At 40.6% G+C, this 56,305-nt stretch carries 54 protein-coding genes and 1 pseudogene; 22 read left to right on the top strand and 33 right to left on the bottom strand.

The window, feature by feature from the left end; translation table 11 throughout:
- Nucleotides 1-114 precede the first annotated feature (114 nt).
- Nucleotides 115-309 (top strand): hypothetical protein, encoded by a 195-nt coding sequence (locus Q0K96_RS05895; RefSeq protein WP_297333081.1) that lies wholly within the window; start codon nt 115-117, stop codon nt 307-309.
- 80 nt (nt 310-389) lie between these two features.
- Here Q0K96_RS05895 and Q0K96_RS05890 read toward each other — a convergent pair whose 3' ends face one another.
- Nucleotides 390-641, bottom strand: a complete 252-nt coding sequence (locus tag Q0K96_RS05890; RefSeq protein WP_297333080.1) for a hypothetical protein — start codon at nt 639-641, stop codon at nt 390-392.
- Between the two features lie 75 nt (nt 642-716).
- A complete protein-coding gene (locus Q0K96_RS05885) occupies nt 717-1,064 on the bottom strand; it encodes a DUF1622 domain-containing protein (protein ID WP_297333079.1) in 348 nt (115 codons plus the stop codon).
- Nucleotides 1,065-1,170: 106 nt separating this feature from the next.
- Between Q0K96_RS05885 and Q0K96_RS05880 the strand changes: the two genes are divergently transcribed.
- The gene (locus tag Q0K96_RS05880) at nt 1,171-2,517 is read left to right on the top strand and encodes a DEAD/DEAH box helicase (protein WP_297333078.1); all 1,347 of its coding nucleotides are present in this window, start codon (nt 1,171-1,173) and stop codon (nt 2,515-2,517) included.
- 2 nt (nt 2,518-2,519) lie between these two features.
- Here the strand turns inward: Q0K96_RS05880 and Q0K96_RS05875 are convergent, their stop codons facing one another.
- The gene (locus tag Q0K96_RS05875; RefSeq protein ID WP_297333077.1) at nt 2,520-3,641 is read right to left on the bottom strand and encodes a lactonase family protein; all 1,122 of its coding nucleotides are present in this window, start codon (nt 3,639-3,641) and stop codon (nt 2,520-2,522) included.
- A 121-nt stretch (nt 3,642-3,762) separates the two neighbouring features.
- Here Q0K96_RS05875 and Q0K96_RS05870 point away from each other — a divergent pair, with 121 nt between their 5' ends.
- The 5 genes from Q0K96_RS05870 to Q0K96_RS05850 are packed head-to-tail and all read left to right on the top strand — an operon-like array spanning nt 3,763 to nt 8,364.
- Nucleotides 3,763-5,688 (top strand): BatA and WFA domain-containing protein, encoded by a 1,926-nt coding sequence (locus Q0K96_RS05870; protein ID WP_297333076.1) that lies wholly within the window; start codon nt 3,763-3,765, stop codon nt 5,686-5,688.
- A complete protein-coding gene (locus Q0K96_RS05865) occupies nt 5,685-6,941 on the top strand; it encodes a dihydroorotase (RefSeq protein WP_297333075.1) in 1,257 nt (418 codons plus the stop codon). The genes Q0K96_RS05870 and Q0K96_RS05865 overlap by 4 nt, the downstream gene beginning before the upstream one ends.
- A 4-nt stretch (nt 6,942-6,945) precedes the next feature.
- Nucleotides 6,946-7,380, top strand: a complete 435-nt coding sequence (locus Q0K96_RS05860) for a hypothetical protein (RefSeq protein WP_297333074.1) — start codon at nt 6,946-6,948, stop codon at nt 7,378-7,380.
- Between the two features lies 1 nt (nt 7,381).
- Nucleotides 7,382-7,708: a hypothetical protein gene (locus Q0K96_RS05855; RefSeq protein WP_297333073.1), complete on the top strand. Its 327-nt coding sequence runs from the start codon at nt 7,382-7,384 to the stop codon at nt 7,706-7,708.
- A complete protein-coding gene (locus Q0K96_RS05850; RefSeq protein ID WP_297333072.1) occupies nt 7,708-8,364 on the top strand; it encodes a dienelactone hydrolase family protein in 657 nt (218 codons plus the stop codon). The genes Q0K96_RS05855 and Q0K96_RS05850 overlap by 1 nt, the downstream gene beginning before the upstream one ends.
- 47 nt (nt 8,365-8,411) lie before the next feature.
- Here the strand turns inward: Q0K96_RS05850 and Q0K96_RS05845 are convergent, their stop codons facing one another.
- The 3 genes from Q0K96_RS05845 to Q0K96_RS05835 are packed head-to-tail and all read right to left on the bottom strand — an operon-like array spanning nt 8,412 to nt 10,210.
- Complete coding sequence (locus Q0K96_RS05845) at nt 8,412-8,900, bottom strand: hypothetical protein (protein ID WP_297333071.1); 489 nt, start codon at nt 8,898-8,900, stop codon at nt 8,412-8,414.
- Nucleotides 8,901-8,937: 37 nt separating this feature from the next.
- Complete coding sequence (locus Q0K96_RS05840) at nt 8,938-9,438, bottom strand: hypothetical protein (protein WP_297333070.1); 501 nt, start codon at nt 9,436-9,438, stop codon at nt 8,938-8,940.
- Nucleotides 9,439-9,445: 7 nt separating this feature from the next.
- Nucleotides 9,446-10,210: an MBL fold metallo-hydrolase gene (locus Q0K96_RS05835; protein ID WP_297333069.1), complete on the bottom strand. Its 765-nt coding sequence runs from the start codon at nt 10,208-10,210 to the stop codon at nt 9,446-9,448.
- An 85-nt stretch (nt 10,211-10,295) separates the two neighbouring features.
- Between Q0K96_RS05835 and Q0K96_RS05830 the strand changes: the two genes are divergently transcribed.
- Nucleotides 10,296-11,786, top strand: coding sequence for a TonB-dependent receptor (locus tag Q0K96_RS05830; protein ID WP_297333068.1), 1,491 nt, complete (start codon nt 10,296-10,298; stop codon nt 11,784-11,786).
- Nucleotides 11,787-11,796: 10 nt separating this feature from the next.
- Here the strand turns inward: Q0K96_RS05830 and Q0K96_RS05825 are convergent, their stop codons facing one another.
- Nucleotides 11,797-12,609, bottom strand: coding sequence for a DUF1206 domain-containing protein (locus tag Q0K96_RS05825; protein ID WP_297333067.1), 813 nt, complete (start codon nt 12,607-12,609; stop codon nt 11,797-11,799).
- Between the two features lie 275 nt (nt 12,610-12,884).
- Between Q0K96_RS05825 and Q0K96_RS05820 the strand changes: the two are divergent.
- Together Q0K96_RS05820 and Q0K96_RS05815 are read left to right on the top strand one after the other, a co-directional pair.
- Nucleotides 12,885-13,223 (top strand): annotated as a pseudogene (locus Q0K96_RS05820) (thrombospondin type 3 repeat-containing protein); the annotation flags it as partial.
- Nucleotides 13,224-13,822: 599 nt separating this feature from the next.
- The gene (locus tag Q0K96_RS05815; protein ID WP_297333066.1) at nt 13,823-14,257 is read left to right on the top strand and encodes a hypothetical protein; all 435 of its coding nucleotides are present in this window, start codon (nt 13,823-13,825) and stop codon (nt 14,255-14,257) included.
- Between the two features lie 30 nt (nt 14,258-14,287).
- Here the strand turns inward: Q0K96_RS05815 and bcp are convergent, their stop codons facing one another.
- The gene (bcp, locus tag Q0K96_RS05810) at nt 14,288-14,740 is read right to left on the bottom strand and encodes a thioredoxin-dependent thiol peroxidase (RefSeq protein ID WP_297333065.1); all 453 of its coding nucleotides are present in this window, start codon (nt 14,738-14,740) and stop codon (nt 14,288-14,290) included.
- A gap of 33 nt (nt 14,741-14,773) precedes the next feature.
- Between bcp and nth the strand changes: the two genes are divergently transcribed.
- Nucleotides 14,774-15,436 (top strand): endonuclease III, encoded by a 663-nt coding sequence (nth, locus tag Q0K96_RS05805; protein WP_297333064.1) that lies wholly within the window; start codon nt 14,774-14,776, stop codon nt 15,434-15,436.
- An 18-nt stretch (nt 15,437-15,454) separates the two neighbouring features.
- Here nth and Q0K96_RS05800 read toward each other — a convergent pair whose 3' ends face one another.
- The 4 genes from Q0K96_RS05800 to Q0K96_RS05785 all read right to left on the bottom strand — a co-directional run bounded on the left by Q0K96_RS05800 (nt 15,455) and on the right by Q0K96_RS05785 (nt 19,796).
- Nucleotides 15,455-15,598 carry a hypothetical protein gene (locus Q0K96_RS05800; protein ID WP_297333063.1) on the bottom strand — a complete coding sequence of 48 codons (144 nt, stop codon included), beginning with the start codon at nt 15,596-15,598 and terminating at the stop codon, nt 15,455-15,457.
- A 58-nt stretch (nt 15,599-15,656) separates the two neighbouring features.
- On the bottom strand, nt 15,657-16,241 hold the full coding sequence (locus tag Q0K96_RS05795; protein WP_297333062.1) for a sigma-70 family RNA polymerase sigma factor: 585 nt from the start codon (nt 16,239-16,241) through the stop codon (nt 15,657-15,659).
- Nucleotides 16,242-16,545: 304 nt separating this feature from the next.
- On the bottom strand, nt 16,546-17,586 hold the full coding sequence (locus Q0K96_RS05790; RefSeq protein ID WP_297333061.1) for a cysteine synthase family protein: 1,041 nt from the start codon (nt 17,584-17,586) through the stop codon (nt 16,546-16,548).
- Nucleotides 17,587-17,666: 80 nt separating this feature from the next.
- On the bottom strand, nt 17,667-19,796 hold the full coding sequence (locus tag Q0K96_RS05785) for a S9 family peptidase (RefSeq protein WP_297333060.1): 2,130 nt from the start codon (nt 19,794-19,796) through the stop codon (nt 17,667-17,669).
- Between the two features lie 74 nt (nt 19,797-19,870).
- Here Q0K96_RS05785 and Q0K96_RS05780 point away from each other — a divergent pair, with 74 nt between their 5' ends.
- On the top strand, nt 19,871-20,194 hold the full coding sequence (locus Q0K96_RS05780; protein WP_297333059.1) for a YbaB/EbfC family nucleoid-associated protein: 324 nt from the start codon (nt 19,871-19,873) through the stop codon (nt 20,192-20,194).
- A 161-nt stretch (nt 20,195-20,355) separates the two neighbouring features.
- On the opposite strand, the gene Q0K96_RS05775 is transcribed toward Q0K96_RS05780, so the two are convergent.
- The gene (locus tag Q0K96_RS05775; protein WP_297333058.1) at nt 20,356-21,381 is read right to left on the bottom strand and encodes a GntG family PLP-dependent aldolase; all 1,026 of its coding nucleotides are present in this window, start codon (nt 21,379-21,381) and stop codon (nt 20,356-20,358) included.
- A 48-nt stretch (nt 21,382-21,429) separates the two neighbouring features.
- Between Q0K96_RS05775 and prfB the strand changes: the two genes are divergently transcribed.
- From prfB to Q0K96_RS05760, 3 genes are all read left to right on the top strand, one after another.
- A protein-coding gene (gene prfB, locus Q0K96_RS05770) for a peptide chain release factor 2 (RefSeq protein WP_297333057.1) occupies nt 21,430-22,528 on the top strand; the annotation gives its coding sequence in 2 pieces (ribosomal slippage) (nt 21,430-21,492 and nt 21,494-22,528; 1,098 coding nt in all).
- Between the two features lie 115 nt (nt 22,529-22,643).
- Entirely contained in the window at nt 22,644-23,855 is a 1,212-nt protein-coding gene (locus Q0K96_RS05765) for a GAF domain-containing sensor histidine kinase (RefSeq protein WP_297333056.1), read from the top strand.
- Nucleotides 23,856-23,981: 126 nt separating this feature from the next.
- On the top strand, nt 23,982-25,196 hold the full coding sequence (locus Q0K96_RS05760) for a GAF domain-containing sensor histidine kinase (RefSeq protein ID WP_297333055.1): 1,215 nt from the start codon (nt 23,982-23,984) through the stop codon (nt 25,194-25,196).
- A 5-nt stretch (nt 25,197-25,201) separates the two neighbouring features.
- Here Q0K96_RS05760 and Q0K96_RS05755 read toward each other — a convergent pair whose 3' ends face one another.
- The 3 genes from Q0K96_RS05755 to Q0K96_RS05745 all read right to left on the bottom strand — a co-directional run bounded on the left by Q0K96_RS05755 (nt 25,202) and on the right by Q0K96_RS05745 (nt 27,921).
- Entirely contained in the window at nt 25,202-26,128 is a 927-nt protein-coding gene (locus tag Q0K96_RS05755; protein WP_297333054.1) for a phospholipase A, read from the bottom strand.
- A 64-nt stretch (nt 26,129-26,192) separates the two neighbouring features.
- Nucleotides 26,193-27,251 (bottom strand): inorganic phosphate transporter, encoded by a 1,059-nt coding sequence (locus tag Q0K96_RS05750; RefSeq protein ID WP_297333053.1) that lies wholly within the window; start codon nt 27,249-27,251, stop codon nt 26,193-26,195.
- A 25-nt stretch (nt 27,252-27,276) separates the two neighbouring features.
- A complete protein-coding gene (locus Q0K96_RS05745; protein ID WP_297333052.1) occupies nt 27,277-27,921 on the bottom strand; it encodes a DUF47 family protein in 645 nt (214 codons plus the stop codon).
- 272 nt (nt 27,922-28,193) lie between these two features.
- On the opposite strand from Q0K96_RS05745, the gene Q0K96_RS05740 reads away from it, so the two are divergent.
- From Q0K96_RS05740 to Q0K96_RS05730, 3 genes are all read left to right on the top strand, one after another.
- Entirely contained in the window at nt 28,194-29,312 is a 1,119-nt protein-coding gene (locus tag Q0K96_RS05740) for a hypothetical protein (RefSeq protein ID WP_297333051.1), read from the top strand.
- 150 nt (nt 29,313-29,462) lie between these two features.
- Nucleotides 29,463-31,091 (top strand): carboxyl transferase domain-containing protein, encoded by a 1,629-nt coding sequence (locus Q0K96_RS05735; RefSeq protein WP_297333050.1) that lies wholly within the window; start codon nt 29,463-29,465, stop codon nt 31,089-31,091.
- Nucleotides 31,092-31,133: 42 nt separating this feature from the next.
- Nucleotides 31,134-31,982 carry an endonuclease/exonuclease/phosphatase family protein gene (locus tag Q0K96_RS05730; protein WP_297333049.1) on the top strand — a complete coding sequence of 283 codons (849 nt, stop codon included), beginning with the start codon at nt 31,134-31,136 and terminating at the stop codon, nt 31,980-31,982.
- A 1-nt stretch (nt 31,983) separates the two neighbouring features.
- On the opposite strand, the gene Q0K96_RS05725 is transcribed toward Q0K96_RS05730, so the two are convergent.
- The 10 genes from Q0K96_RS05725 to Q0K96_RS05680 all read right to left on the bottom strand — a co-directional run bounded on the left by Q0K96_RS05725 (nt 31,984) and on the right by Q0K96_RS05680 (nt 42,458).
- Nucleotides 31,984-32,430, bottom strand: a complete 447-nt coding sequence (locus Q0K96_RS05725; RefSeq protein WP_297333048.1) for a protease complex subunit PrcB family protein — start codon at nt 32,428-32,430, stop codon at nt 31,984-31,986.
- On the bottom strand, nt 32,427-33,560 hold the full coding sequence (gene bshA / locus Q0K96_RS05720) for an N-acetyl-alpha-D-glucosaminyl L-malate synthase BshA (protein ID WP_297333047.1): 1,134 nt from the start codon (nt 33,558-33,560) through the stop codon (nt 32,427-32,429). Before bshA ends, Q0K96_RS05725 begins: the two co-directional genes overlap by 4 nt.
- A gap of 94 nt (nt 33,561-33,654) precedes the next feature.
- Nucleotides 33,655-34,110 (bottom strand): DUF1801 domain-containing protein, encoded by a 456-nt coding sequence (locus Q0K96_RS05715; protein WP_297333046.1) that lies wholly within the window; start codon nt 34,108-34,110, stop codon nt 33,655-33,657.
- A 6-nt stretch (nt 34,111-34,116) separates the two neighbouring features.
- A complete protein-coding gene (locus Q0K96_RS05710) occupies nt 34,117-37,062 on the bottom strand; it encodes a glycoside hydrolase family 3 N-terminal domain-containing protein (RefSeq protein WP_297333045.1) in 2,946 nt (981 codons plus the stop codon).
- Between the two features lie 87 nt (nt 37,063-37,149).
- Complete coding sequence (locus Q0K96_RS05705) at nt 37,150-37,632, bottom strand: ABC transporter ATPase (RefSeq protein WP_297333044.1); 483 nt, start codon at nt 37,630-37,632, stop codon at nt 37,150-37,152.
- Nucleotides 37,633-37,650: 18 nt separating this feature from the next.
- On the bottom strand, nt 37,651-38,445 hold the full coding sequence (locus tag Q0K96_RS05700) for a (Fe-S)-binding protein (RefSeq protein WP_297333043.1): 795 nt from the start codon (nt 38,443-38,445) through the stop codon (nt 37,651-37,653).
- Between the two features lie 3 nt (nt 38,446-38,448).
- On the bottom strand, nt 38,449-38,898 hold the full coding sequence (locus Q0K96_RS05695; RefSeq protein WP_297333042.1) for a phosphoheptose isomerase: 450 nt from the start codon (nt 38,896-38,898) through the stop codon (nt 38,449-38,451).
- 1 nt (nt 38,899) lies between these two features.
- Nucleotides 38,900-40,231, bottom strand: coding sequence for a (Fe-S)-binding protein (locus tag Q0K96_RS05690; RefSeq protein WP_297333041.1), 1,332 nt, complete (start codon nt 40,229-40,231; stop codon nt 38,900-38,902).
- A gap of 38 nt (nt 40,232-40,269) precedes the next feature.
- Complete coding sequence (locus tag Q0K96_RS05685; RefSeq protein ID WP_297333040.1) at nt 40,270-41,208, bottom strand: MlaD family protein; 939 nt, start codon at nt 41,206-41,208, stop codon at nt 40,270-40,272.
- A gap of 98 nt (nt 41,209-41,306) precedes the next feature.
- Nucleotides 41,307-42,458, bottom strand: a complete 1,152-nt coding sequence (locus tag Q0K96_RS05680; protein ID WP_297333039.1) for an N-acetylmuramoyl-L-alanine amidase — start codon at nt 42,456-42,458, stop codon at nt 41,307-41,309.
- A gap of 35 nt (nt 42,459-42,493) precedes the next feature.
- On the opposite strand from Q0K96_RS05680, the gene Q0K96_RS05675 reads away from it, so the two are divergent.
- Both Q0K96_RS05675 and Q0K96_RS05670 read left to right on the top strand, forming a co-directional pair.
- Nucleotides 42,494-45,277, top strand: a complete 2,784-nt coding sequence (locus tag Q0K96_RS05675) for a putative LPS assembly protein LptD (RefSeq protein ID WP_297333038.1) — start codon at nt 42,494-42,496, stop codon at nt 45,275-45,277.
- Between the two features lie 15 nt (nt 45,278-45,292).
- Nucleotides 45,293-45,673, top strand: a complete 381-nt coding sequence (locus Q0K96_RS05670) for a RidA family protein (protein ID WP_297333037.1) — start codon at nt 45,293-45,295, stop codon at nt 45,671-45,673.
- Here the strand turns inward: Q0K96_RS05670 and Q0K96_RS05665 are convergent.
- From Q0K96_RS05665 to Q0K96_RS05645, 5 genes are all read right to left on the bottom strand, one after another.
- Nucleotides 45,654-46,028, bottom strand: coding sequence for a methylglyoxal synthase (locus Q0K96_RS05665; protein ID WP_297333036.1), 375 nt, complete (start codon nt 46,026-46,028; stop codon nt 45,654-45,656). The genes Q0K96_RS05670 and Q0K96_RS05665 overlap by 20 nt on opposite strands.
- Before the next feature lie 12 nt (nt 46,029-46,040).
- Nucleotides 46,041-46,889: a BadF/BadG/BcrA/BcrD ATPase family protein gene (locus Q0K96_RS05660; protein WP_297333035.1), complete on the bottom strand. Its 849-nt coding sequence runs from the start codon at nt 46,887-46,889 to the stop codon at nt 46,041-46,043.
- Nucleotides 46,890-47,035: 146 nt separating this feature from the next.
- Nucleotides 47,036-48,037: a type I glyceraldehyde-3-phosphate dehydrogenase gene (gene gap / locus Q0K96_RS05655; protein WP_297333034.1), complete on the bottom strand. Its 1,002-nt coding sequence runs from the start codon at nt 48,035-48,037 to the stop codon at nt 47,036-47,038.
- A gap of 36 nt (nt 48,038-48,073) precedes the next feature.
- Nucleotides 48,074-49,060 carry a 6-phosphofructokinase gene (gene pfkA, locus Q0K96_RS05650; protein WP_297333033.1) on the bottom strand — a complete coding sequence of 329 codons (987 nt, stop codon included), beginning with the start codon at nt 49,058-49,060 and terminating at the stop codon, nt 48,074-48,076.
- A 189-nt stretch (nt 49,061-49,249) separates the two neighbouring features.
- Nucleotides 49,250-53,767 (bottom strand): translocation/assembly module TamB, encoded by a 4,518-nt coding sequence (locus Q0K96_RS05645; protein WP_297333032.1) that lies wholly within the window; start codon nt 53,765-53,767, stop codon nt 49,250-49,252.
- Nucleotides 53,768-53,864: 97 nt separating this feature from the next.
- On the opposite strand from Q0K96_RS05645, the gene tsaD reads away from it, so the two are divergent.
- On the top strand, nt 53,865-54,887 hold the full coding sequence (gene tsaD, locus Q0K96_RS05640; protein ID WP_297333031.1) for a tRNA (adenosine(37)-N6)-threonylcarbamoyltransferase complex transferase subunit TsaD: 1,023 nt from the start codon (nt 53,865-53,867) through the stop codon (nt 54,885-54,887).
- A complete protein-coding gene (locus tag Q0K96_RS05635; protein ID WP_297333030.1) occupies nt 54,887-55,597 on the top strand; it encodes a 16S rRNA (uracil(1498)-N(3))-methyltransferase in 711 nt (236 codons plus the stop codon). Before tsaD ends, Q0K96_RS05635 begins: the two co-directional genes overlap by 1 nt.
- Here Q0K96_RS05635 and Q0K96_RS05630 read toward each other — a convergent pair.
- Both Q0K96_RS05630 and Q0K96_RS05625 read right to left on the bottom strand, forming a co-directional pair.
- Complete coding sequence (locus Q0K96_RS05630; RefSeq protein ID WP_297333029.1) at nt 55,594-55,797, bottom strand: hypothetical protein; 204 nt, start codon at nt 55,795-55,797, stop codon at nt 55,594-55,596. The two genes, Q0K96_RS05635 and Q0K96_RS05630, sit on opposite strands and share 4 nt — an antisense overlap.
- Nucleotides 55,798-55,860: 63 nt before the next feature.
- Nucleotides 55,861-56,205: a hypothetical protein gene (locus tag Q0K96_RS05625; protein WP_297333028.1), complete on the bottom strand. Its 345-nt coding sequence runs from the start codon at nt 56,203-56,205 to the stop codon at nt 55,861-55,863.
- Between the last annotated feature and the right edge of the window lie 100 nt (nt 56,206-56,305).

Below are 56,305 nucleotides of genomic sequence, written 5' to 3'. Positions count from 1 at the left end.
TTTTTCATTTTCAAAATTAATGATATATTTGTAGAATAATAATCGCTTTTTCGATTTATTTTCTTCTATTTATCTTTATAAATATAAAGAAAATTATTGCAAAAAAATAATTTTATGACAGTAAGTGACCTTCTTAAGGAAAGAAACAGGAAGATCGTGGAGCGGTACCACCAACTAAAAAAACTAAAGATGAAGAGCCATGATGCTAAAAAGATTATCAGTGCTGAGTTTAATAATCTGTCTATTTCTACAATTGATCAGGTTATATATAATAAGAACTATTCTAATAGCCCACTATCTGAAGAATAAATACCTGTAGTTGGTAAATAAAAAAAGCTTCGGGCACTACTTCGAAGCTTTTTCTCAATGTATAAAAGATACAAACTTAACTACAGGCTTTCATTTTTTATTACCCTGATTTTACCAGCAGGTATCTGGGCTGCATTGTCTTTAACTATAAGTACCCCTAAAACATTTAAGGGTATATCAATAGGTTCGCCGGAATGCTTAATATCTTCCAGCAAATGCTCGTAATCTGCGGGGTTAAGCATTATAGAGTCACCCTTATCAATCCGCTTTTCAAAAAGGTAATTACGGATTGAAGCAACAGATACATGTCCTATGGTTAAAAGATCGGGCATAAAAGATATTTTTATTATGCTAAAATAGCACTGGGAAAATAGTTTTTTATAAAGGTTATGTTAAATAACAAAGCCTTAATCATCAGTACGTTTCTGCCACGGAAACCTGCCTTCTATCTCTACCTCTATAGATATGCTTAAAAAAGTTCGTATTAGTACTATAACCGCAAGTATAAGTACCTGCTGCATGGTTGGGTTAGTAACAACGGTAGATATGATATCTCCTGCAACAAGTATTTCGAGCCCCAACAGTATCGCCTTGCCCAGTTCCTGCCGAAGCAAACGGTAAGAACGCGGTGTTATGCCCTGCCTTATAAATAAAAACCTGAATAAAGCAACTGCCATACCACCCACTATAGTTACTATACCTGCTGCTTCTGTAAAACGGGCAATATAATCTATGTATAGTTTTATGTCTTCCATAAACTTAAAATTAGCTTTAATAAATTATAATTGAGTGAAAATGAGGTTAAAAAACCTTCATAAGCACATCTGTTATTAATTGCTATCTTTGCCCAAAATAAACGCTATGGCAACTTTTCAGGATTTCGACCTGCCAAAATCTTTACAAAAAGCAATAGATGAGCTGGGTATCAGTAACCCAACCCCCATACAGGAACGTGCTATGCCCGTTATACTTTCAGGACGTGATGTTATGGGTATTGCACAAACAGGTACAGGTAAAACATTTGCTTACCTGTTGCCGGTTTTAAAGCAATGGAAGTTTGCCAAGACAGATACTCCCCGTGTTGTTATTATAGTACCTACACGTGAGCTTGTGGTACAGGTAGCGGAAGAAACAGAAAAGCTTACACAATATATGTCGGTACGTGTGCTGGGTATATATGGCGGTGTAAACATTAATACGCAAAAAACCAAGGTGTATGAAGGCGTAGATATCTTAGTGGGCACGCCGGGCCGTATTATGGATTTAGCGCTGGATGGCGTAGTACGTTTTGATGCCCTTCAAAAACTGATAATAGATGAGTTTGATGAGATACTTAACCTGGGCTTCCGCTTTCAGGTAACCTCAATACTTTCTATGATGAAGCAGAAAAGACAGAACATTCTTTTTTCTGCAACCATGACAGATGAAGTAGATGAAATGCTGAACGATTTTTTTGATTTCCCTGAAGAAGTATCGCTTGCACCATCGGGTACGCCGCTGGAAAAGATAAAGCAACAGGGCTATCATGTGCCTAATTTCCTTACCAAGCTAAACCTCCTGAAAGTGCTTTTACAAAGCGATGAACTGCAAAGAGTACTGGTTTTTGTAAATAACAAACGTACTGCCGACCTGGTTATGGAAAGCCTTGAAGAAGAACATGAAGGGCAGTTTGGTGTAATACACTCCAACAAATCCCAGAATTACCGCCTTAACACCATGGCTTTATTTCAGGAAGGAGAGCTAAGAGGTATAGTTACTACTGATGTTATGGCACGCGGACTTGATATTTCGGGCATAACCCATGTTATTAATATAGAGTTTCCTGATGTACCGGAGCAATATATACACCGTATTGGCCGTACCGGGCGGGCCGATGCCGAAGGTACAGCCATAAGCATGATAAGCCCTAAAGAAGAAGAGCAGCAAATAGAAACCGAATTGCTGATGGAAAAAGAGCTTGAGCTGCTTCCGCTTCCTGAAAATGTAAAAATTGAAGAAAAGCTGCTAGATTTTGAGAAAACCAAGCAAAAAGTAAAGCAACTGCTAAAAAAGCCGAAACATGAGGGCGGCGAAGCTTTTCATGAAAAGAAAGACAAAAACAAGAAAGTAAACCTTGGCGGCCCCGGGAAGCGCAAGCCCCGTAAAACCGCACCACGCAACCGTGCCGCTGAAGCTAAGAAAACCGCTAAAAAGAAAAAGGGGAAGTAAAATTATTTCTTTTCTTTAAGGGTTTTATTTTCAGTAAATACTAAACAAACGGGTTGGCAAACCTCAATTTTCTTGCCGGTGTCCTGCAATATACCTGTTACTTTATCTCTTTTAAATATTACTATATTATTGCTGTTCTGGTTTGCTACCAGTACATAATTGCCCGTTGGGTCTATAGTAAAGTTACGTGGTGCCTCACCCAGAGTGCTTATCTGTTGCACCATATCAAGCTTTCCGTTAGCATGTACCCTGAAAACCGTTATATTATTGGCGTTTCCCCTGTTGGTGGCATACAAGAACCTGCCGCTTTTAGTTATATGTATGTCAGCCGCACCGTTTTGCACAACCCTGTCGGTAGGTGCTACAGTAGTTTCCTGTATAGCGTTAAGGTTACCGTCGTTATAGCTGAAAGCAGTTAATGTTGCATCAAGCTCGTGGAGCAGGTACATAAAAATTCCGTTAGGGTTAAAAGCCATATGGCGAGGGCCACTGCCCTTTTTTACATCTTTGGCTTCTTTTAAAACAAGTGTTTGCGCTCCTCCGTCAGGGTTGTAATTATAGACATATACTTTATCGGTACCCAAATCATTAGCCAGTACATATTGCCTGTCAGGCGAAAAACAGACCATGTGCACGTGCGGGCTTTTCTGTCTTTCGGTTACACTGCTGCCTGTGTGGTTTACTACCTGTTTTGCATCTTTAAGGCTGCCGTCAGCGTTACGTCCAAAAACCGCTATACTGCCGCCACTGTAGTTAGCAACGATAACATTTTTCTCATCACTAATTATATAACATGGGTCTGCACCTTTAGCATCTTTCTTATTCAAAAGCTTAAGCCTGCCATTTTCAGGCTCATATTTAAATGCGCTTACTGTACTCTCCCCGCCGTTTTCATTAACGCTGTACACAAAGCTATTATCTGCCGATACAGTAATGTAGCTCGGGTTAATAACACCTTTGGTATTGTCTTTCAGTTTGGTTTCGGCAGTTGCGGCATCAAAATCATATACATATATGCCTTTGCTCTCGCATTGGTTGGTATAGGTACCCACAATAAGGTTATATTTTTCCTGAGCGTTTGCGTTCATAATCCCTATTAAAATGAGTAAACGGTAAAATTTCATTGTAAGTGGTTTGGGTCGTTAAAACAAAAATAGGTAATTAAAGCCTTATTTGCATTACACCCCGCAATTACTTGGCATATTTAGAATAAAAATTAGTATTTTTGACAAACTAAAAATCAGAATGCAGTTTAAACACCCGGAAATCCTTTACTTCCTTTTCCTGCTGGTTATACCCATTGTGGTGCATTTATTTCAACTGCGGCGTTTTCAAAAACAATACTTTACCAATGTTAAGTTCTTAAAGGAGCTAAGCATGCAAACCCGCAAAAGCTCTGTCATAAAAAAATGGCTGCTACTCTTTACAAGACTATTGTTGCTAACCTGCCTTATCATAGCATTTGCACAGCCTTATTTTAAAGCGGCTGGAGATGCTAACAAGGGCAATGAAATGGTGATACTGTTAGACAATTCTTTCAGTATGCAGGCCAAAGGCAGCAAAGGCGAGCTGCTTAAAAGGGCTGTACAGGATATACTGGAAAGCACTCCGGATGATAAAACATTCTCTGTAATTACCAATACTTCTGCTTACTGGGATACTGATGTACGTTCGGTGCAGAAAGAATTGCAAAACCTTAAATACACAGATGTACCTTTCCGCCCTGATTTCCTGCTTACCAAAGCACAGGCTAAAAATCCTTCTGCGGGAAGGGATATTATTATTATTACTGATGCCGTAAACCTGCGTCCCGAAGATATAAGCTCATTAAGCCCCGACAGTCCCGTTTATTTTATTACACCCGAAGCTGAGAATAAGGTAAATGTTTCTGTTGACAGCGTTTACATTGCCCAGGTACTGGATAACTTTTATGAGATAAATGTTACGCTACAGGCTTTTGGCCAAGTAGAAAATGAAATACCTATAGCACTGTATAACGGTAAAAACCTTACAGCTAAAACAGTTGTAAAATTTAATGAGCAAAAACAAGCTGCTACGTTTACCATACCAAAAACAGATTTTCATGGATATGTAAGCATTGATGATAAAAGCCTTGCTTATGATAACACTTACTTTTTCAGCATTTCTAACCCTGAAAAATTAAATGTTACTGCCATAGGCGAAACGGCACAAAATGATTTCCTCAAACGCATTTATACTGAAGATGAATTCAATTTTACAGCCTCAGAATTACGTAAGCTTGATTATAATGCACTCGAGAAACAGGACGCAATACTCCTTAACGAACTACAGGAAATTCCGCAGTCGCTTGTCACAACTCTTAAATCGTTCTATGAAAAAGGCGGTAACATAGTAATCATTCCCGCTAAGGAAGCTACTGCTCAAAACCTCAACAGCCTTACTACAGGCATAGCAGGTATTACCTATTCAGGGCCTGTAAATACAAAAAAACAGATAACAAAGATAGCTTTCAGCCATCCGCTCTATCTAAGTACATTTGAAAAAAGGACTGATAATTTCCAGTATCCTGAAACTAATTCAGGATTTACTCTTAATAATGGTGCTGCGGTATTATCTTATGCCGATGGTTCACCTTTCCTTGCCTCTGCCACCAACAAACTCGGTAATATATATGCTTTTGCTGCGCCTTTAAACAATAACAACAGTAACTTCAGAAATTCCCCGTTGATTGTGCCTACGCTCTATAACATGGCGCAAAACAACAGCCGTACAGGCATTAATGCTATAACTATCGGCAAAGGTGAAAGCCTTTTACTCGATGCTGTGCTCTCTAAAGATGAGGTTGTAACCGTACGTAATGAAACTACTGACTTTATACCGATGCAGCAGGTTCTGAGCAATAAGGTAAAGCTGTCTTTCGGAGATTACCCAGAAGAAAGTGGCAATTATGCCGTATATAAGGGCGATGAGAAACTGAAAGATATCAGCTTTAACCATGCCCGTACTGAAAGCAACCTTTACCAGCAAAGCAGCCGGATACTAAATGATTATACCATTACAGACTCTTTAGCCACAGTATATAACGATATACAATCGGAACGTACTGCCAATGAGCTTTGGAAGTGGTTTATAATAGGTACGCTTATTTTTTTATTACTTGAACTTCTTATTCAAAAATTTGTAAAATGAACCTACTAATTAAAAATGCCGTTGTTACAGACAAAAGCAGTGCTTTAAACGGAACTGTAACCGATATTAAAATTGAAAACGGCATTATTAAGCAAATAGGAAAAGATATAACACCTGAACCCGGATTTGAGATTCTGGAACTGGAAAACCTGCACATTTCGCAAGGATGGTTTGATAGCTCTGTAAATTTTGGTGAACCTGGTTTTGAGGATCGTGAAACCATTGCAAATGGTTTAAACACCGCTGCTTTAAGCGGATTTACAGCCGTTGCCCTTCAGCCTACAGGCAACCCTATAGCCGACACACAGGCAGACATTCATTTTTTAAAAGCTAAAGCAGCCGGGCACGCCACAAGCCTTTATCCTATTGGTGCGCTAACAAAAGGAAGCGAAGGGAAGGACATAGCCGAATTATTTGATATGCAGAATGCAGGTGCAGTAGCTTTCGGGGATTATAACAAACCCATTGCCGATGCTAACATACTAAAAATTGCGTTGCAATATGTACAGTATTTTAACGGGCTTGTTATTGCCTATGCGCTAGACGAAAAAATTAAAGGCAAAGGGGTTGTACACGAAGGTGCGGTAAGCACAAAGCTCGGACTTAAGGGCATACCTGCTTTAGCTGAAGAACTACAAATAGCCCGCAACCTTTTCCTGTTGGAATATACAGGAGGTAAAATGCATATACCTACCGTTTCTGCAGGCAAATCGGTACAGCTTATCCGTGAGGCAAAAGCAAAGGGACTGAATGTAACGTGCAGCGTTGCAGTACATCACCTCTTTTTAACCGATGAAGTGCTTACCGGCTTTGATACCCGCTATAAAGTTGCGCCGCCACTTCGTCCCGAAACAGAAAGGCAGGCACTTATTGATGGCGTGCTGGACGGAACTATAGATATGATAACATCTGACCACAACCCTATTGATATAGAAAACAAAAAGCTGGAGATTGACCTTGCCAAAGACGGTACAATAGGGCTTGAAAGTGCTTTTGGGGCATTGCTAACTGTACTACCATTAGATACTGTTATAGAAAAACTAACCGCCGGCAAAGCTTTATTCGGGATTGAAGACAACACTATTGCCGAGGGAAGTAAAGCGAACCTAACACTCTTTAACCCTGATACCGAGTATACTTTTACAAAGGCAGATATACTTTCCAAATCGAAAAACTCTGCTTTTTTAGGGCAAAAGCTTAAAGGCAAGGCCTATGGTATCTACAATAACGGAAAATTAATCCTGAAAAAATAATAGCATGAAAAAGCTCCTCGGATTACTATTAATTATAACTGTCTTTTCCTGCGAAAAAGCTAAAGAGACAGTAAATAAAAGTGGAAAAGCTATGGGCGAAACCGCCACAGAGTTTATAGACGGAGTTGCAGAAGGTGTGGATGGCACACTGGATAGTAAAATAATTCTCTCGGACTCCCTGAAAGAAAAAGGAATAAATATTGGTAAATACCGCATAGAAAAAGACTCTGTAGGTAATAACAACATGCTTGTAATTTACATAATAACAGAGAAAGATTTTAATGATGTACTTACTTTTAAGGTTTTCGATAAAAAGAATATTGAATACGGCAGGCAAACAATTGAGTTGAATAGTAAAGGGGGTAAAGCCGCTTACTATGATGTTATATTTGACAAAAGGACTGACATAGAATCTAAAAGCATTATAAAAGTTGACTGATATGAATTACAATACAGTTGAAGAAGGAAAAACTATAGCCATAGTAAGCTATCTTACTATTTTCGGTTCGGTAATAGCTATAGTGATGAACAACGACAAGAAGAATATTTTTGCTTCATTCCACATAAGGCAGGCTTTGGGTATCATTCTGTTATTCTTTACATTGGGCTATCCTATCGGCTATTTTGACAGCTGGATGGTTTCATCAGCTTTCTATCTTTTTTTCTTTATATTGTGGATATATGGGTTTATTGGCGCTGTGCAGGGCCAAATGTACCTTGTACCTGTTTTGGGCCCGTTTTTTCAAAAAATTTTTAAAGGTTTATAATGCAGAATAATTTATTACTATACCACCTTGTAAGGCAGCCAAAAGTAAAAAAAGACAAAAACCCGCTACTCTTGCTTTTGCATGGCTACGGCAGTAACGAGGAAGATCTTTTTTCGTTTGCAGAACAATTGCCGGGCGAATATTTAATAGTTTCGGCACGCGCTCCCTACAGCTTACCGCCCTACGGTAATGCGTGGTATGCCATTAATTTTGATGCGGGCATGAATAAATTTTCTGATGAGGTGCAGGCGGTAGCCTCACGCGACCTTATCTCAAAATTTATTGATGAGCTTATTGACACATACCCAATTGATAGAGAAAAAATAACGCTTATAGGCTTTAGCCAGGGCGCCATACTCAGCTATGCAGTTGCAATAACTTATCCACAAAAAATACAAAGGGTTGCAGCACTAAGCGGCTACCTTAATACTGAAATAGCAGGTAAAGAATATAGTAAAGATGAGCTTGCCAAATTAAAGCTATTTATATCACATGGTACGGCAGACCAGGTTATACCTGTAGATTGGGCGCGTAAAGCACCTGAGTTTTTCAGGGATTCAGGCATCGAAACTGAATACCATGAATATCCGGTTGGACACGGTGTTGCTCCGCAAAATTTTTACGATCTACTTAGCTGGATGGAGAAAACAGCTTGATTTTTGGCTCTAAATATATTCATATAAGAAGAAAGCTAAGTTTACACTTAGCTTTCTTCTTTATCGTCTCCTGTTATTTGTTGTTCCTCTATAGCTGCACCGGCATATTGCAACATTCCGTTTTTAAGTAACGAGTAACCATTTTGCATTTGCAGTGTCCATACATTATTTTTATAAGGTGTTCCCTCTTTTTCGCGCTTTAAGAGGATGCCTGTATGTTCTTCAGGCAGGAATAATTCGGCTCGGTTACCGTTCTCCTCAAAAATGATAAATGCACTTTTAGATATGCCTTCACTTTTAAGCTCTTCAATACTGTTAAGGCGGTAGCCCTCTTCAAATACCCGTATACATTCGTTACGGATGACCGACCACCTGTAACCCGCAGAGAGTACACAGCCGTTAGCGTCTTTATCAGTACCCAGCATTACCTTTTTATCGGCAGGCATAACAGTACTGTCGTCGTCACGCTCTTTCAGCATAAAATCGCAGGCGCAAAACAAAAAGATAACAGCAGCCAGTGCTAACAGCTTTTTCATATCCGGTTAAAATTGGGAACTAAAAGTACAAAAATATTTAATACATGCTATGGGTATGCACAAGGGTTTCAACAGTCTCATAACTAACCTCGCCGTTGTCTTCTATAAAGTATTTTATTAGTACTTCTCCCCACATTTTACCATCAGTAAAATCGGCTATAACCCAACGGTTATTCAGCACTTTTATCTTATTAATGCGGAACGGTGCATTATTAATTGACGGGTATGTAATAAGCGGGTTACCTGCTTCATTATTATTCAGTTTATAAAGCCCGTCCCTTACTTTTATGGCTATCTGGTCAGCATCCTGGTCCCTGAAATAATTGCGGGCGTTCAGGTTTTGGTTTAACGAGAAATAATTAGCTCTCTCTAAAAGGTCTTTATTTACTGCCAGGCTGTCCTCAAGCTTTTTTATTTTACCTGAAACCGATGTATTACGTTTTTCTTCAAAAGCAAGCCGGTTACTAAAGTACATGTAAGTAAAAATGTTTATCAGTAACGAAAAAATAAAAAGGTATAGGTATAAATTCTTTTTCATCAGGTAACTATATGGTTATTTCAAGGTTATCATAAGCAAGAAAAACATTTTCGGGAAGCATGCCCTCCACTTCGGCATGAAACCCCATCAGGTGGCTTATATGCGTCAGGTAAGCCTTTTCAGGCTTTACTTCGCTAATCAGTTGCAGGGCATCTTCTATATTAAAATGGGTAGCATGCGGCTCAAACCTAAGTGCACTTACCACTAAAACTTTTACGCCTTTAAGCTTTTCTATTTCATCAGGCACTATATGCTTTACATCGGTAAGGTAGGCAAACGCCCCTACCCTGTAGCCAAACACCTCTAGAGAGCCATGATAGGCCAGTACTGGCACTGCTGTTTTATCAGCTATCGCAAAAGGTTCATGCGCGTTTACTTCATTAACCTTTACAGATGGTGCCCCGGGATATTTATTCTCCTCTTCAAAAATATAATCAAAACGCTTTTTAAGGCTTTCTATTACCCTTTTCTGTGCATAAACGGGTATATCACCCTGCCGGAAGAAAAAAGGGCGTATATCGTCAAGCCCGGCAGTATGGTCGGCGTGTTCGTGGGTGAATAATATGCCGTCTAACCTCCCGCAACCTGAAACCAGCATCTGCTGCCTGAAATCAGGCCCGCAGTCTATAACATAAGAAGCGCCCTCCCAGTACATCCATACACTTACGCGCAGGCGTTTGTCTCTCGGGTCACTGCTAAGGCAAACCGGGTGGTCAGACCCTATTACCGGTATGCCCTGAGATGTTCCTGTACCTAAAAAACGAACCTTCAAAATAAGCTGATTTTTTTACAAAAATAACATTATTTGTTTTATTAGAGTCTTTGATTCTTTAACTTTGCAATAGAACATATAAGCTATGAAGTTAACGGACAAAGACATTACCCTTAAGGGCGATAAAATCATAGAACACGTACCTTCTATAAAAGACAAGACTTTACGCATTAACCTGAACGAAAATATTTACGGTACATTTTCTGAAATTGGCGCAGGCCAGGAAACCGTAAGGCATTTTTTTCGTGCAGGCGGTTCTTCAGGAACCATAGCAAAAGCCATGTCGGCTTATGATAAAGACTTCAGCGATGCCATTTATGGCGTTGAGGACGACGGGCGTTACGTTACCGAAAGCAGGCTGAAGAAAATGCTGACCCACGAGGTTAAGATTATAGAAAGCAGGCTAAAAAGGGAGAAACACCCCCATAAAATGTTTTTTAGCTATGCCAACACTGTAGCCACCATAGATTTTGCTAAGCAATTTAAAGGACACGGCTGGGTTGGTATAAAATATCAGGTAGAGCCGGATGAAGATTATAACGAAATAATACTGCACATCCGTTTTAAGGAGAATGATGCAAGGCTGCAGCAGGAAACCCTAGGTATATTGGGTGTTAACCTTATATATGGTGCTTTTTATAAGTACAATGACCCAAAAAAACTACTACGCTACCTATATGACCACCTTGATAAAGACCAGCTTGAAATAGACACCATCAACTTTTCGGGCCCACGCTTTGCCAATGTAGATAACCGCTTGATGAGCCTACAGCTTGTAAAGAACGGTATGACCGATGCGGTTATGTTTAACCCTGACGGGCACAACGTGCTGCCTGCCGCAGTATTATACAAAAAAAATATACTTGCGCTGCGTGGCAGTTTCCGTCCTGTTACTAAAGTTAATATGGATATCCTGCAAAAATCGCATGAGATGTTCCTTGAAGAAAATAAGGTGGATAAAGAGAAAACACTTGTTGTTTTTGAAATTACCCTATCTAACCTGCGGAGCGAAGGCGAGATTGATGAACGCGACTTTTTAGACAGGGCCGAGCTGCTTTGCTCTATCGGGCAAACGGTAATGATATCTAACTTCCAGGAATATTATAAAGTTGTAGAATACTTCAGTAACTACACCAAAGCCCGTATGGGGCTTGCAATGGGAGTAAATAACCTTATTGATATTTTTGACGAAAAGTATTACCGCCATCTTAGCGGAGGAATACTCGAAGCCTTTGGTAAGCTGTTTTACCGCGACCTTAAGGTATTTTTATACCCTATGAAAGATGAAGACGGTACTATTATAAACTCGGAAAACCTTAAAGTACACCCAAGGATGAAAGAGCTATATAAGTTCTTTAAGTTCAACGGCAAAGTGGTAGATATACCGGGGGTTAAAGAAGAATATCTTGAAATTTTCTCAAGAGAAGTGCTTAAAATGATTAATAAAGGACAAAGCGGATGGGAGCACATGCTGCCGGAAGGTATTGCCGACCTAATTAAAAAGAACCATTTGTTTGGTTATGACCCTAAAAGGCTATTGCCTGCACATACCGATGAAACGGTAGAGAATACATAAATAAAGCCTGCTATACAAAATTCTCATAACGTGCCCTTACAAAGTTAAAGGTTCCATAGCAAACAAGGCCTACTGCAATGGCAACGAGTAAATAGGGGCCATATGATGTTTCCTGTAAAAACCCAAATGCTTTTGAAGTATTTCCGGCATTGGAAGCATTGGCCTCCCAGGCGGCTTTTAAAAAAAGCCATGCCAGTAAAAGCCATACAACGCCACGGGCTATATAGCCTGTTTTGCCTGCTGTCATCATCCCCTTCCTGCTTTTTTCGTTAACGGCTTTATCTACATGCTCTTTATATTTTTCTGAATATCCGTAATAAATCTGATACAGGCCTACACCCAGAAGTATCAGGGCTGCAATACCTGTAAGCACCTGCCCGAAAGGCTTTGTAAGCAACTCCCGTGCTAAATTTTCCTTGCTGTCGTTACCACTTCCGGATGCGCTTATAAATAATTTACGCACCACCTGAAAGGCTATACCACCATAGGCTATTGCGCTAAATAAATAACGGGCTCTTTTTGCATATTCTTTTTTTTTATCCTCGCTACTGTCGCTATTTCCTGTAAATGCCTGAATTAGCCTCCATATGCAATAGCACACTAACCCAACAGCTAACAACCCCAGCAACACCTGCCCGCCGGGCTGACTGTATAAAAAATTAAAGACACCATTTTTATCTGTATCACCCGTAGATTTTCCGTTGATATTAAAAGCAGCCATAAAAGTAAGCAGTCCCAATAGTGCATATACTATACCCTTGGCAGTAAAACCTGCTTTGGCAATAATTTCGAGTTTAGATGAAGTAGCCTTTAGTGTAGTCATTATAATGAGGTTTACAGATAAAGTTATCTCATATAACCTTTACATCATACTAATTACTTCCTAAAAATTTTAGTGTATTATTTTGTAATAATTATATAACATGATGGAAAATAGTATGTTAATTATATTTTCTTACAAATAAAACTTAAAAATGATTAATAAATAATTACATTTATATATAGAATCGTCAATATATGAAATCCACAACTAAAATTTTACTCCTATTATTTATTGCTATAATTTTTGCCGGCTGTAAAAGCATGCAAATAAAAGCTGACAGAGATGCCGATGGTATAGCCGATACAGTAGATGACTGCCCGGATGATGCAGGACTTCCGGCTTTTAACGGGTGCCCTGATACTGATAATGACGGCATTATGGATAAAGATGATACATGCCCTTTTGCAGCAGGAGACATATCATTGAATGGTTGCCCTGACCGCGACGGAGACGGCGTGCCTGATGATTTTGATAATTGCCCTGATGTTCCCGGCCCGATAGAAAATATGGGATGCCCCTGGGCAGACACCGATGGTGATGGTGTATTAGATAAAGATGATTTGTGTCCGGATATAATGGGTACAGCTGGTAATTCAGGTTGTCCTGAAGTAAGTTCCCCAATGATTAAGTTCCCACAGTTCCCCTCTAAACCACCCCGCCCGTCTGATGTTGAAACTGTTTCGCGTACTTATTTTAAAGGTGAAAGCTTAGGCAATGTTGATGATATAATCAGTGCAGCACTGGATAAAAATGGCTACACCCGCAAAAGCTATTTTTATGTAAAAGATGGATTTGCCATTGTTACCCAGCTTGAGAAAACCGATAAAAAAGGTAAGCCCTTAACAGGGGATGACCGTTGGACAAAAGAGATTTACAGTAGCGAAGGCTTTTCGTTATCAAGTTATTTTGAAGCACTCTTTAATGCCCAGACAGGCTATTATCGCTGTATTGTTTTTATAGTCAGCAAAGATCCGCTGGTATTTACTGAAAAAGAAGAAGCGGATGCAGAATGGGCAGACGAACTTCTTTATGATGGCGGAACATATTTATCTGAAGATATAGCAAGTATGCCTTTTACCAAGCAGCACAAAGTTACTGCCTTGATATACCAGTTTAAAAAGACTGAGAACAACGAAAAAGCTTCGTTAATAAAACCTACCGAAACACCCGGGCAACATTTAACCATGACAGGAATTAAAAAAACTTTGCAACAATGAAAATACAATTTGAATCTGCTAAAAAAAGAATTGCGGTACTTTGGTTTACTTTTGCGGCAATTTTATTTATAATGCTCTTTATGCAAACTGTAAAAGGTAAATATGAGAGCAACGTAACAGAGGCCTGGGGCTGGTATTGCCAAAATATTTTGCCTACCCTTTCGCTAATTATATCAGTATTTATTTTTGACAGTACAAACGGAACTGCAGGCAGCAGAAGTGTAGAAAATTTTCATTTTAATATTGCTTTTTTCCTGTCTCTTTTTTACCTGCTGATAATAATGTGTGTAATTTTTGCACAACCTTTTGCAAAAACCTCTGCTATATTATGGTTACAACAGTCTAATATATATCTTGCCCCGCTGCAAGGTATAGCAACAGGTGCGATAGGTATATTTTTCATCAAGAAAAGCACTGATAAACAAGAATAAAAAATGCAGCCTTTCGGCTGCATTTTTTTTTTACTTTAAAATCTGCGCTGCGTGCGCTTTGGTTTTTACATCGGTAATAACCTCATCAATTATACCTTCTTCATTTATAACAAAAGTGGTGCGGTGTATGCCGTCATACTCCTTACCCATAAACTTTTTAGGGCCCCATACACCAAAAGCATTTATAACTTCTTTATTCTCATCAGCAATCAGCGGAAACGGAAAGCTGAACTTATCCCTGAATTTACCCTGCGCTTTAGCGCTGTCGGCACTTACGCCTAACAATTCATAATTAGCTGCCTGAAAACGTTCGTAGTTGTCACGCAAATCGCATACTTCGGCAGTACAGCCGGGCGTGTTGGCTTTCGGGTAAAAAAATACCACAAGCTTTTTGCCTTTATAGTTGCCAAGCGTGTGGGTATTGCCATCTTGATCCATGCCTGAAAAATCAGGTGCTTTATCTCCTTTTTTTAATGTTGTCATAGTATTATATTTGTTTTCATAAATGTACAAAAAATGACAAAATCAGAAAAGGTACAATTTGCCATTACTACCCTTGATGAAATATACCCTACAGTACCCATACCGCTCGACCATAAAGATCCCTACACCCTGCTGATAGCTGTGCTGATGTCGGCGCAAAGTACGGATGTACGTGTAAACCAGATCACTCCCCTGCTGTTTGAACGTGCCGATAACCCCCATGCAATGGTAAAACTATCTGTAGAAGAAATAAGGGAAATTATAAAACCTGTGGGGCTTTCGCCTATGAAAGCTAAGGGGATACACGGGCTATCTGAAATTTTGATTGAAAAGCACAATGGTGAAGTTCCTGCCAGTTTTAAAGACCTGGAAGCCCTGCCCGCAGTAGGGCATAAAACCGCAAGCGTGGTTATGAGCCAGGCATTTGGTGTGCCTGCCTTTCCGGTAGATACCCATATACACAGGCTTATGTACCGTTGGGGCTTTAGCAATGGTAAAAATGTAGAGCAGACAGAAAAAGTTGCTAAAAGGCTGTTTCCTGAAACACTATGGAACAAACTGCATTTACAAATAATATGGTATGGGCGCGAGTACAGCCCGGCACGTGGGTGGAACCTTGAAAAAGATATTATAACCCGCACTATAGGCAGAAAAACAGTATTGGATGAATACTACAAAAAAGCCTCCCGTAAATAGGAGGCTTCTTAATTAGTTCTAGTTTGCAACGCTCTCAAACATTCCGTTAGAAGTTTTTATTATTTTAAGCGCTTTAGAGTAGCTTAATATAAAATCAATAGTTTCTTTTTTAGGTAACATTTTAGGAGCTTCTAATTTTTTTTTAGAGTAGAGTTTTGCCATATGAAAAATTTTGTGTGTTTATTTTTCTATACAACGCAACCCTTAATCCTAATATTGCCTAATTTGTCAAAATTATATTATTTTTTTCAATTACTTTCCTCAGGTTCATAAGCGCATAACGCATCCTGCCAAGCGCAGTGTTAATGCTTACACCTGTAACATCGGCTATTTCCTTAAAACTCATATCCTGGTATATCCGCATTTGCAGTACCTGTTTCTGGTCTTCAGGCAGTTCTTCTATAAGCCTTTGCACGTCATTTTCTACCTGGTCGGTAATAATGCGGCTTTCAATGTTAGGGCTGTTATCACTCATTATAGAAAAAATAGAGAACTCCTCTGTTTCGCGGAACATCGGCATTTTCTTATTTCTCCTGAAATGATCTACAATAAGGTTGTGCGATATACGCATTACCCACGGCAGGAACTTACCTTCTTCATTGTAAGAGTTCGACTTTAATGTTTTTATCACTTTAATAAACGTATCCTGAAAGATATCATCTGCGATATCCCTGTCAGTTACCTTTGAGTAGATAAAACCATAAATTTTTGATTGGTGCCTGTTAATTAAAGATGCAAGAGCATTTTCATCTCCGCAAATGTAATTCTTAACCAGCACAGCGTCCGGGATTACAACATTAGCCATAGCAACACTTTTTAGTTTTGAAATTGGGTTTTCGATAAATACCGGCAAGCCGGTGCTAAAAAGTAATTTTGTCTATAGGCAATTGTTAATTTTGAATTAATTATAAGCCAAATATAATATAAATATTTTGTTAAATACAACGCACAACTTAAACTTTAACATTTAAAATATAATAATAGTTGTTAAAAAGCCTTTATAAACTGTTACAGCTTTACATTAGTCACACGGGCTAATGCAATAAGTAAATACAATAAAAAAGCCTCTTAAAAAGAGGCTGATTGTATAATTGTGTTTTTTGTTTTTCTTATTTTATAAATTCAATTTTTTGTGCTTCCTCAAGGTTCACACTGTCAAAAAAGCCCTGCTCGTTCATCCAGTCATCACTAAATACTTTGCTCATGTAGCGCGAACCGTGGTCAGGGAAAATAAGTACAACATTACTGTTTTCATCAAACTCGCCAAGCTCTGCATATTGCTTTGCTGCCTGAAATGCCGCACCACTGGTATAGCCAACAAATAATCCTTCTGTTTTGGCAATATGCCTTGCAGCATGGGCACTGTCTTCGTCAGATACTTTAATGAATTTATCTATTACATCAAAATCAGTAGCAGTTGGTATAAGGTTTTTGCCCAGTCCTTCTATCCTGTAAGGGTATATCTCGTCACTGTCAAATTCCCTTGTTTCATGGTATTTTTTAAGTACCGAGCCATAGGCATCTACACCAAGCACTTTAATATCCGGATTCTTTTCTTTAAGGAAACGCGCCGCGCCTGATATAGTTCCTCCTGTACCGCTACACGCTATCAGGTGGGTTATTTTTCCTTTGGTTTGCTCCCATATTTCGGGTCCGGTAGTTTTGTAGTGGGCATCAACATTAAGGTCATTAAAATACTGGTTTATATAAACCGAACCCTTTGTTTCTTCGTGAAGCCTTTTTGCAACATTATAATAAGAGCGCGGGTCATCTGCACTAACATGTGCCGGGCAAACATATACTTTTGCCCCCATGGCGCGCAACATATCTATTTTATCTTTAGAAGATTTAGAGCTTACTGCAAGTACGCAGTCATAACCTTTAATAATGCTTACCATTGCCACACTAAAGCCTGTATTGCCCGAGGTGGTTTCTATAATTGTATCTCCCGGTTTAAGGATTCCCCTTCTTTCGGCTTCTTCAATTATATATAAGGCAATTCTGTCTTTTGTGGAGTGGCCCGGATTAAAAGCTTCTACTTTAGCGTAAAAATTTCCTTTAAGTCCTTCGGTAATTTTATTGATCTTAATCAGCGGTGTGTTACCAATTAATTCCAATACATTATTATAGGCGTTTATTTCTTCTTTCATAAAAAATAAGTTAATCAAGGTAAACCGTGCACAAAGTTTTTAAACCTCAAAACCTTGCAAATCTAACAAAAAAAATTTAATTACTTTTTAATTCCTTCTAAATCTAACAAAAAACTGTACTCTTTGGCTACTTCCTTAAGCGCCTCAAAACGGCCCGAAGCGCCACCGTGTCCTGCCTCCATATTGGTATCAAGATACAGCACATTGTCATCTGTTTTCATAACCCTGAGTTTGGCAACCCATTTTGCGGGCTCCCAGTACTGCACCTGAGAATCGTGCAGGCCTGTTGTTACCAGCATATTAGGATATGACTGTGCAGTAACATTATCATAAGGTGAATACGATTTCATATAATCGTAGTAAACTTTATCATTGGGGTTACCCCATTCATCATATTCGCCTGTGGTGAGCGGTATGCTGTCATCGAGCATCGTGGTCACAACATCTACAAAAGGTACCTGGGCAATAACACCGTTATACAAATGTGGCGCCATGTTTACAATTGCCCCCATAAGCAACCCTCCGGCAGAACCGCCTTCGGCATATAAATGTTTTGGAGAAGTGTAGCCTTCGGCTATAACAAATTCAGAGCAATCTATAAAATCGGTAAATGTGTTTTTCTTTTTAAGCAGTTTGCCATCCTCATACCATTCGCGGCCCAGGTCTTCACCCCCGCGTATGTGCGCAATGGCATATATAAAACCTCTGTCTAAAAGGCTTAACCTTACAGATGAAAAGTAAGGATCCATACTCGCGCCATAAGAACCATAAGCATAAAGCAGCAGCGGATTTTTACCATTTCTCTCTATTCCTTTACGGTACACCATAGAGATAGGTATTTTGGTACCGTCTTCGGCGGTGGCCCAAATACGCTCTTCTGTATAATTATCTTTATCAAATTTACCGCCCAATACTTCCTGCTCTTTCATTACAGTCTTTTCTTTCGTTTTCATATTGAAGTCTATAACTGACGATGGCGTTGCAAGGCTCTGGTAGCTGTAGCGCAGTACATCGGTATCAAAGTCGGGGTTAGAAGCTGTTCCTGCAGTATAGGTTTCACTTTCAAAAGGCAGGTAATACTCCTCCCCTTTCCATGGCCGTATGCGTATCTTGTTTAACCCGTTAGAACGTTCAGATATTACAAGGTAATCCTTAAATATATCAAGGTCTTCCACCAATACATCTTTACGGTGCGGTATAAGGTCTTTCCAGTTTTCCTTTCCGGTTTTACCTTCAGGGGTAACCATTACCTTAAAGTTGGTTGCCTTGTCTTTATTGGTTAAAACATACCACTTATCCTGATAATGAGAAATGCTGTATTCTAAGCCACGTGTGCGTGGCTGGAATATCTTAAACTCGCCATCGGGCTTTTTGGCATCCAGTATCCTGAATTCAGAAGTCAGCGTGCTGCTGCTGCCGATAACAAGGTATTTTTTAGATTTTTCTTTATAAACAAATGTTGAAAACGTTTCATCCTCTTCATGAAAAACTACTTTGTCCTCTTTAGCAGGGGTTCCCAGCTTATGTTTATATATATACTCTGAGCGGAGGGTAACAGGATCTTTACGGCTGTAAAACAAAGTCTTGTTATCACCTGCCCAGGTAGAGCCGCCCGTTGTGTTTTCTATTTTTACGGGCTGTACCTCTCCCGTTTTAAGATTTTTAACCTGAATGGTATATTGCCTGCGCGAAACGGTATCTACACCAAAAGCCACCCAGGTATTGTCTTCACTAACATTAAGCCCGCCCAGGTTAAAGTAAGAGTGGCCTTTAGCCATTTCATTACAGTCAAACATTATTTCTTCGGGGGCTGTAAGGCTTCCTTTTTTACGGGAATATATAGGATAATCTTTCCCTTTTTCGTAGCGGGTTATATAGTAATAACCATTGTAAAAGTACGGTACAGATGAATCGTCTTCTTTAATTCTTGCCTTCATCTCTTCAAAAAGATCTTCCCTGAACTTTTTGGTATGGGCAGTCATCTTTTCATAATACTCATTTTCCGCCTCAAGATAGCTTATCACTTCCGGGTTCTCCCTTTCATTAAGCCAGTAGTAGTTATCGGTACGCACATCTCCGTGCTTTTCTAATTTCTTGGACTTTACAGCTGCTTTAGGTGGAGTGGGTATTTCCGTCATTGGTGTTTTTTTCGATTGCGCGTTGGCGGCAAAAATAACACAAACACAGCTTAAAAATAAGTGTTTTTTCATTCTTTTAATGAATTAGTATATAACCTCGCAATTTAATATTTTTGCGATATAATCATTAAATAAAATTCGTAAAAATGTTTGGAGATATTATGGGAATGATGGGTAAAATAAAAGAAACCCAGCAAAAGATAGAAGAAACTAAAAAAAGGCTCGACACAGTACTTGTTGATGAGCAGAGCAATGATGGCTTACTTAAGATAACTCTTACAGCAAACAGGCAGGTAAAAGCTATAACTATTGATGACAGCCTGCTTGAAGATAAAGAACAACTGGAAGACTACCTTATCATGGTGATGAACAAAGCCCTTGATAAAGCATCGGCTGTTAATGAAGCTGAGCTTGGCGCAGTAGCTAAAGAAGGTATGCCAAACATACCGGGACTGGGTATGTTTTCTTGATATTAGCAATCAGGAATTAGGCATAAGGCAATAGTAAAAATTCGAAAACGCTCAATCGTACTTGATTGGGCGTTTTATATTTATTTAATTTCAGTTAAATAACTTTACAGCTTTTGCCTATTGCCTTTTCCCTCTTGCCTATATGCCTTTTGCTTAATGTCTTAAAGCGCAAGCTTACTCAGCGTCTCTACCACATAATGGTGCATTACCTCTTTATAGTCAAGGTGTGTAACAATGCGCAGCTTGCCTTTCCCTAAAGAGCTAATAGCAATGTTTTTCTGCTTTAACTTTTCTATCAGGGCTGTTTCGCTATATCCTTCTTTAACCGAAAATATTAATATATTGGTTTCTACAGGCTCTACCTTTTCTACCCATGGCCTTTGTGACAGTACCGCACCAAGTTCCTTCGCACGTTTATGGTCGTTCTCCAGCCGGCCCACATTATTTTGCAGTGCATATAATCCTGCTGCCGCAAGGTAGCCGGCCTGGCGCATACCGCCACCCAGTATTTTACGTACGCGCAGTGCTCTTTTTATAGTATCATTATCGCCTACAAGCAATGAACCAACAGGAGCGCCCAATCCTTTAGATAGGCAAACTGAAATAGTATCAAACAACTCCCCGAATTGCTTTGGGTGCTGCCGTTTTGCCACAAGGGCATTCCACAGGCGTGCTCCGTCAAGGTGGTATTTAAGGTTATGCTGCCTGCATACCTCTTTAATTTCTTTCAGGGTTTCTATATCATAACAGGCACCGCCGCCTTTATTGGTTGTATTCTCTATGCTCACAAGGCTGCTTAGCGGGCTATGGTAAAAATCAGGCGGGTTTATGGCGTCCTTTACCTGCTGGGCGGTTATCATGCCCCTGTTACCATCTACAAGGCAACACGATACACCACTGTTAAACGATGCACCCCCTCCCTCATAATGAAAAATATGTGACCATTTATCGCAAATAACCTGCTCACCTGGGTTGGTATGCAGTTTAATAGCTGTCTGGTTAGCCATAGTACCAGAGGGGAAAAACAAAGCAGCCTCCATACCAAACAAGTCGGCTACGGTTTCCTCAAGTTCGTTCACCGCAGGGTCCTGTTTATATACATCATCGCCCACTTTTGCCCTGAACATTTGCTGCAGCATTTCGTGTGTGGGTTTGGTAACCGTATCGCTGATTAAATTTATTTCCATATTATGAAAAGGATGGCTTACTTTTGCATTACAAAACTACATGAATTTATGACAAATACCGAACAAATAAAAGGTATTATGGAGCGCCTTGGTGCGCTGAGGAGGTATCTTTGACATCGACAGGAAGTTAATTGAAATTGCAAACGAAGAAGAGAAAACCTTTGCTCCTGATTTCTGGAACAATGCCCGCGAGGCAGAGAAGATTGTAAAAGAACTCCGCAGTAAAAAAAAGTGGGTGGAAGATTATAATAAAGCCAACACTTTAGGGGAAGAACTGCAAATAGTGTATGAGTTTTTTAAGGAAGGTGAAGCTACCGAAGAAGAACTTAACGCCCAATATGCAGAGACAATAACACACCTTGAGGACCTTGAGTTCCGTAACATGCTTAGCGATGAAGGTGACAGCATGAGTGCTGTGCTGCAAATAACAGCAGGCGCCGGTGGTACAGAAAGCTGCGACTGGGCCAGCATGCTGATGCGTATGTACATTATGTGGGGCGAAAAGCATGGCTATAAAGTAAAAGAGCTTAACTATCAGGCAGGCGAGGTTGCCGGTATAAAAACCGTAACCCTTGAATTTGACGGAGAATTCTCTTTTGGGTACCTTAAAGGCGAGAATGGTGTGCACAGGCTGGTGCGTATTTCTCCTTTCGACAGTAATGCCAAACGCCATACATCATTCGCCTCGGTATATGTGTACCCGCTGGCAGATGATACTATAGAAATAGAAATTAGTCCGGCAGATATTTCATGGGAAACCATGCGTTCCAGCGGTGCGGGAGGGCAAAATGTTAACAAGGTAGAAACTGCCGTAAGGCTTCGCCACCACCCTACCGGGATAATTATTGAGAACTCGGAAACCCGATCCCAGCTTGATAACAAGACAAAAGCCATGCAGCTTTTAAAGTCTCAGTTATATGAGATAGAGCTTAAAAAGCGGCAGGCCATGCGAGACGAAATTGAGGCCAACAAAATGAAAATTGAGTGGGGCTCTCAAATACGCAACTATGTTATGCACCCGTATAAGCTGGTAAAAGATGTACGTACCGCTCATGAAACCAGCGATGTAGATGCGGTTATGAATGGCGATATAGATGAATTTCTTAAAGCCTATTTAATGATGATGGGGCAGAAAAAAGAAGAGTAATTTTTGTGTAAAATTACATTTAACAGATTTTAACACCCTAAGGTGCTGACTGATGAAAAAAATAAGTCGTACTTTAGGGTGTTGCTTTAACGTTTGTTAACATTTATTCTTAAATATGTTTGCAGTACCTGAAACTATAGTACCCAATAATGAAAAGCTAAGGCTAAAAAAGCTGTATGACTATCAAATACTGGACACACATTCGGAAGATACTTTTGATAAAATTGCATTTATTGCCATGCAGGCGCTTAAAACTCCTTATGCTTTTTTAACATTTGTTGATGACGACAGGGTATTTTTTAAATCGAATATCAGCGATTTTCAGGGTAATATTGCAGCGCGTGAAAACTTTCCGTGCTCGCTGGCAATACTTAATGATGGCTTTAGTGTTTTCTACGATACACATGACGTTGCCTATCTTAAAGAAGGTTACATATGCGGTGAAGGCGGAGTACGGTTTTATGCTGCTGCTCCGCTAAAAACACCTGAAGGGTTCCTGCTGGGAACGCTGTGTGTAGCCGATGTTAAGCCACGAAAAACGCCTGTAAATGATGTAGAGCTCAATATGCTTAAATCGCTTTCAGAGATTGTAATAAACAAACTGGAAAGCAGGCTCAGGTATAAAAAGCTGCTCCGCTCGCAAAACGAGCTTATGAGCCTAACATTACACGAACTTAAAAACCCGCTTGCCTCTATTAAACTTGCAAATGATGTGCTAAGGAAAGACCCGTCGAGGCTGGAACCCATGAGCGACATGATAAAAGAAAGCGTATTGCGCATGCAAAGCAAGTTACATGAATTGCTGAAACAATCGGAAACGGAAGAAGAGCTTAAATTAAATATTGAGGAAACTAACTTAGAGGTATTAATAAACGGGCTGATTAAAAGCTTTGAGCTACTTGCAAAGCGTAAAAACCAAAAAATTACATTTAAGTTTGATGCTGCTACACCAACAGTTTACATAGACCGTGCTAAAATGTCGGACGTATTTTTTAACCTTCTCAGTAATGCCATAAAGTACTCGTACCATGACACCGAAATTACTATTATTGTGCAAAAACAGGGTAATATGGTTGTTATAGAGTTCAGAGACCAGGGCCAGGGGCTTAATGCCGAAGATATAGATAAGCTGTTTATGAAGTTTGCAAAGCTAAGCGCCAAACCAACAGGTAAGGAAACTTCTAACGGGCTTGGCCTTTCGATATGCAAATCGCTGGTAGAAATGCACAAAGGAAAAATATTTGCAGAAAGCCCGGGTAAAGATAAAGGTACATCATTTTTTGTATTGCTGCCACTTACCCGCAAAAGGGATGAAAGCACAATGTAACAACTTATACTTTTTAACATCTTTTATTACAACATTAAGTAAATATTAGTAGCGGTAAAATTTTTGTTGTACTTTCGATACGTGGAATTATCAGGAAAATGATGAAGAGGTAATTCACGTAAGAAAATGATTAGCAGCACATTAAATTATACGGCGCAAAGTGAGGCACAACGGCTCGAAAAGCTGCATGCCTATCATGTGCTTGATACACACCCCGAAGATAATTTTGATAATATAGCCTTACTGGCTGCACAAATTTTTGATGCGCCAAACGCCATAATATCATTTGTTGATACCAACCGTATATTTTTAAAATCAAACTTAAGCGGGCTACCGCACACGCTGAGTTTAGACAGGCATGAAAACCTGTGCGGCGTAGCTGTTTTAAATGAGTCGGTAACTGTATTTAATGATACCCACCAACACCCTGATTTGCTTTGCAGCCCGCTCGTTAATTGCGAAAACGGCATACGTTTTTATGCAGGGGCGCCACTGCGCTCGCCCGAAGGGTTTAACATGGGCATGCTGTGTGTAACTGACACGGTACCAAGGCAGGCTACACATCAGCAGCTTGAAATGCTTAAAACCTTAAGTAAACTTATTGTTGACAAGCTGGAAAACAGGCTTAGATACCGCAAAAACATCGAATCTCAAGTCAACCTGATGAACATGGCACTGCACGAAATTAAAAATCCGCTTGCTTCTATAAACCTGGCGAATGACATTATACTGAAAGATCCTGGCAAAGCAGAAAAAATGGGACAGATGATTAAATCATCTGTAATAAGAATCCAGAATAAGCTATCTGACCTGCTGAAACAATCTCAGGAAGAAGAAAAAGAACCTGTGCTGGCACGTGAGGAACTTAACCTTATGGAACTTTTTGTAAGGCTGCTGAATAATTTTGAACTGCTTGCCAATAAAAAACAGCAGATTATAGAGCTAAATTGCGAGGATAACCTCCCTTCTATCTATGCCGATAAGGCAAAAATATCAGATGTGCTGCACAACCTGGTAAGCAACGCCATAAAATACAGTTATAAAGGCTCTGTTATAAGTATAGATGCCAAAAAAGAAAATGGTTATGTAAAAATTATGGTTAAGGATGAAGGCCAGGGACTAAGCAGCGATGATATGGGCAAACTGTTTACTAAGTTTGCCGTTTTAAGTTCTAAGCCCACCGGTAAAGAAACATCAAACGGGCTGGGCCTTTCTATTACAAAATCATTTGTAGAGCTTCATAACGGCACTATAGAAGCTATTAGCGAGGGTAAAGACAAAGGCACAACTTTTATAGTAAAATTCCCTGTACACAGGCAGGCAGAACAAAAGCCTGATTAATTATGTTACAGCCATTCTATTAAAGACACTCCTACCCCTATTGTAAGTTGGCTGTTATTATAATCTACCATCGTTTCGCCATAACCATAGCCCGCCTGCACAAAACTTTTAAGGTTCCCTTTTAAAGAGTATGACCATGAAAGTTCTGCATAACCTCTTGCATATTTATTAAAGTTGAGGTTATGGCTGCCGTTAAAGGCAAAAGAATTACGTCCGTAGCTATAAATTAAGGTTAAGTCTCCCCTGCCAATATATTCTTCAATGCCGGGATTGTCATCCTCTTTTTTTTCTCCCCTAACCCGGAACCATGGCCTTACCAATACCTGCCAGTTATCTTTTTCAAAACCCGCATGAAAAATAATCCTGTTCCAGCTTCTTGACAGCGGAGTCTCTTTACCGTTAGATGTATGGTTAAAAGAAATACCTGCCATTCGCCCTTTAAAGCCCAGTATTTGATAGTTTGTGGCGAAGTTAAGTATTACCTCGGGTTCATAATTTATTTCCCTGAAAGGCCGCGAAAGCGATTTGTTGTAAACCTGCCACTGACTTTTTTGGGTATATGCCGCCCAAAGGTCGCCATGCCCCCAAAATATAGATTCTAATACCTTCACTTTAAAGCTTAGCTGTATTTTAGCCTCTATGTTATTATAATCAATCTGTTCGTTATAATCATATTCGTCTGAAGGGTTTCCGCTTACAGGGTCTTCATTTGGGTCGCTAGACCATCGGGCAGGCAGCACATAAACCGGTTTATAGGGGGTTATGATAAAAGTGCCCTGCCTTGATGCGCTGTCAAGCTCCCAGCGTTGCGACATAGATTGCTGTCGCCTGGCATTAAACAGGGTGCGGTTTTGTGCGGTGGCTGTAAATGCTATTAGCAACAGGAAAGGCACAACAAATCTGTAAGTGCCTGAAAATAAAAAATGTGGCATAATATAATGTTACATACAAATATAACACTACACCAAGCCACATCTTAAGGGTTTATAATTTCTTTTAGAAAATACTTACAAGATAATATACAAGAGCCGCTAATACAGCCGATACAGGTATGGTTAAAATCCATGCCCAAAGCAGGCTTATGGTAACACCCCAGCGTACTGCAGATACCCTTTTGGTTACACCAACACCTATAATAGAACCTGTTATGGTATGGGTAGTAGATACCGGTATACCCAAATGTTCTGTAGTATAAAGTGTTATAGCTCCGGCAGTTTCGGCAGCAACCCCTTCAAGAGATGTAACCTTTGTAATTTTAGAACCCATTGTTTTTACAATCTTCCATCCTCCGCTCATGGTACCAAGGCCCATCATAAGAAAACTTGTTAGCGGTACCCATGCATAATGCTCGACAAAGTACTTAAACGGATTATCTGAAGCAATGTAATTAGGATCTAAATCAATATTAGTGTGATAGAAAATTACTGCTGCGCCAATAATACCCATTACTTTCTGCGAGTCGTTAGCACCGTGTCCAAGACTGAAAAGCGCAGAAGATACTAACTGAAGTCTTTTAAACCATTTATCAGCTTTAGATGGATTTGCCTTTCTGCAAATGTTGAGGATAAGGATAGTAAGCAGATAAGCTACTATCATACCAATAAGCGGTGCAAGAAAGATAAACAGTACTATAGGAATAACCTTGGCATAGTTTATAACAGTATTTAAGTCGGCGCCATCTACTGTAAAGGCATGAGCCAGTGCAGCACCCATAAATCCGCCGATGAGCGTGTGGGATGATGATGACGGTATGCCCAGTTTCCAGGTAAGCAGGTTCCAGGTAATAGCCGCTATAAGCCCGGCAAAAATAACTTCGAGTGTAATAAAATCTTCACTTACTGTTTTAGCAATGGTATTACCAATTTTAAATTCACCTATTATATATTTAGAGATAAAATAGGCCAGAAAGTTAAAGAATGCTGCCCACAGCACTGCCTGAAAAGGCGTAAGTACCTTTGTTGCAACTATGGTGGCTATTGAGTTTGCAGCATCATGGAAACCATTAATGTAATCAAACGCAAAAGCTAAAACTATAATTATGATGAGTAACGTCATATAAAAAATTATTGAAAAAACGTGTTTATGAATGTTTTACAGAAATAGATTCTAAAACATTTGCCACGCTTTTGCACTTATCGGCAGCGGTTTCCAACGCCGCTAAAACTTCTTTATACTTAATTACGTTTAGTGCATCAGTTTCATTTTCAAAAATATCGGCAACAGCTTTGTCAAATACATTGTCAGATTTGCTCTCAAGCTTATTTATCCTTTTGCAGCACTCAGCTATCCCTTTCAGGTTCTTCATATCTTTAAGGTCAGCCACGGCTGTTTGTATAAGCTGGCAAGCCTCAAGATTGATTTCCGTCATCTTCCGGATTGATTTAGTAATCTTTTCAACCTGGTACAAGCGCATCCTGTTGGCAGCGCCATACATATAATCGGCTACATTATCAATTGCCGTTATAAGTGCATGTATATCTTCCCTGTCAAAAGGGGTTATAAAATTGCGGCTAAGTTCAAGGTTAGTTTGGTGTGTAATGCCCTCTATAACATTTTCTAAACGCTCAATTTCTAAAAGGAATTCTTCCCTTTTATCTTTTGGTGTGTTTACAGCCTCGTGTAGCTTTTCTGCAAGAAGCACTAAATTTTGCGTAGCCTGTTCAAATAGCGGGAAAAATTTCCTGTCCTTTGGTACAAGAAACTGAAAGATACTGTTTATGGACATTAGTTATATTTTTATGGCGCAAATGTAGTTACACAATGTTAACAAATAGTTAATTTATGATAAACCAAGTGTTATATAAAGTTTTATTTTCGCTGTTGGAAAAATCGCAAAATTAAGGTTTAAACCATTTAAAATCATTATTATAAAATAATAAAACTCTATTTTAAGCTTGTTTTGAACATACCCGGCGCTTAACCTTTACTTAAAAAACAGAGTTAGGACATACCATTAATAAAAGGCTACCTTTGCAGTAATTTTAAAAGTTCTGCATAATGAAACTGAAGTACAGGAAAAAAACACCTCCATTAAGCGTTATTGAGCGATTTTCTAACGAAAAGGTATTCCTCATAATTATCTTCAGCATTTTTATTTTAAGTGCGCTTTTTTACGGACAGCCACAGGTTGCCATGTGGATAGGCTTCTTTACGGCTGCCTATGCAACAGTATCTAACGATAGCATACAATCTTTAGGAACATTTATAGAAAGCAATAAACAGCGCAAATGGTATATATTATGGCTGTATACAGGTGCAATATTTATTGCCACAGTTACTATTAGCTGGATAATTTTTGACGGTGATGTTACCTACCAGCGCCTGCTAAAACCCGATGGCAGCAGCGAGTACCCCCACCCTAAAAATTTCTCATTCTTTATGCTGATGGCGCCACTGGTGTTGCTGATACTCACACGACTTAGGATGCCCGTATCTACAACCTTCCTTATGTTAAGTGTTTTCAGTTCGTCATCAAGCGGCATAACATCAATGGTTACCAAAAGTGTATCGGGCTATCTTATAGCGTTTATAGTATCGGCACTTGTATGGTACTTTGGTTACAACTATATCCGTAAAAAATTCAAGAGCAGGAAAATACACCCCGGCTGGATGGTTGCCCAATGGCTGGTAAGCGGGCTGTTATGGTCGGTATGGGTAATGCAGGATGGCGCTAACGTTGCCGTGTTCCTGCCCAGAAAGCTTGATGTGCTGCAATTCTCTATATTTACACTGGTTATATTTTTAGGGCTTGGGTTACTGTTTTACCTAAGGGGCGATAAAATTCAGCAGGTAGTGAGCGAAAAAGTACGCATATCAGATGTGCGAGCTGCAACATTAATAGATTTTACCTACGCGCTTATCCTTATATACAAATTGCGTATCAGTACTGTACCTATGAGTACTACATGGGTGTTCCTGGGGCTTATCGGCGGAAGGGAAATTGCAGTTAACCTGGCCCGCCTTAAAAAAGGCAAAAAGCATAAAACAAAGGCAATGAGGCTAATAGGGAAAGATTTCCTTTATGCCACAATTGGGCTATTAATATCGGTAATGTTGGCAGCAACCGTTAACCCTGCAATTAAGCAGGACCTGCTTTCATTTTTCGGGTTAGGATAGATTCACATAAAACATTAATAGTAAAGGGACTGCACGTGCGGTTCCTTTGCATTTTTATAAGTATTATAATGCAGTATAAAACAATATCAAACGTTTTCGTATTTTAGCACTCCAATAATTGTTATTTCAATAAAATTTACATAAAACACCATGGATATCAACTTCAACAAAAACGAAGACCACAATAAGCTGTTACTTTCTGACATGAAGCGTAAGCTGGCACAGGTAAAACTGGGGGGCGGTGAAAAAAGGATAGCCAAACTGCACGGCGAAGGGAAAATGACAGCCCGTGAGCGTATTGATTACCTTTTAGACCCTAAAAAAGAAAGTATAGAAATTGGTGCTTTTGTTGGAGATGGCATGTATGCCGAGCACGGCGGCTGCCCTTCGGGGGGTGTGGTGGTAAAAATGGGGTATATCCGCGGAAAACAATGCATTGTAGTTGCTAATGATGCAACAGTAAAAGCCGGGGCATGGTTCCCTATAACGGGCAAAAAAAACCTGCGTGCACAGGAAATAGCTATGGAAAACAGGCTGCCTATAATTTACCTTGTGGACAGTGCAGGGGTTTACCTCCCTATGCAGGATGAGATTTTCCCTGATAAAGAACACTTTGGGCGCATATTCCGCAATAATGCCATAATGAGCAGTATGGGCATAACCCAGATTGCAGCCGTTATGGGCAGTTGTGTAGCCGGAGGGGCTTACTTACCGATTATGAGCGATGAAGCCCTTATTGTAGATAAAACGGGCAGTATATTCCTTGCAGGCAGTTACCTTGTTAAGGCGGCCATTGGCGAAAGTATTGATAACGAAACGCTGGGCGGTGCAACAACCCACTGCGAAATATCGGGCGTAACCGATTATAAGGCAAAGGATGATAAGGACGCCCTTGATACCATAAAAAATATTGTAGATAAGATAGGCGATTATACCACGGCAGGCTTTAGCCGCACAGCGCCTCAAAAACCGGCATCAGACCCTAAAGAAATATACGGCATACTGCCAAAGTCGCGCACAGAGCAGTATGACATGATGGAAATAATCAACCGCCTGGTAGATAACAGCGAGTTTGAAGAGTATAAAGCAGGTTACGGACAAACCATTATTACAGGATATGCGCGTATAGATGGCTGGGCTGTAGGTATTGTTGCCAATCAGCGTAAAGTGGTAAAATCTAAAAAAGGTGAAATGCAGTTTGGCGGGGTTATATACTCTGACAGTGCAGATAAAGCTACACGCTTTATTGCCAACTGTAACCAAAAGAAGATACCGCTTGTATTTCTGCAAGATGTTACAGGCTTTATGGTAGGCAGTAAATCAGAACACGGCGGCATTATTAAAGACGGTGCAAAAATGGTTAATGCCGTGAGCAACTCTGTAGTGCCTAAGTTTACCGTTGTGGTGGGTAACTCATACGGGGCCGGTAATTATGCCATGTGCGGTAAGGCTTATGACCCGCGCCTTATATTTGCATGGCCAAGCGCAGAGCTTGCCGTTATGGGCGGCACACAGGCAGCAAAGGTTTTATTACAGATAGAGGCCTCTTCTTTAAAAGCCCGTGGCGAAGAGATTACCCCTGAGAAAGAAGCTGAGCTTTTTGACAAAATAAAAGCCCGCTATGATGCACAGGTATCGCCCTACTATGCCGCAGCAAGGCTATGGACGGATGCTATTATAGACCCGATGGAAACCCGTACCTGGATCTCTATGGGTATAGAGGCTGCCAACCACGCCCCGATAGAAAAACAATTTAACCTGGGTGTAATACAGGTATAACTGCTTCCGGATATATTTGCAGGGTAACTAAAATAGCCAGACATGAAAACCATCAACCGATACACCTTGTTTACATTTATTATGGCACTAATATGTTATACAGGTTTGCAGGCACAAACCGTAAAAGTAATGAGCTATAACATAAGGCTGGATCATGCAGGCGATGGCGATAACAGGTGGGATAACCGAAAAGAACAGCTTGCCCGGCAAATTAAGTTTTATGAACCTGATTTTATGGGCGTTCAGGAAGCACTGCCTAACCAGATGGCTTACCTTCTATCGCAGTTCAATAACCAGTATGATGCCATTGGCGTAGGCAGGGATGACGGGGCAAAAAAAGGTGAATATTCAGCTATATTTTACAATACCCAAAAGTATAAGCTACTAAGGCAATCTACCTTCTGGCTTTCTGAAACCCCCGATGTACCCTCTACAGGGTGGGATGCCGCACTTAACCGTATCTGTACTTACGGACTGTTTGAAGATAAGCAGAACGGCAAAAAGATTTGGGTTTTTAATACCCACTTTGACCATGTTGGCGAGAAAGCACGTGCCGAAAGCGCAAAGCTAATCCTCCAAAAAATAAAAGAAGTCAATAAAGACAACCTGCCTTTTGTGCTTACAGGAGATTTTAACCTTGAGCCTGACAGCGAGCCTGTAACCATTATAAAACAGCAGCTTAACGATACTAAAGATGTTGCAGATCTTATATTTGGGCCCGAGGGCACATTCAACGCTTTTGAGTTTACTAAACCTGTAACAAGGCGAATTGATTATATTTTTGTGCCTAAAAGCATGAAGGTGAAAAAGTATGCTGTTTTAAGCGACTCGCAAAAATGCCGCTACTTGTCAGACCACCTTCCCGTATATGCGGAAATAGAGCTGCAATAAGTTATTTTTCTATCAGTACCGGGTTTTCCTTAACAATAACTTTATCGGTTTTAGGTATGGCAGCTACACAATATGGTGCCGTAAGTGCCATAGTTACCATAGCGCCCTGTTCAGGAAGTGTGTTTTTAACTAACACCTGTGCGGTATTGCCATCTATAACTACTTTCTCTACAGTGATGCTGTAGCCACCGCTTCTCTTTTGCCCCATAAATACCGCTACTACATTATTTTTGGTAAAATCTACCTGTGGTATGGTCTCTATGTTAAGCTCCTTGCAAAGTGCCAAAAACTGCTGCTCATTTTTCACAAGCTCGTGCGATTCCGTATGACGACCTCCATAGCCGCTTTGGGCGAGTATTGTAAATTCTTCTCCGTTAGTAGCTGCTTTTTTACTGTTACAGCCAAAAAGTGATATTGCCAAAAGGCATATTAATGTTAACTGTTTCATACGGATTGTTTTAAAGCTTTGCGGTACAGGTTTTCATACATCGGCATTACCTGGTGTATATCAAATTCCTGTGCCACTTTTAAAGCGTTAGACTTAAATTGATATAATACATTATCATCACTTAAAATAGATATGGCTTTTTGCGCCATATAATCCACATCGCCCACATTACCTAAATAGCCTGAAAAACCTTCCCTGTTCACCTCCGGTAAGCCGCCGGTGTTACTCGATATTACAGGTACGCCACAGGCCATAGCTTCAAGTGCTGCAAGCCCGAAACTTTCAGTTTGGGAAGGAAGCAGGAATAAATCGGTAAAGCACAAAATCTTATCAATTTCGCTGCTGTTGCCAAAAAATATTACTTTATCGCTTATGCCCAGTTCGCGGCACAAACGCTCGGCGGGCGCTTTCTCGGGGCCATCGCCTACCATCATCAGCTTGGCAGGCATAACCTTTTGTATCTGGTTGAAAATCTTTATAACATCGGGTATCCTTTTTACTTCCCTGAAGTTACTGATATGGGTTACAATTTTCTGTGTTTCTGTAGCCATCATGCTGCGGTGGCACTCAGATGTTATGTCAGTTTTCTTTTTATCGATTTCAATAAAGTTCGGGATAACCGTTATATCCCTGTTAATATCAAAAAGCCTGTAGGTTTCATCCTTCAGGTTTTGCGATACTGATGTTACAATATCCGAATGGTTAATGCTAAAGCTTACCGCAGGCTTATAAGTCGGGTGATTGCCCACAAGAGTTATATCAGTACCGTGCAATGTGGTAACCATAGGTATTTTAATGCCCTGCTCTTTCAGCATTTTTTTTGCCATATAGCCTGCATAAGCGTGGGGTATGGCATAATGCACGTGCAAAAGCTCTATGCCGTGCAGCTTAACCATATCTACCAGCTTACTGGAAAGTGCAAGCTCATACGGCTGATAAAGAAACAACGGATACTCCGGTACGTGCACTTCATGATAAAATATATTCGGGTTTAGCAGGGCAAGCCTTACGGGCTGGCTGTAGGTTATAAAGTGTATTTCGTGCCCGCGGCGCGCCAGTTCCAGACCCAGCTCTGTAGCCACAACGCCGCTACCGCCAAAGGTTGGATAACATACTATTGCGATTTTCATAAAAACGTATCAGAATAAAGTAACGAATTTAAATAAAAAAAACAGGCTAAACCTGTTTTTATATGAAATTAACGTAATATAAAACCTGCTAAAATCAGCGTTTATAATTTGTTTCATAAAGTGTAATCCACTGCTGTGGTGTCATCTTAGTAAGCAGTTCAGCTATTAGTTCATACGGTATGGCTTCAGGCTTTTTAAAACGGATACAGCTTTTTCCAATATCAAGCTTGTACTTACTGTGGTTGGGGTATTGTGACACAAACCATTCATAAAGTTCCTTATCGGCATAAAGCCCCATATGGTATAATGCTATAAAGTTTTTTTGTGAAGCAATGCTTAAAAACGGCAGCGGTGTCTTAGGGTTACAATGATAACCCGGCGGATAGGTTTCATGCGGCACAACATAGCCAAGCATGCCATAGGCCATGCATTCCTTGAAACCTTTCGGCAGATTTTCCTGTATTACCTGCCTTAATTGCTGCATGGCAGCCTGCCTTTCTTCAGGTAATGATTGTATGTAGTCCTGCGGTGTAACAGCTTCAGATTGCATATAAAACTATTTTGTGTTGTTATCTTCAGGTTCTGTCTGCGGCGTTTCATCCATTACCGCTTCCTGAATTATTTTTTGTATATCTTCTCTTATATTGTTCTTCGATAGCCGGTTTTCACCTGCTTCAGGATAAGTTCGGTTAGAAAGAAAAACATATACTATCTCTGTTTCAGGGTCGGCCCAGGCCATTGTTCCCGTAAAGCCTGTATGCCCGAAACTTTCTTTACTCACACATCCGCAGGTTGGCCCTGATTTTTCAATCTGTGGCTTATCAAAGCCCAGGCCGCGCCTGTTACCGTCTTTACAGGCATAGCAGGTATTAAAAGTGTTAAATGTCTCTTCAGAAAAATAACGCTTACCCCCATATTCGCCTTTATTAAGATACATCTGCATAATCTTGGCAACATCCATAGCGTTAGAAAACAAGCCCGCATGGCCCGCAACACCATCCTGCATGGCAGCGGCCATATCATGCACATAACCCTGTATGGTTTGGTGGCGGAAATAAGTATCTACTTCGGTTGGCGGAATAATACACATATCAAACTTGCGCAGCGGGTTATATGTTGTAGAAGAAGCTCCTAAAGGCTTATAAAAGGCAACATCACTAAGCTTATCTAAAGGCTTACCTGTTTTACGCTCCAAATATTCCTTAAGCAGGATAAAAGAAAAATCGCTGTATTTATATTCTTTTTTGCGCAGAAGCTTGCTCCCTGCAATTTGTGCGATAATAGTATCAGGATAGTCACGCCTTATATACAGGTTTTCTGCAACCTGAAACGGAAACTCCGCGCTGTACGTTTTCCTGTAGTAAGCAGAATCAGGTTGTTTGTTACTGTCCAGTGTCTGCTGATAGAAGGCCATCCACGGCTGGAAACGCGCCTGGTGGAGCAACATGTCTTTAAGGGTGATATTTTTTTTATCGGTACGGGAAAATTCTTTCAGCATCTTGCCCAGTTTAGCATCAAGCTTAACTTCTCCCCTGTCATACAACTGCATAAGGTCGGGCAGTGTAGACAGCATTTTTGTTAAAGATGCCACATCATATATATCTGAATTTTTCACCGGCATTTCGTTGTCATATGTATGATAGCCAAATGACTTTTGATAGATTACCTTACCCCTGCGTGCCACCAGCACCTGAAGGCCCGGAGTCATTTTCTCGTTAATAGCCTTTTGTGCTATAAGGTCTATTTTGGTAAGCATGGCGGTATTCATGCCTACATTATGCGGAGTGGTAAAGCCAAGCCTTCCTAACTCACGGGTCTGTAAGCCGTCATTAACAGCGAAGGCATTATTTATGCTAACCGGAATTTTACCCTTAGCGCCCAAAGCACCAAATACTATTTCGGCGGCTACCGTTTGGGCAAATGTATTATTCTGGTATGCCAGTATAACACTTTCAATGTTCGTAAAATCTTTTACTGACATCAGGGTATAAGGTTTAGCAAACACTGTAAGTATTACTTTTTTGTGTTTTGCTATAGTATCAAGCCACGCAAGCTCTGTATCCGAAAAGTTATGTTTCTTCCATGCGCCATCGGCTTTATGATAACCAATTATAACCTTAGTATAATTTTCAAGCTCACGCATCAGCTTTGGCAGCGTGTCTTCTTTTACCTCGGTTACGGCAGTATATTTTTGTAACGTGGTTAAATAATCATTACCGCTATCATCACCTAATTTTACATAGGCAATATTTTCATTTTCAAGATGCTCAACCGGAACAATTTCAGTATCATTCTTTAGAACGGTTACTGCCGATTCATATAACTTGTAATTCAGGTCGTCATACTCATAAGCATTCAAATCTGTATACAAATTGTTCATATCAACAGGCTTGTAGCTGTTAAGCCCTGACCTGTATTTATATGCAAGTATTTTTCTTACTGAGTAAGCCAGCCTGTCTTCTGTAAGCACCTTGCTGCTGTATGCCTGCCTGAATTTTTCTATAGCTACAGGTACATTTTCGCTGAAAAGAAGCACATCATTACCGGCAAGAAAAGCCTCAAGGTCTACTGCGCCCGGCTGTAAAAAATTACTGGCACCTTTCATGTTCAGCGCATCTGTAAAAATAAGGCCTTTAAAGCCCATTTGCTCCTGCAATATTTTAGTTATAACATTATAAGATAATGACGTAGGATAGTTAGGTGTCGGCTCTATACTGGGCACATTAAGGTGAGCCACCATAACACTGGCAAGCCCGGCATCAAACAGTTTTTTATAAGGGTAAAGCTCAAGATCTTCGAGCCTTTCTACAGAAAAAGGCAGGTATGGCAATGAATAATGCGAATCGGTTGCGGTATCGCCATGCCCCGGGAAGTGTTTACCTGTTGCATAAACGCCCTGGCTCTGCAACCCTTTCATATAAGCCAGTGCACGTTCGGTAACATTTTTCTTGCTTTCGCCAAAAGAACGGTTGCCTATAATCGGGTTTAACGGATTGGTGTTGATATCCAGCACGGGGGCAAAAGTAAAATGGATTCCCATCCGGTTAGACTGCATTCCCATCTGCTCGCCCATCATTTCTATCAGCTCCATATCCTGAACGGCACCAAGAGTCATATTCCAGGGATAGCGGTACGTTGAATCTAAGCGCATGCTAAGGCCCCACTCGGCATCAATTCCCACAAAAAGCGGAACTTTTGATTTTGCCTGATAACGGTTGGTTAACTTTGCCTGTCTTACCGGCCCACCCTGAAAAAAGATAACGCCGCCTATTTTATAGTCGCTTACAAGCTTATCTATACCATGAACATGAGAAGTATCTTTATTAGAGTATGCCGCAACCATAAAAAGCTGCCCTACCCTTTCTTCAAAGGTCATGCTTCTGTAAATACTATCTACCCATTTTTTCTCGGCGGGGGTTTTGTAATCATCAAATACCTTTGCCTGTTGCTGGGCGACAGCAACCTGTATGAACAACAATAAGTAAAAAACCGTTAACCGCATTGTAATCAAATAGTTTTTAAAATAATAAATCACCATTATCGAATAGCCGTAATGATGATTCTTAATACTTTGGGCAGGGAAAACCGCTTAAAAAAAACGGCTGTGCCAGCTTTCCCCCGCAGGTACCTCCCAGTATTCCTGCCATTCGCCCACTGTATTTACGAGATTGTTAAATACAATGGTTTTGGGGCTTACGGCCTTGTTCTTTGCCATCTTCCGGAATTCTATAAGGGGTTTATGCGCAATGTGCTCACCAAGCCTGAACGTTACATTCATCTTGTCGAGCAATTCTATATTATATTTCTTTTCAAGTTCCTGGATAAAATGAACAGACGCATCTATAGAACAGCCAGAAGCAGGTTGTATCTCCTGGTTTACGGCCAATATTATAAAACGGTTGTGACGCACAAGAAAACTTGACTCAAGCCCTGTACCGTGTGCTGCCCATCCCTCTGTAAATGTTTTGAGAGCCGACTCTATATCAGCTACCTCTTCATCAGAAAGTTTCCTGTTAGCCTGGTATATCCAGATGCGGGCATCTTCGGGTAATGTTTCAAACGGAACGTACATATCTCTGTCTCCTGTTTTTTATAAATCCTGTGCATTAGCAATAAGCTCTGCCACATCAAGTACTTTTACATCTGCCTCCCTGTTCTTGGCCTTAACACCATCAGTAAGCATTGTATTGCAGAAAGGGCATCCGGCAGCTATAATTTCCGGCTGTGTTTCCAGCGCTTCTTCTGTACGCTCTACGTTCACATCTTTTCTGCCCGGTTCCGGCTCTTTAAACATCTGTGCACCGCCTGCACCGCAGCATAAGCCGTTACGGCGTGAGCGCTTCATCTCAATAAGCTCAGCATCGAGCTTTTCGATAAGATCGCGAGGGGCTTCATATACATTATTGGCACGCCCAAGATAGCATGGGTCATGAAATGTAATTTTCTTTCCTTTAAATTGTCCGCCCTCTATTGTAAGCCTGCCTTCATCAAGTAATGATTTAAGGAACTGTGTGTGGTGTACCACTTCATACTTTCCGCCAATTCCGGGGTATTCATTTTTTATGGTATTGAAACAATGCGGGCAAGCCGTAACTATTTTCTTTACTTCATAGCCATCCAACACCTGAATGTTCATCATGGCCTGCATCTGGAAAAGGAATTCATTTCCTGCTCTTTTTGCGGGATCACCCGTGCAGCCTTCCTCGGTACCTAAAACTGCAAACGATACGTTTGCACGGTTTAGTATCCGCACAAAAGCTTTAGTTATTTTTTTGGCCCTGTCGTCAAAGCTACCGGAACAGCCCACCCAGAATAATACTTCCGGCTGCTGCCCCTGTGCCATCATTTCGGCCATAGTGGGAACTTTTAACTCTTCCTGGCTCATATTTTATGTATCATGTTTACCATCATCAAAAACCTGTATGGTAACCTCTTTATCAATTAAATCTGTAAACTTGCCCCTGTATCTTGTAGCCCTTACCAAATGATTATCTATCCAGTGGTAGTTGCCGCCGCGGGGCTTGCCCATTATCATACCGTGGTATTTAAAGCCGTGCCTGTTTAGCCACTCTTCGGTTATTTCGCGGTGTGCCTCTGTGCGGGATGTAAAGAAATAAATTACATGCCCCTCTTCATACCACCTGTTAAGCGTTTCAAGCGCATCAGGGTAAACAGCTGCGGTTACCATGCGTTCCGGCTCCTCGTTAGGAATATCATCGCAAATGGTACCGTCTATATCTATAAGATAATTTTTAATTCCTTCAGGCAATACCGGGCTAACGTTCTCGCCGTTTTCAGTATGGGTCTTCAGGTTTTTATTTATCTCATCCTTAGCCATGCTACGCTTCGTCTTTCCAGTTCAGCCTGTCCATTTGGTTATACTGCCACGGCGCACTGTTGTTTTCTATATTGGCCATCATGCCGTTAAGCTCTGTTGGCGCCGCGCTCTGCTCCATAACAAGGAACTTCCTTAAATCCATTATAATAGAAAGCGGGTCTATATTTACCGGGCAGGCTTCTACACAGCCGTTGCAGGTAGTACAGGCCCAAATTTCTTCAGGTGTTATATAATCAAATAAAAGCGTTTTACCGTCTTCTACAAAAGTACCTTTATTTTTATCGATGTTCCTGCCCACTTCTTCAAGCCTGTCGCGGGTGTCCATCATAATTTTACGTGGAGACAGCTTTTTACCGGTTAGGTTAGCCGGGCAGGATGCTGTACACCTACCGCACTCGGTACAGGTATAAGCGTTCATTAGCTGCACCCAGTTAAGATCCTGCACGTCACTCGCACCAAACTTGGCGGGCACTTCACCTTCTGCAGGTGCAGGCGCTGCGGCAAACGGGTCAGCATTCGGGTCCATCATCAGCTTAACCTCATTTGTTACCGATTCAAGGTTTTCAAACTGCCCTTTAGGCTTGAGGTTAGCATAGTAAGTATTCGGGAATGCAAGCAGTATATGCAGGTGTTTAGAAAAATACAGGTAATTCATAAAAATGAGGATACCAATAATATGCAGCCACCATGCAGCGCGCTCGATAAGTATTACCGTATCTGTAGGCATACCCTCAAAAACAGGAGATATGAACCCTGAAACGGGAAATGCCCCTGCCTGAGTATAATGCTCTGCCCCTACACCCTGCAAATAGAAATCGGCAGCGTTCATGGTAAGGAACAGTATCATCAGTACTGTTTCAAAATACAAAATATAATTGGCATCATTATGCGGCCAGCCTTTAAGGTCGCCATGTGCAAAACGCCATAGCTTTACCACATTCCTTCTCAGCCAGAAAATTACTACCGAAACAATAACGGCAAAAGCAAGCACCTCAAAAAAACCTATCAGAAAGCCATAAAAGCCTCCCATAAAAGAGAAAAGGCGGTGTGTGCCAAATATACCGTCTATTATTATTTCAAGAAGCTCTATATTAATGATAACAAACCCTACATATACAATTATATGCAATATCCCCGCAACAGGCCTGCGCACCATTTTAGACTGCCCAAGGGCAATCATAGCCATATTAGACCATCGTTCTGCAGGATTGTCTTTACGGTCGGCTTCGCGTCCTAATTTAATATTACGCACCAGTTTTTTTACATTAACTGCAAAATAACCAAAGCCTGCTGCCAGAAGTAAAACAAATAAGATATTGTCGATATAACTCATAAATATATATTAGCCCTGTACTACTTTTTGCAAAGTTATTATTCTGTTTCCACATATGGTGTACCTTTTCTTCCAAAAACAGAAAAATGTACATATCGCTTAGGATTATTTTTTATATCAGCCAGTAATTCCTTCAATTCGTTTGAGGCATCATTCAGGTTGTTATACATTTCTTCATCCTTCATTAGCTTACCAAGTGTACCTTTGCCCGACTGAACATCATTAAGAATATTATCTACATTGGCAAGGGTGCCTTCTAACTGCCTCACGGTTTGTGCAAGGTTGGCAGCGTTGATAGAATCTGTTATCTGTGCAAGGTTGGCTGTAGTTTTATTCAGGTTTTCAAATGTGCCGTCAATTTTTTCCTTGTTACCGGATATCATATTATTAAGCGAACTTGTTGCACGGCTGAATTCTTTCATTGTCTTGCTAAGATCTGCAATGCTGTTACGAAGATTTTGCTGCGTTTGATTATCAAAAACATTGTTAAGGTTATGCAGTAATGAATCGGCAGTAACAACAGTTGATTCTACTTTATTTTGCAGCGGGGCCAGTTGCTGCCCAACACTCGAAATCATACCGGGTTCTTCTGTCCCTTCAAGATAAGAACCGTCTTCTGCAGGCTTAGTGTTTTTATAATCGGCTAAAATGGCTATTTCTTTCCCTCCCACTATGCTTGGCTGGTTCATAACCGCCCTGCTGGTTTCAGAAATAAAAACATCATTATTAACTACCTGCATTTTCACCAACAGCTTGCCCTGCCCTTCGGGAGTTATAGAGGTTACCTTGCCTATTACAAGCCCGTTGTAGGTAACAGGCGCCGATGGCGAAAGCCCTTCTACATTTTCATATATTGTATAATATGTACGGTAAGAGTTAAATAAGTCCCTTCCTTTTAAATAACTATATCCCCAAATAAACACTAGTATCGAACCGATTACCAGTATTGCTGTTTTAACTTCTCTTGTTACTTTCAAAATCTGACTATTTTTTTAACAAAAGTAGGATAATAAATAATATACAAGTGTGAATAAAAAACTAATAATAATTAAACACCTGTTACTTTATTGATATCCTATCGTTTAGAATTACCCTGAATTTTTAATGCTTCCTGCACAGATATTTTTTTGCCATTGGCAAAAGCTACTACAAAAGCAGAGTCAAAGCCTTTGGCACGTGCCTGTGCCTGAAGCTCCTTCGCTTGGTCGTAGCTGCCTGTGCTGCCGTAAAAATACTTGATTACAGACGTACTTGTATCTTTACTTATATCATCTAACCCATTAAAATTAGAGGGTACTGTTTCAAGGTCTTTGCTGCTTGCAGCAATTTGTACTTTATATATGACGCCGTCAGCAGTTGCTTTACTGTCGTTAGATTGCTTTACAACCACAGGCTCAGCTTCGGGTTCAGGCTTGACTACTTTTACCGGCTCAGGCTTAACAGTGCTTTGTGCAAGCGGTATAAAATATTCTTTCTTATAATCCAGTATGGCATCTGCAATGGCTTTTGCCAGCTTGTCCTGCCCTGCTTCAGAGTTAAGGTATTCCCCCTCAGGTTTGTGTGATAGAAATCCAAGCTCTATTAGTATCCGGGGCATATAAATATTCCTCAGTACAAGGAAGCCCGCCTGCTTAACACCCCTGCTCTTTCTTTTCAGGTCATATGTAAAGGCATCCTGAACTTTACTTGCAAGGTCTATACTCTGGTCTAAATACTCCTGCTGCATAATCTCGAAACCTATTGCCGTTTCAGGCTTGTTAGGGTCATACCCCTTATATTTAACCTTATAGTCGGACTCTAGGTAAATCACGTCGTTCTCTTTCTTTGCTACCTCAAGGTTACTGGCATTACGGGTTAAACCCATAACAAACGTTTCTGTACCAAAAGCTGACTGGTTTACTGCGCCGTTGCAGTGAATTGAAACAAATATATTCGCCTTTGCATCATTAGCGATGTTAGCCCTTTCGTTTAGCTCTATAAAAACATCTGACTTTCGGGTATAAATAAGCTCTACATCAGAATGTTTTTCTAAAAGCTTGCCTACCTTTAGCGCTACATTAAGTGCAATGTTTTTTTCGGCAAAGCCGTGGTATATGGCACCATAGTCTTTGCCGCCATGCCCGGCATCGAGCACTACTTTAAATTTAGAGCCGGATTGCCCCAGGCAAATGCTGCTGAATATAATAAAAACTACAAATGCCAGTTTAATATCCTTAATCCCTTTCATTATGCTAAAGCGTTAATTTACGTGTAAGTGTTAAAATGCAATCGGTGGAATATTTTCACAAAATTATCGTAAGTTTGACACTCCAAAAAATAAGCCACTTTTTTACAAAAATAGTATTAATACAGTTGCGCGCAAACTTTCTCCATATCGTTTTATCAGCAATTTTCCTAACAGTGGGCACATCAGCACTATGGGCACAGGAAACACCAAAGTCTGTAACCGTTCCGCAGGAAAAAAATGACACTAATAAACCCCTTATACCTAAAACGGAAGAAGAGGCAATAAAGTCTGCGGACAGCACCGTAAAAGTTCCCGACACCGTAAAAAGAAGCAAATCGGCACTGGATGGCGAAGTACACCGCGTGGCAAAAGACTATGAGGAGCTAAACCAGGAAACAAAAGAGCTTACACTGTATAATGAAGCCGAGCTGTATTATAAGGATATAGAGCTGAAAGCCGGTATCATAAAAATGAATTATGAAAAAAATGAGGTTTATGCCGGGCGTATTAAAGACTCATTAGGCAACTACACCCAAATGCCCTACTTTAAGCAGGGTACAAATGTTGTAGAGGCAGACTCGATACATTTTAACACGGTAACCAAAAAAGCGAGGGTTTGGAACTCGCGCACCGATCAGGGGGAATTTCGTGTTAAGGGTGAAATAACCAAGAAAGAAAACGATTCTGTATATTTTATAAAAGGGGCACGCTTTACCACCTCTAAAAATATAGACGACCCCGAATATTATTTTTATACCGACAAAATTAAGCTGGTACCAAACAAAAAAGTAGTGGTTGGCTTTACCAATATGGTTATTGCCGATGTACCCACACCCGTGGCATTACCGTTTGCCTTTTTCCCGATGACAGACGAGGCCGAATCGGGTTTTATAGTGCCAACATTCGGGGAAAATAACAGGCAGGGTTATTTCCTGCAAAACGGCGGATACTACTTTGCCCTCAGCGACTACTATGACTTAACCGTATTAGGCGATTACTTTACCAATGGCAGTTACGGGTTGCGCTTTCAGTCCAGCTATGCTAAACGGTACAGGTTTAGCGGTAACGTTAACCTGCGGTTTGAGAACACGGTGCAGAGCGAACGCGGTTTCCCTGACTATGCGCGCTCAAGGCAATATAACATTCAATGGTCGCACAACCAGGATGCTAAGGCTAATCCTAACTCGCGATTTGCTGCAAGTGTAAACCTCGGTTCCAGCCAGTATTACAGGCAGTCGCAAAACCTTGCCAATATTGGTGCAAGCCTTAACAACACATTACAGTCATCAATATCATATTCTAAAACGTTCCAGACAGTACCGCAAATTAACTTTTCGCTTAGTGCCACACACAGCCAGAACACAAATACTGAAGTTATAAACATGACCCTGCCTACGTTACAGGCAAGCGTTGACAGGATTTTCCCTTTTGCCCCCGCAGATGCGCCAAAAAAAGGGTTTATCAAGAACTTAAACCTGCAATATAACCTGAGGGGAGAAAACAGAATCACCACAACCGATTCGCTGTTCTTTAAGCCGGAAATGTTCAGGGATGCACGTTCAGGCTTACAGCACAGCATACCGTTAAGCACTAACTTTAAAGTATTTAAGTATTTTAGTGTATCGGCAGGCACAAATTACCAGGAAACCTGGGTAATGAATACTGTTGAACGCTTTTATAACACCAATACTAACGAAGACGACATTCGTGACATTAAAGGTTTTGACAGCTACCGCACTTATAATTTTTCATCGAGCATAGGTACTACTATTTATGGTACTTTTAATTTCGGGGAAGATAAAAAAGTACAGGCCATAAGGCACGTTGTGCGCCCGGCAGTATCGTACAGCTACACCCCTGCTTTTGACCAGTATTGGGATACTTACCAGCTTGATGCGGCAGGAAATTACAGGGATTATACCAGGTTTGAAAACGGCCTGTTTGGCGCACCCGGTAATAACTTTGCTAATAACATAGGGCTTTCGGTAAACAACACCTTTGAAGCCAAAGTAAGGAATGATGACGAAACAGCAGAAGAGCCTAAAAAAATAATGCTGCTTAACAACCTTAACCTTGCCACCACATATAACATAGCTGCCGACTCGCTTGCATGGTCGCCACTGCGCATTACAGCAGGAACCAACTTGCTTAACCAAAAAATGAACATTAACTTTGGTACCACGTTAGACCCCTATGCCATAGACAATAATGGCAACCGAATAGACCTTTATAATATAGACAACGGCGGCAGCCTGTTCAGGATGACAAGCGCCAACTTTACCGTTAATTACTCTGTTTCCAGCAAAGACGGCAAAACAGGTAAAGGTAAGGATGGCGACAGCCAGACGGCGCGCAACGGCGGCCGCGAAGACGACCTTTTTGGTACTGCGGTAGACCTGAGCGACAGGCGACAGAGTATGTTTGACGAAGATGAGGATGCCGATGCTGAAGATAAAACAGGAGGTACTTTCTTTAATGCAAAGCTGCCGTGGGATTTGCGTTTTGCCTATTCCCTTACCTACAGCAACGCAAACAGGCAAAGCAAGATAACAGGTAACTCTATAATGGTTTCGGGTAATATTGATTTAACCCCACGCTGGAAAATGGGTTTTTCGTCGGGTTATGATTTTGTGCAGCAGGGGGTAACTTTTACCCAGCTACGCTTTGAGCGCGACCTGCTTAGCTGGCGTATGGATTTTAACTGGGTTCCGTTTGGCGATAATACCTACTGGGGCTTCTTTATCGGTATAAAATCATCTGTACTTAGCGATATTAAATATGACAAGCGCCAGGTACCGGACCGTGTATTAGGAAATTAACTTAACTCTTAACTCATGAAAAAAATTATTTTTACAGAAAAAGCGCCTGCACCAATAGGCCCTTACAGCCAGGCTGTACTTAGCGGCAACACGCTTTATACATCGGGACAGATAGCTATTAATCCTGAAAACGGAGAGCTTGTAACAGGCTCTATTGAAGATGAAACGCGCCAGGTTATGGAAAACATGAAAGCGGTACTTGAAGCTGCCGGAATGGATTTTGAGAATGTGATAAAAGCTACCATATTTATAAGTGACATGAACGATTTTGCCCGTATAAATACTATTTATGGCGCTTATTTTAATGAAAAAACCGCTCCTGCAAGAGAAACGGTTCAGGTGGCATGCCTGCCTAAAAATGTGAATGTTGAAATTTCTATGATTGCTGTGAAATAGCCAGAAGCAGCAATTCTGCAGTCGCCGGGTTTGTTGCCAGCGGCACATTATGCACATCGCAAACCCTTATCAGCATATTTATATCTGCCTCGTGCGGGTGGCTTGCCAGCGGATCTTTAAAAAAGAATACCATATTGGTTTTACCTTCTGCCACACGTGCCGCAATTTGCGCATCACCACCCAAAGGACCCGACAGCATTTTGTTTACAGTAAAACCAGCCTTTTCGGCCTTGCTGCCGGTGGTGCCGGTAGCTACAAGCCGGATATTCTCGCCTATGAGAATATCCTTATGCTTGTTTAAAAACTGAACCATCCCGGCTTTCATACCGTCATGCGCTATGATGGCTATTTCCATATAGTTTTACTATTAATTTAGCTCGTGATATTCTATAAGCCCGTCAATAGGCCTCCTTAGCACATTGCCCAGCTTAAGGCTGTTTTTCTGTAAAACCTCTGCAAGCTCTGCTTTCAGGTAAAATGCAATAGAGCCCACAAAATGTACAGGTACCTCATGCGAATTATCATACTGGGTAATGTAGTTATCTACAAAAACCTGCATAGCATCTGTAATAATACCTTTAATAAAGGCGTGCTCCCTGTGCTGTATTAAAAACTTTGCAAATGTGGCAAGATAAGCATTAGGGTTTGGCTCTTTATAAAGGTTATGCTTAATAACGTCCGGGTCAAGATTGTATTCCTTCTCAAACTTTTCAGATAGTTCCTTCGGCATCTTGTTAAAGTAGTATGCGCGCAAAAGATCGCGACCAAAGCGGTTGCCGCTGCAATCGTCCATTGCAATATAGCCTAATGACTGAACTTTCTGGTGCAGTTCCTCACCATCAAAATAGCTGCAGTTAGAGCCGGTGCCCAGTATGCATATAATTGCTTTTTCGTTAGTAGGGTTAGTGGCATAGGCTGCTGCATAGGTATCTTCTTTAACAGTAACTTCGGCATTAGGGAAAAACTCCTGAAAAATTTCAGCCATAAATTTTTTCATCCTGTCGGTGCCGCATCCTGCCCCATAAAAGAAAAGGCTGGTTACATCGTTACGGTTATTGTATATATCAAAACGTGCTTCAAGGCGCTCTATGGCTTCTTCCCTGTTTATAACTTCAGGACTAAGCCCAAGCGTTTGCGTGGTAAAAAGCCTGTCGCCGTTCTCATCCAGCGCAATCCAGTCAGCCTTTGTAGCACCACTGTCAACTAATAATTTCATAATGATTGAGAGTTAGTTTATAGTTAAGTTAAGTTTGCAATATTAAGGTATTGGTAGTATTGGGTATAGCTTATGTTAAGTTGCTTTATGCAAAAAAATAAAAATCCCGTCTTTACCTGTAAAAGACGGGATAAGTTAAAAATGTATTACAAAGATGCTATGTGCACCGATAAATCTATTAGCTTGCTTGAGTAGCCATACTCGTTGTCATACCACGAAACCAGCTTAAAGAAAGTTGAGTTAAGGCCGATTCCGGCTTTTGCATCTACAATGCTGGTTCTTGAATCTGAAATAAAATCCTGAGAAACCACATCATCTTCCGTAAAGCCAAGTATACCTTTCATATCGGTTTCAGAAGCATTTTTAAGCACACTCATTATTTCTTCGTAGGTAGTTTCTTTTTTCAGCTTTACCGTAAGGTCCACCACAGAAACATCTGCTACAGGAACACGCATAGACATACCTGTAAGTTTTCCGTTAAGTTCCGGTATTACCTTGCCTACCGCTTTTGCAGCGCCTGTGCTTGCCGGTATGATGTTAAGCAATGCTGCACGCCCGCCTCGGAAATCTTTTTTAGATGGTCCATCTACAGTTAGCTGGGTAGCTGTTGTAGCGTGAATGGTAGTCATTAGCCCCTCTTCTATACCAAAGTTATCGTTTATAACTTTTGCAAGCGGTGCTAGGCAGTTTGTGGTACAAGATGCGTTAGATACTATTGTATCATTAGCTGTAGCCTTGTCGTGGTTAACACCCATTACAAACATTGGCGCATCTGCCGATGGTGCCGATATTACCACTTTTTTAGCTCCGCCATCTATATGAAGCTGGGCTTTGTCAAGCGTGGTAAAAATACCTGTGCACTCGGCAACCACATCTACACCAACCTCATCCCACTTCAGTACAGAAGGGTCTTTCTCTGCAGTAACGCGGATGTGTTTTCCGTTCACGTAAAGGTTACCGTCTTTAACCTCAACTTCTCCTTTAAAATTACCGTGTACAGAATCATATTTTAAAAGGTAAGCAAGATGGTCAACCTCTAAAAGGTCATTAATTGCCACTACCTCTACATTATCCCTGTTTATTGTTTCGCGGAATACGATACGGCCAATCCTGCCGAAACCATTAATTCCTAATTTAACTTTTGCCATTTTCGTGATTTTAGTTTACAGTTTTATTTTGTTGTTTTATATAGATACAATATCGCTCACACGGATAAGCTCCTTATCTATGTGAGATTTGCCTTTTACGGCATGTTCAAGCGGGGTAAGCACAACTTCATCTTTAATAAGCCCCACCATATAATTAGATTTGCCGTCAAGCAGTGTTTCTACAGCTTTTACACCCAGTCGGCTTGCCAGTACCCTGTCAAAACAGCTTGGGGTACCACCGCGCTGCATGTGGCCTAATATAGACACACGCACATCATATTCAGGCATGTTCTCTTCTACATAATCTTTAAGCTCAAATGCGTTCTTGCCTATTTTATCGCCTTCGGCAATAACCACTATGCTTGATGATTTACCGGAAGCCTTACTTTTCCTTAATGATTCCAATAGCCTGTCGAGCCCCATATCTTCCTCAGGAATAAGTATCTCCTCTGCACCGGCACCTATACCCGCATTAAGTGCAATATGCCCCGCATCGCGCCCCATAACCTCTACAAAGAAAAGCCTGTTGTGTGAACTCGCCGTATCGCGTATCTTATCTATAACCTCTACCACAGTATTAAGCGCGGTATCATAGCCAAGTGTAAAGCTGGTGCCATAAATATCATTATCTATAGTACCAGGTATGCCTATTACAGGAAAGTTGTATTCAGAGTTAAAGATAAGGGCACCGGTAAAGCTGCCGTTACCGCCAATTACCACAAGGGCATCAATATTGCTTTCTACTAAATTCTGATGTGCTTTTTTGCGGCCTTCGGCTGTCATAAACTCTTTAGACCTCGCCGATTTTAGTATTGTACCGCCTTTGTTTATTATGTTGTTTACGCTACGGGCGTTCATCTCTTTAAAATCACCTTCTATCATCCCCTGGTAGCCACGGTATATACCGGCACACTCTATATTATGAAAAGCGCAGGTACGTACTACAGCCCTTATTGCGGCATTCATTCCCGGTGAGTCACCACCCGAAGTAAGTACTCCTATCTTTTTGATATTTACAGACATTTTTTAATATTTAATTGTAAAATTAATAATTTAATACAATAAATTTATCTGTAAATGCAATTCATTAATAATTCTATAACATTTCAAACGTTTTCGTTAATAAGTTTTTTCTCTTATTTAGCATTTTAAAATAAAAAAGCAGCTCAATTTAACATCAGCTGCTTTAAATATGCTTTATTTACCAGAGAACTAATCTGTTTCAGGTATTCGTTCCGGCTCTTTTGCTTCTGTATTTGGTTTCTTCCTGTTCCTTCGTTCAGCAAATTCCAAGAACTCCGGAGACAACTCAGAATCTGGTATATCAGTACCATCATTATTATCCTGCTTTACCTCCTGTTCCTGCGTAAACAGCTTTTGCCAAAGTTCCCTTAATGTATTAAAGTTAACCTCATACGTTAAACCCACACCTTGTGTATAACCTATGCCTTCACCCAGAAAATTAATATCATTTTCCCGGTTAAACACCCTTGCCTTAAAGGTATTCTCTTCATTAAGGCGGAACTGCGCCTCTATATTACCCACAATAGCCGACTCGTTTACACCGCCAACAGGTACGCCCACCTGCCCGTTTACGGTTATCCTGTCGCTAATTTGTGATGATAACGTTACACCAAGCTGGCTGTTGGTTTCTACATAAGGGTTACGCTCTCCCTGCACATAATTTACACCTACCTGGAGTTTGCTGTCATCGTCACTCAGGATATCATTAAAAAGGCTGCTTGCTGTCTCTAACAGTGGTGCATAAGCCAGCGAGTTGGCGTTGTTAGGGCTGAGGAAAGCACGCTGATACAGCAACGAGAGTGCCTGCTTTTGCCTCATGTCAGGGTCGGTAAGCCTGTATTCGAGGTCAGAACGCACTACAGAACTTACATTAGGGAAATTGATCTGGAACTCGTGCTGCGGTTGCATAAGGTTACCCGTAAGCTGAATAACAACCTCTACAGGGATGTTCCTGTTAAAAGATGCATTTTCTAAAAGTACCGATGGGTTTGCAGGTGTTTTATAAACAGCTTCAAGGTTTAGTATGGCCCTTGTAGGGTCGCCTGCCCAACTGATATAACCTCCCGGCTTTGCGGTAAGCTCTTTATCAAAAAGCCCTGCATACTTAAAGTTATACACACCTTCTTTTACAAGGAAATCGCCATTCATATTAAATTTACCAAGCGTGTTAATTTCAAGAAGCATAGTACCATTACCCCTCGCTGAAAGCCCGTGCCCCGAATTCTTATCAATTATAATATCGATATTGGCATCAGGGGTTATGTTCAGGTCGAACTTCATCTCCAGGCCTTTATACGTTTTAGTATTTGCTATGTAGTTTAGGTTAGCATTGTTTTTCTCTTCCGGGCTTAGGAAATCTATATAAGGCGTTGTGCCCGCAGCCCCGGTATTATTAAGCGGTATTTTTATATCAGTCCCTTCTTCCGATTCTGCATTAGCCTGAATGAATAAGGCATTTGTTGGGCCTGTTATACTGGCAGTACCTTTAATAAATGCTGTACCGTAGAATAATGCATCGTCGCTATCCTGGGTATCAAGAACCAGAATGCGGTCTGACTCCAGGCTTAAATCAAGTGCCCAGTCTTTAAAAAAGTCATGGATAACCTTACCGTTAATATAAGCCGATGTATTGTGCCTGGTATCGGTTAGTTTTGGCCGCCTGAAATAAATACCCTCTTCGGTAAGGTCTAATACTGAATTTTGTTCAAAATTATAATCGGTATTAAGGTAGCCTATACGAAGCCCTGCATCCTGAAGGTAGAACCTTGCATCTATCTCCGGCTTTTTGACATTTCCCACAATAGCCGCCCGCCCTGTTGCAACCCCCCTGATGTCAGGGAAAACGCCTTTTAGCCATACCTCAAGAAAGCTTATATCAAAATCGGTAAAAATAGCATCAAGCGAAAGCTCTGTCTGCTTGTTTACAATATCAATTGTGCCGTAGGTGTACAGCCTTTCTTCTTCCTCTTTGAATATAGTTGAGCTAAGATTAAACCTCCTAAGGCTGCGGTCTCCATATATCTGCAGGTCGAGGTCACCTAAAACGTGGTCGTTCATCCTTAACCCGTTTATGGTAAGCATAGATTGTGGCTGGTACTCATCACGTTTCTGCTTTAACGTTACATCTCCGTTAATGCTCCCGCCAAACTCAAGGCTGTCGAGAGAAGGTGTAATCTTCTCAAGTGCTACATCGTTAAAAGTCAGCTTCAGGTCTTTATAAGTAGAGTCTTTAATAGTACCCATAAACTCCATTCGCTGCTCATTATGCGAAATAGATATTTTATCAATAGTAAAATCGGTCAGTTTTTTGTTGAAGATAATTTTATTATCCTGTTCATCTTCTTCATTTATGTACCAAAGGTAATCTTTAAAGTTAATCTCAGATTTTTTAAAGCCTACAACTGATTTGTTCTGTTCATTAATAGTGTGGTACAGGTTAAGGTTAAAGTAATCTTTAGCTTCGCGCCCGCCTTTAAATTCTGCCCTGAGCTGAAGCGTATCGTTATACTTTACATTTATAAGGTTAAAATCGGATATGGTATAGCTTTTAGAGCTAAGGCTGTCCATCCTGATGTAAGCATTATAAAGCGGATTTTTATTATCAATATCGATACTGATGTTACTGAAAGTATTGTTGTTCAGCGCAATATTAGGAGAATCAAAATTTAAATCGAAATCGCCTTTATCAGCATTTATACTGCCTTTAATCCTTGTATTTTGCCCCACCGATACATCCGGCAGTACTATGCCCACAATTTTGTTGTAGATAGTAAAATCAAAATTAAGGAACTGCCCCGGCTTTACTTTATGCGGCGAATAGTTGGTATATAAGCTGCCAAGCGCATTCTCTACAAGCTTTGGTAACTGCTTAGTATCAAACTTTCCTGTTACACGGCCCTCAATAATGTCTGTTGAATTAAATGTGATTGTCCGCACATTCTCTTCATCAAAAGATGACGTAACCAAAAAGTCTTCAAAATAGTAGCTGTCCCTGCTGTTTTGGTAAGAAAGCCTTGTTATCTGTAATTTACCTGCAAGGTTGTTTAAGTTGGTACCGATAGCATCAAGCATAAGGTCACCCTTAAAAATAGAGAGCGTATCTTTCTTCATCAGCTTAAGCGCTACAAGGTCGGCATAATCTACCTGCGCATGAAAATCGAAAAAGCTGCTTTTCCTGCTCATATCGGCCATACCATCAAAAGACATCAGGAGGTTTTTGTCGTTACTGTCTATATTGCCCTTAAAAAACGGCCATTTCATGGTACCGTCAATAGTTATGTCTTTATAGTTATACCCATTAAAAGCAAGCTGGTCTATGTGGCCGCTAATCATGGTATTTAAAGACTCTTTATTGAATCCTTTGCCGTTTACAGAAAGGTGTGCCGTGGCTGTACCCACCGTTTTGTTATCAAGCAGGGCGCCCACATTAAAGCCATTAAGGTAAACTTCTCCTTTATATACTGCTTCAGATGGCTTATTGTACTGGGTTATGTTTACATCTGCCTCGCCTTCGCCCAGCTCAGAAAGCACATATAAATTTGTATCAAGATATTGTTTTGTCAGCGTTACATGCCCCTGCATATCTACCCTGCCCAGCTTTTCAAGTACTGCAGGCAGGCTCTTGCCCAAAATACGCGGCATTATTTCACGCAGGTTTCCGTACTCTGAGGCCACACGGTCAAAATTACCATCCATGTAAAAACCGGGGCCTTCTTTATCAAAAAGATTACGGAAGTTTACAGTACCTATAATTTCGCTATTGCGGGCATCAAGCAATTTAAGGTTGTGCAAAACAAAGTTATTTAGCGGCCCTTTAAGTGTTGTAGAAAGGTAAAACTTGCGGTTATTGCCAAACTCATTATAAAAATAATTAAGGTCTTTAGTAGCTACCGCGGCCTTATCTACCTGAAAGTCGAACTTAACTTTATTTACAAAATCTTTCATGTCCTCGCGGGTGTAAGTAAGCTTTACATTACCCTGTAGTGCTGAATTGGTAGTTAGCAGGTCGAGGTTATCCAGTATTATATTGGTGGAAGTGTAGGTAAAATCTGCCGAAAGATTTTCTACAAAAAGCCCTCTGTGGTCTTTAAGCGAAAGCTTAACGATGCCTGCGCTTACATTTGGCCCTTTTATAAAAAAGTCTTTAAGTTCGCCGTTAAGCTTTGTAAAATCAAGTACTTTAGCGGTAACAGCGTTTTCATTGGTAAGCCTGTAACGCCCGTTAGTTACAAAAAGCTCATCCGCCTTTAGGCGAAAAGAGCCATCTCCCGGCTTGCCATTATCAAAAGATTTTACAAAAACATCAAGATTGCTGGTTTCTTCGCCTTTATAAGTCTTCATGTGGAAGATGAGGGCATCTGCCCTTATGGTACCAAAACCAAAGTTATTTTTTGTAAGCTGCCTGAAACTTAAAACATTCGTTTGTATGCGATTGGCAGAGATAAGTGTATCGTTATGATGGTCCAGTATCAGCACGCCTTTAAGCTTTACCGTACCAAAAACAGAAATGGCAACTTTATCTACCTGTATGTTGGTACCAAAGTCTTCATTAAGTGTTTTGGTAACATACTGCGCTAATTTGGTTTGCACAACAGGAAGCGAAAGTGCTATACCCAAAAGCAGTATAAACAGCAGGATGCCTATTATAATGCGTATGAGTATTTTTTTAAATTTTTTGATACTGGTAATTGTTTTAAATTTGTGCAATGGCAGCTACCGGCAATTATTGAACAAAAGTATGCAAATTTGTTAATTGTAAAACTGCAACAGCCTGTTTTTGCTATTCCAAATACCGTGCCTGATTATGACAGAAAAACCTTTATATATATTAGCAATAGAAAGTTCGTGTGATGATACCGCCGCCGCCATACTGCAAAACGAAAAAGTTCTGAGTAATGTTGTGGCACGGCAGGCAGTTCATGAAGAATATGGTGGCGTAGTGCCGGAACTCGCCTCGAGGGCGCACCAGCAGAATATTGTGCCGGTTATAGATGTTGCACTAAAAAAAGCAGGTGTAGAACGTACACAGCTTAGCGCAGTTGCTTTTACACAGGGTCCCGGGCTAATGGGCTCGTTGCTGGTAGGCAGCTCTTTTGCCAAAAGTATGGCAATGGCATTGCAGGTACCGCTTATTGCCGTTAACCACATGCAGGCGCATATACTCGCCCATTTTATTGATGAGGAAGGTTATGATAAGCCAACATTCCCGTTTCTTGCCATGACCATTAGCGGCGGGCACACCCAGATTGTAAAGGTTAACGACTATTTTGATATGGAAGTAATTGGCGAAACCACCGATGATGCCGTGGGCGAAGCTTTTGACAAAAGTGCCAAAATTCTCGGGCTGCCTTACCCCGGCGGGCCGCTGATAGATAAATATGCTAAAGAGGGTAACCCGAAGGCTTTTGCTTTTACCAAGCCAAAAGTACCGGGGCTCGATTTCAGCTTTAGCGGGCTTAAAACCCAGATACTGTATTTTATTCAGAAAAACGTTGCCGAAAATCCTGACTTTGTAGCACAAAACCTAAATGATATTTGTGCCTCAATACAATATACCATTATCAAAATTTTAATGGAGAAACTGAAAATGGCTGTAGCCGAAACCGGTATAAAGCAGGTAGCCATTGGCGGAGGTGTTTCCGCAAACAGCGGCATACGTACTGCCTTGCAGGAAGCCGAAAAGAAGTATGGCTGGAAAAGCTACATACCCAAATTTGAATATACTACCGATAATGCCGCCATGATTGGTATTGTGGGTTACCACAAGTATAAAAAACAAATGTTTAATGATGCCGCAGTAACATCTAAAGCAAGGATAGCCCTGTAATGCAGTTATTTTATAACCCAGATATTAGCAATGCCGATACTTCTTTTACTTTTGATAAAGAAGAGAGCAGGCATATTGTAAAGGTCTTGCGCAAAAAGGAAGGCGATACTATACAACTTACCAACGGCAAAGGCAGCCTGTTTACGGCAGAGATAAGCCTTGCAAGCGATAAAAAATGTATCGTAACTATTAATGGAGAAACTACTTATGAGCCCCTGCCCTACTACCTGCACCTTGCAGTAGCGCCAACCAAAATGAACGACCGCTATGAATGGTTCTTAGAAAAGGCTACCGAAATTGGCATTAGCGAAATTACACCGCTTATTTGCGAGCACAGCGAACGTACCGTTTTCAAAGCCGATCGTTTTGGCAAGATACTGCAAAGTGCCATGAAACAGTCGTTACAGTATTACCTGCCTCAATTAAATGAGCCTGTTGCCTTTAAAGATTTTGTAAATACTGCACACGATGGACAGCTTTTGATAGCGCACTGCGAGGAAACCGACAAAAAACTGCTGAAAACAGCCATAAGTCAAAAACAGAAAATCACCATACTCATTGGGCCTGAAGGCGATTTTTCAGTTACTGAAATTGAGCTGGCACTGCAAAAAGGCTTTGCTGCTGTATCGTTAGGCAATACCCGCCTGCGTACCGAGACTGCCGCTATTGTGGCAGCACACAGTGTTGCGTTTGTGAATGAAGGTGTTTAATTCTTTTTCAAAGAAAGCAGCTCTTTGCCTAAATCTTTAAAGCTGCTTACCATCTTCATGTTAGAGTTAGGTATCATTTGTATAACTGTTTCCAACGTTTTTACAATTGTCCTGATGGTTTCGTCCTTAAGGTCTTTTACATAAATCTTGTGCGTAATTTCTAAATGCGATTGAAGGCAGGGTATCCCATTGCACAGCAATTGGTATTTGTAACCAACAATAACAATATCTTCTTTAAAAAAGATACCATCATCTTTAGCTACCTATTTGTACGGAATTATCTGCACCGTGATGTTAGAAGCTTTTAATCCCATAGCATATCCTTTATCATACTCATTCTGCCGCTGCACCCTGCAATCATCTTTAGCATGATTTAGCTGCTTTTCAAATTCAAGCTTATTCCTGCTGATTATATTTTCATAGTTCAAGCGGAGCTGTGCCTTTTCTTTATCGGAATTATTACGCATTTCCAGTTCAAAAGCCCGCAATTCAACCGCATTTGATATACCTGTGACCTGTTGTTTTGTTTTCTGGATTTTTATCAGATACAGCAGCATACCTACCACCACAGCAAACGCAGAAGCAATTACAATGTATTGTAGTTCCATATTTTTTAGTTGGTTAATTAGATTTTCCAAATATATATTGTTTTTTAAAGTTTAAGTATATTTACCAAACATTTTGACTAAATGAAAAAACTACTCTATA

It is taken from the genome of Flavobacterium sp. (genome assembly GCF_024305175.1).
In the GTDB taxonomy this organism is placed as follows: Bacteria; Bacteroidota; Bacteroidia; order Flavobacteriales; family Flavobacteriaceae; genus Flavobacterium.
Note: the sequence above shows the minus strand (reverse complement) of the source record. Positions and strands in the feature narration are given on the sequence as shown.

What these genes read in the sequence shown, in the direction of transcription:
- Q0K96_RS05785 (WP_297333060.1), bottom strand. Translation starts at nt 19,796, where the DNA reads ATGAAAAAACACTTATTTTTAAGCTGTGTTTGTGTTATTTTTGCCGCC.
- Q0K96_RS05660 (WP_297333035.1), bottom strand. Translation starts at nt 46,889, where the DNA reads ATGAAATTATTAGTTGACAGTGGTGCTACAAAGGCTGACTGGATTGCG.
- Q0K96_RS05890 (WP_297333080.1), bottom strand. Translation starts at nt 641, where the DNA reads ATGCCCGATCTTTTAACCATAGGACATGTATCTGTTGCTTCAATCCGT.
- Q0K96_RS05730 (WP_297333049.1), top strand. Translation starts at nt 31,134, where the DNA reads ATGAAAACCATCAACCGATACACCTTGTTTACATTTATTATGGCACTA.
- Q0K96_RS05755 (WP_297333054.1), bottom strand. Translation starts at nt 26,128, where the DNA reads ATGCCACATTTTTTATTTTCAGGCACTTACAGATTTGTTGTGCCTTTC.
- Q0K96_RS05665 (WP_297333036.1), bottom strand. Translation starts at nt 46,028, where the DNA reads ATGGAAATAGCCATCATAGCGCATGACGGTATGAAAGCCGGGATGGTT.
- Q0K96_RS05725 (WP_297333048.1), bottom strand. Translation starts at nt 32,430, where the DNA reads ATGAAACAGTTAACATTAATATGCCTTTTGGCAATATCACTTTTTGGC.
- Q0K96_RS05830 (WP_297333068.1), top strand. Translation starts at nt 10,296, where the DNA reads ATGAAGTTAACGGACAAAGACATTACCCTTAAGGGCGATAAAATCATA.
- Q0K96_RS05675 (WP_297333038.1), top strand. Translation starts at nt 42,494, where the DNA reads ATGCAATCGGTGGAATATTTTCACAAAATTATCGTAAGTTTGACACTC.
- Q0K96_RS05740 (WP_297333051.1), top strand. Translation starts at nt 28,194, where the DNA reads ATGAAACTGAAGTACAGGAAAAAAACACCTCCATTAAGCGTTATTGAG.
- Q0K96_RS05780 (WP_297333059.1), top strand. Translation starts at nt 19,871, where the DNA reads ATGTTTGGAGATATTATGGGAATGATGGGTAAAATAAAAGAAACCCAG.
- gap (WP_297333034.1), bottom strand. Translation starts at nt 48,037, where the DNA reads ATGGCAAAAGTTAAATTAGGAATTAATGGTTTCGGCAGGATTGGCCGT.
- Q0K96_RS05625 (WP_297333028.1), bottom strand. Translation starts at nt 56,205, where the DNA reads ATGGAACTACAATACATTGTAATTGCTTCTGCGTTTGCTGTGGTGGTA.
- nth (WP_297333064.1), top strand. Translation starts at nt 14,774, where the DNA reads ATGACAAAATCAGAAAAGGTACAATTTGCCATTACTACCCTTGATGAA.
- Q0K96_RS05795 (WP_297333062.1), bottom strand. Translation starts at nt 16,241, where the DNA reads ATGGCTAATGTTGTAATCCCGGACGCTGTGCTGGTTAAGAATTACATT.
- Q0K96_RS05745 (WP_297333052.1), bottom strand. Translation starts at nt 27,921, where the DNA reads ATGTCCATAAACAGTATCTTTCAGTTTCTTGTACCAAAGGACAGGAAA.
- bcp (WP_297333065.1), bottom strand. Translation starts at nt 14,740, where the DNA reads ATGACAACATTAAAAAAAGGAGATAAAGCACCTGATTTTTCAGGCATG.
- Q0K96_RS05635 (WP_297333030.1), top strand. Translation starts at nt 54,887, where the DNA reads ATGCAGTTATTTTATAACCCAGATATTAGCAATGCCGATACTTCTTTT.
- Q0K96_RS05735 (WP_297333050.1), top strand. Translation starts at nt 29,463, where the DNA reads ATGGATATCAACTTCAACAAAAACGAAGACCACAATAAGCTGTTACTT.
- Q0K96_RS05710 (WP_297333045.1), bottom strand. Translation starts at nt 37,062, where the DNA reads ATGCGGTTAACGGTTTTTTACTTATTGTTGTTCATACAGGTTGCTGTC.
- Q0K96_RS05765 (WP_297333056.1), top strand. Translation starts at nt 22,644, where the DNA reads ATGTTTGCAGTACCTGAAACTATAGTACCCAATAATGAAAAGCTAAGG.
- Q0K96_RS05870 (WP_297333076.1), top strand. Translation starts at nt 3,763, where the DNA reads ATGCAGTTTAAACACCCGGAAATCCTTTACTTCCTTTTCCTGCTGGTT.
- Q0K96_RS05840 (WP_297333070.1), bottom strand. Translation starts at nt 9,438, where the DNA reads ATGAAAAAGAATTTATACCTATACCTTTTTATTTTTTCGTTACTGATA.
- Q0K96_RS05855 (WP_297333073.1), top strand. Translation starts at nt 7,382, where the DNA reads ATGAATTACAATACAGTTGAAGAAGGAAAAACTATAGCCATAGTAAGC.
- Q0K96_RS05875 (WP_297333077.1), bottom strand. Translation starts at nt 3,641, where the DNA reads ATGAAATTTTACCGTTTACTCATTTTAATAGGGATTATGAACGCAAAC.
- Q0K96_RS05715 (WP_297333046.1), bottom strand. Translation starts at nt 34,110, where the DNA reads ATGCAATCTGAAGCTGTTACACCGCAGGACTACATACAATCATTACCT.
- Q0K96_RS05825 (WP_297333067.1), bottom strand. Translation starts at nt 12,609, where the DNA reads ATGACTACACTAAAGGCTACTTCATCTAAACTCGAAATTATTGCCAAA.
- tsaD (WP_297333031.1), top strand. Translation starts at nt 53,865, where the DNA reads ATGACAGAAAAACCTTTATATATATTAGCAATAGAAAGTTCGTGTGAT.
- Q0K96_RS05885 (WP_297333079.1), bottom strand. Translation starts at nt 1,064, where the DNA reads ATGGAAGACATAAAACTATACATAGATTATATTGCCCGTTTTACAGAA.
- Q0K96_RS05895 (WP_297333081.1), top strand. Translation starts at nt 115, where the DNA reads ATGACAGTAAGTGACCTTCTTAAGGAAAGAAACAGGAAGATCGTGGAG.
- Q0K96_RS05880 (WP_297333078.1), top strand. Translation starts at nt 1,171, where the DNA reads ATGGCAACTTTTCAGGATTTCGACCTGCCAAAATCTTTACAAAAAGCA.
- Q0K96_RS05760 (WP_297333055.1), top strand. Translation starts at nt 23,982, where the DNA reads ATGATTAGCAGCACATTAAATTATACGGCGCAAAGTGAGGCACAACGG.
- Q0K96_RS05700 (WP_297333043.1), bottom strand. Translation starts at nt 38,445, where the DNA reads ATGAGCCAGGAAGAGTTAAAAGTTCCCACTATGGCCGAAATGATGGCA.
- Q0K96_RS05690 (WP_297333041.1), bottom strand. Translation starts at nt 40,231, where the DNA reads ATGAGTTATATCGACAATATCTTATTTGTTTTACTTCTGGCAGCAGGC.
- Q0K96_RS05790 (WP_297333061.1), bottom strand. Translation starts at nt 17,586, where the DNA reads ATGAAAGAAGAAATAAACGCCTATAATAATGTATTGGAATTAATTGGT.
- Q0K96_RS05865 (WP_297333075.1), top strand. Translation starts at nt 5,685, where the DNA reads ATGAACCTACTAATTAAAAATGCCGTTGTTACAGACAAAAGCAGTGCT.
- pfkA (WP_297333033.1), bottom strand. Translation starts at nt 49,060, where the DNA reads ATGTCTGTAAATATCAAAAAGATAGGAGTACTTACTTCGGGTGGTGAC.
- Q0K96_RS05775 (WP_297333058.1), bottom strand. Translation starts at nt 21,381, where the DNA reads ATGGAAATAAATTTAATCAGCGATACGGTTACCAAACCCACACACGAA.
- Q0K96_RS05680 (WP_297333039.1), bottom strand. Translation starts at nt 42,458, where the DNA reads ATGAAAGGGATTAAGGATATTAAACTGGCATTTGTAGTTTTTATTATA.
- Q0K96_RS05800 (WP_297333063.1), bottom strand. Translation starts at nt 15,598, where the DNA reads ATGGCAAAACTCTACTCTAAAAAAAAATTAGAAGCTCCTAAAATGTTA.
- bshA (WP_297333047.1), bottom strand. Translation starts at nt 33,560, where the DNA reads ATGAAAATCGCAATAGTATGTTATCCAACCTTTGGCGGTAGCGGCGTT.
- Q0K96_RS05705 (WP_297333044.1), bottom strand. Translation starts at nt 37,632, where the DNA reads ATGTACGTTCCGTTTGAAACATTACCCGAAGATGCCCGCATCTGGATA.
- Q0K96_RS05695 (WP_297333042.1), bottom strand. Translation starts at nt 38,898, where the DNA reads ATGGCTAAGGATGAGATAAATAAAAACCTGAAGACCCATACTGAAAAC.
- Q0K96_RS05845 (WP_297333071.1), bottom strand. Translation starts at nt 8,900, where the DNA reads ATGAAAAAGCTGTTAGCACTGGCTGCTGTTATCTTTTTGTTTTGCGCC.
- Q0K96_RS05815 (WP_297333066.1), top strand. Translation starts at nt 13,823, where the DNA reads ATGAAAATACAATTTGAATCTGCTAAAAAAAGAATTGCGGTACTTTGG.
- Q0K96_RS05750 (WP_297333053.1), bottom strand. Translation starts at nt 27,251, where the DNA reads ATGACGTTACTCATCATAATTATAGTTTTAGCTTTTGCGTTTGATTAC.
- Q0K96_RS05860 (WP_297333074.1), top strand. Translation starts at nt 6,946, where the DNA reads ATGAAAAAGCTCCTCGGATTACTATTAATTATAACTGTCTTTTCCTGC.
- Q0K96_RS05850 (WP_297333072.1), top strand. Translation starts at nt 7,708, where the DNA reads ATGCAGAATAATTTATTACTATACCACCTTGTAAGGCAGCCAAAAGTA.
- Q0K96_RS05670 (WP_297333037.1), top strand. Translation starts at nt 45,293, where the DNA reads ATGAAAAAAATTATTTTTACAGAAAAAGCGCCTGCACCAATAGGCCCT.